Annotated in this window: 54 protein-coding genes, 1 riboswitch and 1 other annotated feature (2 of these 56 only partly in view); of the genes, 32 read left to right on the forward strand and 22 right to left on the reverse strand. The window is 69.5% G+C overall.

Annotated features, from left to right (window positions below):
* The 4 genes from MKK84_RS19870 to MKK84_RS19885 form a co-directional block, all read right to left on the reverse strand.
* A protein-coding gene (locus MKK84_RS19870; RefSeq protein ID WP_243922768.1) for a malate--CoA ligase subunit beta crosses the window boundary here: on the reverse strand, positions 1-774 show its 5' portion. The gene continues 405 nt to the left of window position 1, outside the view; the window shows 774 of its 1,179 coding nt (coding positions 1-774); its start codon is at positions 772-774; its stop codon lies beyond the left edge, outside the window.
* Positions 775-1,277: 503 nt separating this feature from the next.
* On the reverse strand, positions 1,278-1,577 hold the full coding sequence (locus MKK84_RS19875; RefSeq protein ID WP_243922770.1) for a hypothetical protein: 300 nt from the start codon (positions 1,575-1,577) through the stop codon (positions 1,278-1,280).
* Positions 1,578-1,677: 100 nt separating this feature from the next.
* Entirely contained in the window at positions 1,678-1,956 is a 279-nt protein-coding gene (locus MKK84_RS19880) for an MSMEG_0570 family nitrogen starvation response protein (RefSeq protein WP_243922772.1), read from the reverse strand.
* Entirely contained in the window at positions 1,949-3,163 is a 1,215-nt protein-coding gene (locus MKK84_RS19885; RefSeq protein WP_243922774.1) for an MSMEG_0565 family glycosyltransferase, read from the reverse strand. Before MKK84_RS19885 ends, MKK84_RS19880 begins: the two co-directional genes overlap by 8 nt.
* 350 nt (positions 3,164-3,513) lie before the next feature.
* On the opposite strand from MKK84_RS19885, the gene MKK84_RS19890 reads away from it, so the two are divergent.
* The 6 genes from MKK84_RS19890 to MKK84_RS19915 all read left to right on the forward strand — a co-directional run bounded on the left by MKK84_RS19890 (position 3,514) and on the right by MKK84_RS19915 (position 10,860).
* Positions 3,514-4,284, forward strand: coding sequence for an SGNH/GDSL hydrolase family protein (locus MKK84_RS19890; protein WP_243922776.1), 771 nt, complete (start codon positions 3,514-3,516; stop codon positions 4,282-4,284).
* A gap of 165 nt (positions 4,285-4,449) precedes the next feature.
* Entirely contained in the window at positions 4,450-4,980 is a 531-nt protein-coding gene (gene hslV, locus MKK84_RS19895) for an ATP-dependent protease subunit HslV (protein ID WP_243922869.1), read from the forward strand.
* 141 nt (positions 4,981-5,121) lie between these two features.
* Entirely contained in the window at positions 5,122-6,792 is a 1,671-nt protein-coding gene (locus MKK84_RS19900; RefSeq protein ID WP_243922778.1) for a methyl-accepting chemotaxis protein, read from the forward strand.
* A 152-nt stretch (positions 6,793-6,944) separates the two neighbouring features.
* Positions 6,945-7,000, forward strand: a sequence feature (sul1 is cis-regulatory element that is thought to sense ions involved in sulfur or methionine metabolism; They are found in Alphaproteobacteria).
* Positions 7,001-7,060: 60 nt separating this feature from the next.
* Positions 7,061-8,557 carry a SulP family inorganic anion transporter gene (locus tag MKK84_RS19905; RefSeq protein ID WP_243922780.1) on the forward strand — a complete coding sequence of 499 codons (1,497 nt, stop codon included), beginning with the start codon at positions 7,061-7,063 and terminating at the stop codon, positions 8,555-8,557.
* Between the two features lie 102 nt (positions 8,558-8,659).
* Positions 8,660-9,973, forward strand: a complete 1,314-nt coding sequence (gene hslU / locus MKK84_RS19910; protein ID WP_243922782.1) for an ATP-dependent protease ATPase subunit HslU — start codon at positions 8,660-8,662, stop codon at positions 9,971-9,973.
* A 62-nt stretch (positions 9,974-10,035) separates the two neighbouring features.
* Positions 10,036-10,860, forward strand: a complete 825-nt coding sequence (locus MKK84_RS19915) for an EamA family transporter (protein ID WP_243922871.1) — start codon at positions 10,036-10,038, stop codon at positions 10,858-10,860.
* A 4-nt stretch (positions 10,861-10,864) separates the two neighbouring features.
* On the opposite strand, the gene MKK84_RS19920 is transcribed toward MKK84_RS19915, so the two are convergent.
* The 4 genes from MKK84_RS19920 to MKK84_RS19935 all read right to left on the reverse strand — a co-directional run bounded on the left by MKK84_RS19920 (position 10,865) and on the right by MKK84_RS19935 (position 14,415).
* On the reverse strand, positions 10,865-11,266 hold the full coding sequence (locus MKK84_RS19920) for a PTS sugar transporter subunit IIA (protein ID WP_091714599.1): 402 nt from the start codon (positions 11,264-11,266) through the stop codon (positions 10,865-10,867).
* 175 nt (positions 11,267-11,441) lie between these two features.
* Positions 11,442-11,885 (reverse strand): HPr kinase/phosphorylase, encoded by a 444-nt coding sequence (locus MKK84_RS19925; protein ID WP_243922785.1) that lies wholly within the window; start codon positions 11,883-11,885, stop codon positions 11,442-11,444.
* The gene (locus MKK84_RS19930; RefSeq protein WP_276592485.1) at positions 11,882-13,636 is read right to left on the reverse strand and encodes a sensor histidine kinase; all 1,755 of its coding nucleotides are present in this window, start codon (positions 13,634-13,636) and stop codon (positions 11,882-11,884) included. The genes MKK84_RS19925 and MKK84_RS19930 overlap by 4 nt, the downstream gene beginning before the upstream one ends.
* A gap of 68 nt (positions 13,637-13,704) precedes the next feature.
* Positions 13,705-14,415: a response regulator transcription factor gene (locus tag MKK84_RS19935; RefSeq protein ID WP_243922789.1), complete on the reverse strand. Its 711-nt coding sequence runs from the start codon at positions 14,413-14,415 to the stop codon at positions 13,705-13,707.
* Positions 14,416-14,704: 289 nt separating this feature from the next.
* Here MKK84_RS19935 and MKK84_RS19940 point away from each other — a divergent pair, with 289 nt between their 5' ends.
* From MKK84_RS19940 to lepA, 3 genes are all read left to right on the forward strand, one after another.
* Positions 14,705-15,490, forward strand: a complete 786-nt coding sequence (locus tag MKK84_RS19940) for a HugZ family protein (RefSeq protein WP_243922791.1) — start codon at positions 14,705-14,707, stop codon at positions 15,488-15,490.
* Positions 15,491-15,533: 43 nt separating this feature from the next.
* On the forward strand, positions 15,534-15,752 hold the full coding sequence (locus MKK84_RS19945) for a hypothetical protein (RefSeq protein WP_243922793.1): 219 nt from the start codon (positions 15,534-15,536) through the stop codon (positions 15,750-15,752).
* Between the two features lie 218 nt (positions 15,753-15,970).
* On the forward strand, positions 15,971-17,773 hold the full coding sequence (gene lepA / locus MKK84_RS19950) for a translation elongation factor 4 (protein WP_243922795.1): 1,803 nt from the start codon (positions 15,971-15,973) through the stop codon (positions 17,771-17,773).
* 107 nt (positions 17,774-17,880) lie between these two features.
* Here lepA and MKK84_RS19955 read toward each other — a convergent pair whose 3' ends face one another.
* The 3 genes from MKK84_RS19955 to MKK84_RS19965 all read right to left on the reverse strand — a co-directional run bounded on the left by MKK84_RS19955 (position 17,881) and on the right by MKK84_RS19965 (position 21,306).
* Positions 17,881-18,198 (reverse strand): c-type cytochrome, encoded by a 318-nt coding sequence (locus MKK84_RS19955; RefSeq protein WP_243922797.1) that lies wholly within the window; start codon positions 18,196-18,198, stop codon positions 17,881-17,883.
* Positions 18,199-18,421: 223 nt separating this feature from the next.
* Positions 18,422-19,690, reverse strand: coding sequence for a PQQ-dependent sugar dehydrogenase (locus MKK84_RS19960; RefSeq protein WP_243922799.1), 1,269 nt, complete (start codon positions 19,688-19,690; stop codon positions 18,422-18,424).
* Positions 19,691-19,803: 113 nt separating this feature from the next.
* Positions 19,804-21,306: an NAD(P)/FAD-dependent oxidoreductase gene (locus MKK84_RS19965; protein WP_243922801.1), complete on the reverse strand. Its 1,503-nt coding sequence runs from the start codon at positions 21,304-21,306 to the stop codon at positions 19,804-19,806.
* A gap of 269 nt (positions 21,307-21,575) precedes the next feature.
* On the opposite strand from MKK84_RS19965, the gene MKK84_RS19970 reads away from it, so the two are divergent.
* The gene (locus tag MKK84_RS19970) at positions 21,576-23,489 is read left to right on the forward strand and encodes a hypothetical protein (protein WP_243922803.1); all 1,914 of its coding nucleotides are present in this window, start codon (positions 21,576-21,578) and stop codon (positions 23,487-23,489) included.
* On the opposite strand, the gene glp is transcribed toward MKK84_RS19970, so the two are convergent.
* The 7 genes from glp to MKK84_RS20005 form a co-directional block, all read right to left on the reverse strand.
* A complete protein-coding gene (glp, locus tag MKK84_RS19975) occupies positions 23,461-24,690 on the reverse strand; it encodes a gephyrin-like molybdotransferase Glp (protein WP_243922805.1) in 1,230 nt (409 codons plus the stop codon). The two genes, MKK84_RS19970 and glp, sit on opposite strands and share 29 nt — an antisense overlap.
* Positions 24,687-25,178: a cyclic pyranopterin monophosphate synthase MoaC gene (gene moaC, locus MKK84_RS19980; protein WP_243922807.1), complete on the reverse strand. Its 492-nt coding sequence runs from the start codon at positions 25,176-25,178 to the stop codon at positions 24,687-24,689. Before moaC ends, glp begins: the two co-directional genes overlap by 4 nt.
* 3 nt (positions 25,179-25,181) lie before the next feature.
* Positions 25,182-26,087 (reverse strand): indole-3-glycerol phosphate synthase TrpC, encoded by a 906-nt coding sequence (gene trpC / locus MKK84_RS19985; protein ID WP_243922809.1) that lies wholly within the window; start codon positions 26,085-26,087, stop codon positions 25,182-25,184.
* Entirely contained in the window at positions 26,084-27,121 is a 1,038-nt protein-coding gene (gene trpD, locus MKK84_RS19990) for an anthranilate phosphoribosyltransferase (protein WP_243922811.1), read from the reverse strand. Before trpD ends, trpC begins: the two co-directional genes overlap by 4 nt.
* Before the next feature lie 36 nt (positions 27,122-27,157).
* Positions 27,158-27,772, reverse strand: coding sequence for an anthranilate synthase component II (locus MKK84_RS19995; RefSeq protein WP_243922873.1), 615 nt, complete (start codon positions 27,770-27,772; stop codon positions 27,158-27,160).
* Between the two features lie 239 nt (positions 27,773-28,011).
* Positions 28,012-29,529, reverse strand: a complete 1,518-nt coding sequence (gene trpE / locus MKK84_RS20000; RefSeq protein WP_243922812.1) for an anthranilate synthase component I — start codon at positions 29,527-29,529, stop codon at positions 28,012-28,014.
* Between the two features lie 4 nt (positions 29,530-29,533).
* The gene (locus MKK84_RS20005; protein ID WP_243922814.1) at positions 29,534-31,435 is read right to left on the reverse strand and encodes a peptidyl-prolyl cis-trans isomerase; all 1,902 of its coding nucleotides are present in this window, start codon (positions 31,433-31,435) and stop codon (positions 29,534-29,536) included.
* 183 nt (positions 31,436-31,618) lie between these two features.
* Between MKK84_RS20005 and tpiA the strand changes: the two genes are divergently transcribed.
* Complete coding sequence (tpiA, locus tag MKK84_RS20010; RefSeq protein WP_243922816.1) at positions 31,619-32,380, forward strand: triose-phosphate isomerase; 762 nt, start codon at positions 31,619-31,621, stop codon at positions 32,378-32,380.
* Positions 32,381-32,469: 89 nt separating this feature from the next.
* Positions 32,470-33,381: a polyphosphate kinase 2 gene (ppk2, locus tag MKK84_RS20015; RefSeq protein WP_243922818.1), complete on the forward strand. Its 912-nt coding sequence runs from the start codon at positions 32,470-32,472 to the stop codon at positions 33,379-33,381.
* A gap of 130 nt (positions 33,382-33,511) precedes the next feature.
* Here the strand turns inward: ppk2 and MKK84_RS20020 are convergent, their stop codons facing one another.
* On the reverse strand, positions 33,512-33,961 hold the full coding sequence (locus MKK84_RS20020; protein WP_243922820.1) for a nuclear transport factor 2 family protein: 450 nt from the start codon (positions 33,959-33,961) through the stop codon (positions 33,512-33,514).
* Positions 33,962-34,220: 259 nt separating this feature from the next.
* Between MKK84_RS20020 and secG the strand changes: the two genes are divergently transcribed.
* The 4 genes from secG (at position 34,221) to MKK84_RS20040 (ending at position 38,525) form a co-directional block, all read left to right on the forward strand.
* Positions 34,221-34,673 (forward strand): preprotein translocase subunit SecG, encoded by a 453-nt coding sequence (gene secG / locus MKK84_RS20025; protein WP_243922822.1) that lies wholly within the window; start codon positions 34,221-34,223, stop codon positions 34,671-34,673.
* Positions 34,674-34,808: 135 nt separating this feature from the next.
* Positions 34,809-36,437, forward strand: a complete 1,629-nt coding sequence (locus MKK84_RS20030; RefSeq protein ID WP_243922824.1) for a CTP synthase — start codon at positions 34,809-34,811, stop codon at positions 36,435-36,437.
* Between the two features lie 58 nt (positions 36,438-36,495).
* Positions 36,496-36,948: a DNA polymerase III subunit chi gene (locus tag MKK84_RS20035; protein ID WP_243922826.1), complete on the forward strand. Its 453-nt coding sequence runs from the start codon at positions 36,496-36,498 to the stop codon at positions 36,946-36,948.
* Entirely contained in the window at positions 36,867-38,525 is a 1,659-nt protein-coding gene (locus MKK84_RS20040) for a S10 family peptidase (protein ID WP_409566528.1), read from the forward strand. The genes MKK84_RS20035 and MKK84_RS20040 overlap by 82 nt, the downstream gene beginning before the upstream one ends.
* 77 nt (positions 38,526-38,602) lie before the next feature.
* On the opposite strand, the gene MKK84_RS20045 is transcribed toward MKK84_RS20040, so the two are convergent.
* Positions 38,603-39,625 carry a DUF4424 family protein gene (locus MKK84_RS20045; protein ID WP_243922875.1) on the reverse strand — a complete coding sequence of 341 codons (1,023 nt, stop codon included), beginning with the start codon at positions 39,623-39,625 and terminating at the stop codon, positions 38,603-38,605.
* A gap of 148 nt (positions 39,626-39,773) precedes the next feature.
* Positions 39,774-39,968: riboswitch (cobalamin riboswitch) on the forward strand.
* Positions 39,969-40,001: 33 nt separating this feature from the next.
* Between MKK84_RS20045 and MKK84_RS20050 the strand changes: the two genes are divergently transcribed.
* From MKK84_RS20050 to cobJ, 11 genes are all read left to right on the forward strand, one after another.
* On the forward strand, positions 40,002-40,184 hold the full coding sequence (locus MKK84_RS20050; protein WP_243922830.1) for a CbtB domain-containing protein: 183 nt from the start codon (positions 40,002-40,004) through the stop codon (positions 40,182-40,184).
* A gap of 16 nt (positions 40,185-40,200) precedes the next feature.
* The gene (locus tag MKK84_RS20055; RefSeq protein WP_243922832.1) at positions 40,201-40,938 is read left to right on the forward strand and encodes a CbtA family protein; all 738 of its coding nucleotides are present in this window, start codon (positions 40,201-40,203) and stop codon (positions 40,936-40,938) included.
* A complete protein-coding gene (locus MKK84_RS20060; protein ID WP_243922834.1) occupies positions 40,931-41,332 on the forward strand; it encodes a DUF1636 family protein in 402 nt (133 codons plus the stop codon). The genes MKK84_RS20055 and MKK84_RS20060 overlap by 8 nt, the downstream gene beginning before the upstream one ends.
* Positions 41,329-42,363 carry a cobalamin biosynthesis protein CobW gene (gene cobW / locus MKK84_RS20065; protein ID WP_243922835.1) on the forward strand — a complete coding sequence of 345 codons (1,035 nt, stop codon included), beginning with the start codon at positions 41,329-41,331 and terminating at the stop codon, positions 42,361-42,363. The genes MKK84_RS20060 and cobW overlap by 4 nt, the downstream gene beginning before the upstream one ends.
* A gap of 46 nt (positions 42,364-42,409) precedes the next feature.
* Complete coding sequence (cobN, locus tag MKK84_RS20070) at positions 42,410-45,757, forward strand: cobaltochelatase subunit CobN (protein ID WP_243922836.1); 3,348 nt, start codon at positions 42,410-42,412, stop codon at positions 45,755-45,757.
* A 74-nt stretch (positions 45,758-45,831) separates the two neighbouring features.
* The gene (locus MKK84_RS20075; RefSeq protein ID WP_243922837.1) at positions 45,832-47,094 is read left to right on the forward strand and encodes a precorrin-3B synthase; all 1,263 of its coding nucleotides are present in this window, start codon (positions 45,832-45,834) and stop codon (positions 47,092-47,094) included.
* Positions 47,091-47,798 (forward strand): precorrin-8X methylmutase, encoded by a 708-nt coding sequence (locus MKK84_RS20080; RefSeq protein ID WP_267356906.1) that lies wholly within the window; start codon positions 47,091-47,093, stop codon positions 47,796-47,798. The genes MKK84_RS20075 and MKK84_RS20080 overlap by 4 nt, the downstream gene beginning before the upstream one ends.
* On the forward strand, positions 47,798-48,577 hold the full coding sequence (locus tag MKK84_RS20085; protein ID WP_243922838.1) for a precorrin-2 C(20)-methyltransferase: 780 nt from the start codon (positions 47,798-47,800) through the stop codon (positions 48,575-48,577). Before MKK84_RS20080 ends, MKK84_RS20085 begins: the two co-directional genes overlap by 1 nt.
* 64 nt (positions 48,578-48,641) lie before the next feature.
* On the forward strand, positions 48,642-48,917 hold the full coding sequence (locus tag MKK84_RS20090; protein WP_243922839.1) for an AbrB/MazE/SpoVT family DNA-binding domain-containing protein: 276 nt from the start codon (positions 48,642-48,644) through the stop codon (positions 48,915-48,917).
* Positions 48,914-49,330: a type II toxin-antitoxin system VapC family toxin gene (locus MKK84_RS20095; RefSeq protein WP_243922840.1), complete on the forward strand. Its 417-nt coding sequence runs from the start codon at positions 48,914-48,916 to the stop codon at positions 49,328-49,330. The genes MKK84_RS20090 and MKK84_RS20095 overlap by 4 nt, the downstream gene beginning before the upstream one ends.
* A complete protein-coding gene (gene cobJ, locus MKK84_RS20100; protein ID WP_243922841.1) occupies positions 49,327-50,097 on the forward strand; it encodes a precorrin-3B C(17)-methyltransferase in 771 nt (256 codons plus the stop codon). Before MKK84_RS20095 ends, cobJ begins: the two co-directional genes overlap by 4 nt.
* Here the strand turns inward: cobJ and MKK84_RS20105 are convergent.
* A complete protein-coding gene (locus MKK84_RS20105; protein WP_243922842.1) occupies positions 50,067-50,846 on the reverse strand; it encodes a cobalt-precorrin-6A reductase in 780 nt (259 codons plus the stop codon). The two genes, cobJ and MKK84_RS20105, sit on opposite strands and share 31 nt — an antisense overlap.
* Before the next feature lie 13 nt (positions 50,847-50,859).
* Between MKK84_RS20105 and cbiE the strand changes: the two genes are divergently transcribed.
* From cbiE to MKK84_RS20125, 4 genes are read left to right on the forward strand one after another with little or no spacing between them, the layout of a single operon-like run.
* Positions 50,860-52,092 carry a precorrin-6y C5,15-methyltransferase (decarboxylating) subunit CbiE gene (gene cbiE / locus MKK84_RS20110; protein ID WP_243922843.1) on the forward strand — a complete coding sequence of 411 codons (1,233 nt, stop codon included), beginning with the start codon at positions 50,860-50,862 and terminating at the stop codon, positions 52,090-52,092.
* Positions 52,089-52,493, forward strand: coding sequence for a cobalamin biosynthesis protein (locus MKK84_RS20115; RefSeq protein ID WP_243922844.1), 405 nt, complete (start codon positions 52,089-52,091; stop codon positions 52,491-52,493). The genes cbiE and MKK84_RS20115 overlap by 4 nt, the downstream gene beginning before the upstream one ends.
* Positions 52,490-53,266, forward strand: a complete 777-nt coding sequence (cobM, locus tag MKK84_RS20120) for a precorrin-4 C(11)-methyltransferase (protein WP_243922845.1) — start codon at positions 52,490-52,492, stop codon at positions 53,264-53,266. The genes MKK84_RS20115 and cobM overlap by 4 nt, the downstream gene beginning before the upstream one ends.
* A complete protein-coding gene (locus MKK84_RS20125; protein ID WP_243922846.1) occupies positions 53,263-54,582 on the forward strand; it encodes a cobyrinate a,c-diamide synthase in 1,320 nt (439 codons plus the stop codon). The genes cobM and MKK84_RS20125 overlap by 4 nt, the downstream gene beginning before the upstream one ends.
* Positions 54,583-54,621: 39 nt before the next feature.
* On the opposite strand, the gene MKK84_RS20130 is transcribed toward MKK84_RS20125, so the two are convergent.
* Complete coding sequence (locus MKK84_RS20130) at positions 54,622-55,029, reverse strand: helix-turn-helix domain-containing protein (RefSeq protein ID WP_243922879.1); 408 nt, start codon at positions 55,027-55,029, stop codon at positions 54,622-54,624.
* 379 nt (positions 55,030-55,408) lie between these two features.
* Between MKK84_RS20130 and MKK84_RS20135 the strand changes: the two genes are divergently transcribed.
* A protein-coding gene (locus MKK84_RS20135) for an antibiotic biosynthesis monooxygenase family protein (protein ID WP_243922847.1) crosses the window boundary here: on the forward strand, positions 55,409-55,611 show its 5' portion. The gene runs 148 nt beyond the window's last position; the window shows 203 of its 351 coding nt (coding positions 1-203); the start codon lies at positions 55,409-55,411; the stop codon falls past the right edge of the window.

Consider the following 55,611-nt stretch of genomic DNA (forward strand, 5'->3'; position numbering starts at 1 on the left):
CTCGCCGTCGAGGCCGATGTAGCTGAGGTTGTGCTCGGCGGCCTGGGCCTCGCGGGGATCACCCTGCGAGGGGTCGTGCATGTCGGCGATGCCCGGCCGGCGGAACAGGGCGTTGTCGTCGAACGACATCTTGGCGTCGAGCGCCAGCACCCGATCGTCCTTGGTAACGACGAGCGGGTTGATCTCCAGCATGGTGCCGTCACAATCGCGGAACGCCCGATAGGCGTTCATGATCGTCTTCACCGCGGCCGAGACCTGCTTGATGTTGAGCCCGAGCTGAAAGGCGATCTCGCGCGCCTGGAACTGCTGCAGGCCCACCGCCGGCTCGACCACCACCTGGATGAGCGAATCCGGCTCGTTGGCGGCGATCTCCTCGATATCCATGCCGCCGCGCTGGCTGGCGATGACGCGGACGCGCTCAGCCTTCCGGTCCAGCACGTAGCCGAGGTAGAGCTCACGCTCGAACGGGTCGGCGGTCTCGACATAGACCCGCTGGACCGGCTTGCCCTCGGGGCCGGTCTGGTGCGTGACGAGGCGCTTGCCGAGGAGGTCCTTGGCGGCGTCGCGGACCTCGTTGTAGGTCCGGCACAGCTTGATGCCGCCAGCCTTGCCACGGGCACCCGCGTGGATCTGCGCCTTCACGGCCCAGAACGAGCCACCGAGTTCGGTCGCCGCGTAGACGGCCTGATCCGGGCTGAACGCGATGGCGCCTTTGGGAACGGCCACGCCGAAGCTCGCGAGCAGCTCCTTGGCCTGATACTCGTGAACGTCCATTCGGCGCCTCCTCCGCGGTTCGTTGCCGCCGTTGATGCGCTTCACTTTAGTTGAGTCGAAGGAATACGCCCGTCAAATTTTTTGATCTATCGCTTCACGACGCCTTTTTCGCTGGCGCAACATCAATCGTATTTGATGCTGCGCTGCGGCATACAGAACAACAACGAGGCCCAGGCATGATGCACCCGGCCTCGACTGTCGATCCGTGATGCGGGGTTAGAGAGCGGCCGGTTCCATACGGATGTCGAGCGGTCGAGGCCGCCGGCTCACACGCGCCCTCCCCGCCCGCGTTGCGGGATATGGGCTACACAGATCGAAGGCACCGGAGAAATGCCAGGGCGCGAAGTGTCCCCTCACCCGCGCTCGGGCTCGCTTCACTGAACTGGCCGAACCCGACCCACTTCCCTCTAGGCCGTAGCCCGCACGGGAGAGGAAAATCACGCCTCCAGCGGCAACGCTAGCGTCGCTGACGCGTAGCGCGCGGCTCGCCTACGCGGATCTGCTCAAAAATCCGCGCCGGGCCAGTCCCCCGGTCCGGGCTCGTAGCAGGTATAGCCGATCAGGCAGTTCGGGTTATCGCGGGTGGGTCGGAAGGCGCGCTTGGCGATTTCGGTGGGCTCGCAGAACGACCGGTCGCGTACGAACCGGTCGTAGGTCATCCCACCGGTGCCCAGGACGAGAGCACCCCGCCCCTGGATCAGCCGGATCGTCTGCTGACAGGTCATCGCCGTACTGGAGGGCCGCGTCTGCGCTCCGACGGGCGTCGCGGCCAGGATGAGGGCCGCAGCGATCCGGGTCACCATGGCGTTCGTCTGCCTCGATCGTGAGCCATTCGGCTCGGACCTGCCGACAACCCCTGTTCGCGTGCGTTTATCCCGAAGCAAGGCACCGAAGGCGCGGCGATCACTCCTCGAAGGCTTCGACGTATACGGTTCCGGAATCCTGGCGGCGGGCAGCCTCCTCAATCCGGGCGAGTTGCGCCTGGGCCCGCCCGCACGGAAAGCCGTAGCGGGCCTGAACGCGCTCGCTGGCGATGCCGAGCGCGACGCGGCTCAAGCCCACGAACTCATCGACCGGGTAGTCCTGCCCGACCGCGAGGTGGTCCTTGATGACCAGCGAGGGCGAGTAGCAGGCCTCGCGGGATCCGTCCGGCCAGCGGATGTGGAAGCGCATCTCAGGCATCGGTGGGCACCCGCGTGATGTTCCAGGCCGCCGCGCCGGTGGCCGGCGGCACGGCCAATCCCGGTTCCTGCAGGAGCGCCGCATAGGCCGGCAGATGCCGCGCCGCGCAGGCCGCCCAGGTATGGACGCGGGCCGCATCGATGCCGGCATTGCGCAGACGGGCGCGCCGCGCCGGCGTCAGGCTCTCCCGCATCGCCACCGTCAGGGCTTCCACATCCTCGGGATTGACCATCAGGGCCTCACCGGGGGCGAGATACTCGGTGAAGGGTGGGCGCTTGGAGACGATGACCGGGATGCCGCAGGCCATGGCCTCCAGCACGGTCTGGCCGTACCCCTCGGCCAGGGACGGAGAGACCAGCGTCGTGCAAAGCCGGTAAAGCCCAGGCATGTCGGCCTGGGCGACCGGCCCGGTGCGAATCACCGGCTTGCCCGGACCGACCTGCAGGCCGGCGCGTTCCAGCGCGGCACAGCAGAAGGCCTCATAACCCGTCGGTTCAGGTGATGACGCCGCGCCCACCACGACGAGTTGCGCCTTCGGGACGCGTCGGTGAAGCGCCGCAAACGCCTCAATGATTGCGAGGCCGTTCTTGCGTGGATCGAAACCGCCGACGCTCAGGAACACCGGTCCGCGGCCGAGCCCGAGGCGCCGACGCAGGTTCTCGTCGCCGGGCTCCGGATCGGGCCTGAAGACCGTCCCGTCGACGCCGGTGCCGACCACCTCGGCCCGCGCTCCGTACTCGGCCGCAAGCGTCGCGGCCCAGATTTGACTGAGGCAGAACAGCTGCCCGGCATCGACGATCGCGCGATCCTGCCATCGGGCCAGTTGCGGGTCCGAGTACATCTCGGTGCGGTGGACCGTGCGCGCGAAGCCGGCGATGAGGCGCCGCCGGGTCAGCGTCGTCAGCGCGTTGCCGCCGATGCCGCACTGTGCATGGAAGACATCGAAATCGCAGGCCGCGGGCGTCGAGAAATGCGCCAGATAGTCGGCGATCCGGGCCCCGACCAGCGTGGCCCCGGCGCCGCGGATCGGCTTTGCCGCCACCGACACCACCGGACAGCTGGCATCGCGGAAGAAACCGCGGCCGGTCGGATCGGGGGCGTGGACCACGGCTTCGTGGCCTAACGCGCACAACGCTTCGCCGAGTGCCAGGGCGTGAACCCCAGTGCCGCGAGGTTCGGTGGCAGAGGTGAGGATCGCGATGCGCACGCTGTCGACCCTGGGACGGCGCAACGCGATTCGCTGTCGGTCCGGACCTCATGCCCAGCGACCCGAACCCCGGTCTCTGCCGCCCTCTCGGAGACCCGGAGCCCGACACACGCATCGTCCGTGCCGCGGACCGTTCAAGCGGTCGAACCTCAGGCGGATGGCGATCCGCGGGCGTTAATTTTGTGTTACGAATTCACTTCAGTTTAACAACGCTGGCCGAACGGCCCTTTTCAAATCCCCGTGTGAGACTGTAACCATTGCTCGCGAGTGCCGGAGCTGTCGGTCCAGTGTTCAAGTCCGCGAAAAATCAGTCCTCGAACACACAGGTCGCCCCCCGGTCGGCCCGTGGTATGCTGCGCCGGCTCGGCCTGCTCTGCGGCCTGCTGGTGATCCCGACGGCGGTGCTCGCCTACGCGGACCTGTTGCCCGAATCGCTCGACCTCCTGGGTATCGATCTGCGCGAAAGCCCGGATCTTCCGCATGTCGCCCGCCAGATCGCCATCGGTGCACCGTTGAAGATCGTGGCGTTCGGTTCGTCGTCGACCGAGGGCATCGGCGCGTCGAGCCCCGCGAACGCCTATCCGGCCCGGCTGCAGACCGACCTGCGCAAGAAGCTGCACGGCATCGACGTGGCGGTGATCAACCGCGGCATCGGCGGCGAGCACGTGGACGACATGCTGGCGCGCCTGGACCGCGACGTGATCAAGGCGGAGCCACAGCTTGTCATCTGGCAGACGGGCAGCAACGATCCGCTGCGCGGCGTGTCCGTCGCCCATTTTCGCGCCGTCACGGTGGCGGCGATCCGCCGGATCCGCGAGGCCGGCATCGACGTGGTGCTGATGGAACCGCAATGGTGCCCGAAGCTCGAGTCGACGCCGGGTGCCTCGCGCTTCCTCGAGGCCGTGCGCAGCATCGGGGACGAGCTGGACGTGCCAGTCATCCGGCGCGCCGACCTGATGCACGGCTGGGTGCAGGACGGGAAGCTGACCACGAAGCAGCTCTTCGCTTCCGACGGCCTGCACATGGCCGATGGCGGCTACGCCCTCCTGGCCGAGGCCGCGGCGCAGTCGATCCTGTCGGATGCGGGATCGGTGCAGACACCTGAGGCGGTCGCCGAGTAGAGCGAGCCGCAGGTTCCTGGCGAGATCCGGGCAAGATCCCAGGATTGCGGTGACGCTCCGGCTGGACGTGGCCGGCCAATCTCCCCATCTCGACGCGATCGAGATCGGAGCCGACCGTTGAGCCAGGACACCTTCAGGTACGACGACCGGGGCGCGGTGCCCCAGATGCATGCCACCACCATCCTGATGGTCCGAAAGGGCGGCCGCGTGGTGCTGGGCGGCGACGGGCAGGTCAGCCTCGGACAGACCATCGTCAAGGGCAATGCCCGCAAGGTCCGGCGTCTCGCCAAAGGCGCGGTGATCGGCGGCTTCGCGGGCGCCACGGCCGACGCCTTCACCCTGTTCGAGCGGCTGGAAGCCAAGCTCGAACAATATCCGGGACAGCTGACCCGCGCCTGCGTTGAGCTCACGAAGGATTGGCGCACCGACCGCTATCTGCGCCGGCTCGAAGCCATGATGCTGGTTGCCGACCGCGACGTCAGCCTGCTCCTGTCGGGATCGGGCGACGTTTTGGAACCCGAGAGCGGCGTGATGGCCATCGGTTCGGGCGGCAACTACGCGCTGGCGGCAGCGCGGGCCCTGGAGGATGGGGATCTCGACGCGGAGGCGATCGTGCGCCGTGCCATGGCGATCGCTGCCGAGATCTGCGTCTATACCAACGGCAATCTGGTCATGGAGGCGCTCGACGGCGCCTGACTTCTGGCCGACGACGATCCATCGTTGCGGGGGCGCAGCACGGTCGTGCGAATACAGATCCATCCGCCCGCGGTCGGTTAACGGCCTCTTGAGCTATCAACGATATTTTGCATCCAACCGAGCCTCTAGGGTTGGAACACTATGAATATCGGCGGGAAACTTCTGGGCTTCGTCGGCGCCTGCAGCCTGACGACGCTGGTGGTCGCGGGCGTCGGGGTCGTGACGCTGCGAAGCTTCGAGACCTCCCTATCGAACGTCGAGAACGCCTCGGTCCGTGCGCTCAACGCAGCGAACTTCAACCGGCTCGCCGCCGAGGTCACGATGGATTCCCGGGGCGTCTACGCCGCCGCCGACCGGGCAGAGGCGGCGAAATATGCCGCCGGCATCCGGAAGGGCCTGAGCGAGATGGATGCCCTCCGGACCGAATGGGCTCCGCAACTGGCCGAGTCCGAGCGTCCACTGTTCGAAACGATGACCCGCAACTTCGAGGCTTACCGCACGCTGCGGAGCGCCCTTGCGGACGCCGGAGAGACGGCCGGCCCGCGCACCGCCGCCGAGTTGGGCTTCAACGACACCAACCGCGCCAACCGCAAGGCCTTCCAGGCCAGCATCGACACACTGGTCAGCCAGGGACGTGCCGAGATGGCGGCGATCCGGAGCGATACCCAAGCGCTGTTCCAGGCGCGGACGATCCTCCTTCTGGGCCTCGCGCTGCTCGGCACGCTGATCTGCGGCGCCCTGGGTCTGCTCGTCGGACAGCGGCAGATCGCCCGGCCGCTGCGCGCGGTCTCGGACGCGATCGAGCGCCTGTCACGGGGCGATCACGCGCTGCCGGCCGTAACGCTCCGCCGCGACGAGATCGGTGCCATCTGGACAAGCACGCGGGTCCTCAGTGAGATGCTGCTGAAGGCAGAGGCGCAGCGCCAGGATCACCAGCGCCTGGACGCGGATTCGACGACGCGGAAACGCAGCGAGATGGCCGATCTCGCCGATCGGTTCCAGGGCAGCATCGGCGGCCTTGTCGGTCACCTCGCCGGGGCGGCCGCCGGGATGGAGCGGGCCGCCGCCACGATGGCCGGCAATGCCGAGCGGACAGGCAGCCAGTCGCAGGCCGTGACGCGCGCTGCCGAGACCACGTCGCACAACGTCGAGGCGGTAGCAGCCGCGACGGAGGAACTCGCCGCCACGGCGAGCGAGATCGGCGTCCAGGTTTCCCAGACCTCGAGCGCGGCCGAGAGCGCGGTCGAGGCGACCCGGCGCACACGGGCCAGCGTCCAGGCCCTGGCCCGCAGCGCCGATGGGATCGGGCGGGTCGTGTCGCTGATCTCGACAATCGCCGGGCAGACCAATCTGTTGGCTCTGAATGCCACGATCGAAGCTGCGCGCGCCGGAGAGGCCGGGCGGGGCTTCGCGGTGGTAGCGACCGAGGTGAAGGATCTGGCGACGCAGACCGCCAAGGCGACCGAAGAGATTGCCGGCCAGATTGCCGCCATGCGCACCGCGACACACGAGGCGGTGGCGGCGATCGAGGAGATCGGCGGCACGATCGAGCAGGTCCACGGCATCGCCCTCGGTGTGGCCGCCGCGGTCGAGGAGCAGCAGGTCGCCACACAGGAGATCGCCCGCAGCATCGCCGAAGCGGCGAGCGGCACCCGCTCGGTCACCGACACGATGGCCCTGGTGCTCGGCGCGGCGAACGAGACCGGCATCAGCGCGGCACAAGTGCTGGAGGCTGCCGCCGACATCGCCCGGCGTTCGAACGGGCTCGGCGGAGAGGTGGCGGGCTTTGTCACGCAGGTCCGGGCCGCCTAAGCAGGTTTCGCAAAAGCGGCCACCGGTCTTGCGATACAGACCGGCAACCGGCCAAAGACCTCAGCAGCGTTGGCTTGCCTACGCTGCTGAGGGGGGCCTGCACGGGGCGACGTTGCGTTGCAGCGGGAAGCGCCGTAGGGATACGGCATTCGCAAGGACCCGGTGAAAGCCCGGGTGGCTCTTCCGGCCGCCGATCCGCCGGACCACGCATCCGAGTCGCCAGCTTGTCCGCCATCGGTGCGAACGTGCGCCTCGTGCGGATCATCCCATGCAACCCAGCTTGTCCGGACCCGTCGGCCTTCGCGGCCGGTGGTTTTCCAATCTTCGCGGCGACACCCTCTCGGGCATCGTCGTCGCCCTCGCCCTCATCCCGGAAGCGATCGGCTTCTCGGTGATCGCCGGGGTCGATCCCAAGGTCGGCCTCTACGCCTCGGTGGTCATCGCCTGCACCATCGCGTTCGCGGGCGGACGCCCTGCGATGATCTCGGCCGCCACCGCCGCCACCGCTGTCGTGATGGTCGAGCTCGTGCGCGAGCACGGGGTTCAGTACCTCTTCGCCGCGACCATCCTGATGGGTCTCATCCAGATCCTGGCCGGCGTGCTGAAGCTCGGCCGGCTGATGCGGTTCGTCTCGCAATCGGTGATGACCGGGTTCGTCAACGCCCTGGCGATCCTGATCTTCCTGGCCCAGCTCCCCGAACTCACCGGCGTCACCCCGACGACCTACGGGCTGATCGCACTGGGGCTCGCGATCATCTACGGCGTCCCGCGGATAACCCGGGCCATCCCGTCACCCCTGGTGGCGATCGCCGTCCTGACCGTCGTCACGGCCGTGTTCCACCTCGACGTGCGCACGGTCTCGCATCTGGGCGCCCTGCCGTCGTCGCTGCCGAGCTTCGCGCTGCCGGACGTCCCCCTGAACTGGGAGACGCTGCGCATCATCCTGCCCTACGCGGCGACGCTTGCCGCCGTCGGCCTGCTGGAGAGTCTGCTGACCGCGCAGATCGTCGACGACATGACCGACACCGGCAGCGACAAGAATCGCGAATGCATGGGTCAGGGCGTCGCCAACATGGCGTCGGCCGTGTTCGGCGGCATGGGCGGCTGCGCGATGATCGGACAGTCGGTGATCAACGTCTCCTCGGGGGCGCGGGGCCGGCTCTCGACCCTGGTGGCCGGAGCCTTCCTGCTCCTGCTGTTGGTGGCGCTTCAGGATCTGCTCGCCGTCGTGCCGGTGGCGGCGCTGACCGCCGTGATGATCATGGTCTCGCTCAACACATTCTCGTGGCGGTCCCTGGCGCAGCTCCGCACCAACCCCCTGCCCTCGTCGGCGGTGATGCTGGCGACGGTCCTCGTCGTGGTTGCCACCAAGGATCTCGCCATCGGCGTACTGGTCGGTGTGCTCCTGTCGGGGGTGTTCTTCGCCGGGAAGGTTTCGCGCCTGAGCCAGGTCACGTCCGCGCTGTCGCTCGACCGGAAAACCCGAATCTACCGGGTCACCGGGCAGGTGTTCTTCGCCTCCGCCGGCACCTTCTCGGAGGCGATCGACGTGCTCGAACCGGTCGAGCGCCTCGTCATCGACGTCACGGGCGCGCATTTCTGGGACATCTCGGCCGTCGCGGCCCTCGACCGTGTGGTGCTCAAGGCCCGGGCGCGGGGGCGCGTGGTCGAGGTCGTGGGGCTGAACGCAGCCAGCGCGACGCTGGTCGAGCGGTTCGGAACGCACGACAAGGCCGATGCGGCGCCCTCGCTCGCGACGCACTGAGGCGGCACTTCGCCCCCGCGCAGCCCCTTGCGCGGGGGCGCGCGGGACCCCATTCCCGACCGTGGGCCGCGGGATGCGGCCGGCAACAGGGATGGCACAGCGGTGACGACGTTCTCTCCGCGCGAGATCGTGTCCGAACTCGATCGCTTCATCGTCGGGCAGCATGACGCCAAACGCGCCGTGGCGATTGCGCTGCGCAACCGCTGGCGCCGCCAGCAGCTCACCGGGCCGCTCCGCGAGGAGGTCGCACCCAAAAACATCCTGATGATTGGCCCAACCGGCTGCGGCAAGACCGAGATCGCCCGGCGCCTCGCCCGCCTTGCCAACGCGCCCTTCCTGAAGATCGAGGCCACGAAGTTCACCGAGGTCGGCTATGTCGGCCGCGACGTCGAACAGATCGTGCGTGACCTCGTGGAGGTGGCGATCGGCCTGACCCGGCAGACCAAGCGCGACAGCGTGCGGGCCAAGGCCGAGGCAGCCGCCGAGAACCGGATCCTCGACGCCCTGGTCGGCCCCACGGCCAGTGCGGCGACCCGCGACAGCTTCCGCCGCAAGCTGCGCGACAGTGAGCTCGACGACAAGGAAGTGGAGCTGGAACTGGCCTCGGGCCCGCCTGCGGGTATGCCGATGTTCGAGATTCCCGGCATGCCTGGCGCGTCCATGGGGGCGATCAACATCGGTGACATGCTCGGAAAGGCGCTCGGCGGCCAGCGCGGCAAGCCGCGGCGGATCCTCGTGCGCGACGCCTTCGCGCCGCTGATGGCCGAGGAATCCGACAAGCTGGTCGATGACGAAGCGCTGGTCCGCGAAGCGATCCGCGAGGTGGAGGACAACGGCATCGTCTTCCTGGACGAGATCGACAAGATTTGCGCCCGCGAAGGCCGCTCCTCCGGCGACGTCTCCCGCGAGGGGGTGCAGCGCGACCTGCTGCCGCTGATCGAGGGCACCACGGTGGCGACCAAGCATGGGCCGGTGAAGACCGACCACATCCTGTTCATCGCCTCGGGCGCCTTCCACGTGTCGAAGCCGGCCGATCTCCTGCCGGAACTGCAGGGCCGTCTCCCGATCCGGGTCGAGCTGCAACCGCTGACGGTGGACGACTTCCGCCAGATCCTGACCTCCACGGAGGCGAGCCTGCTCAAGCAGACTGTCGCGCTGATGGAGACCGAGGGCGTGACCCTCAGCTTCACGGACGACGCGGTGGATGCTCTGGCGAAGGTCGCCGTCGAGGTGAATTCCTCGGTGGAGAATATCGGCGCCCGGCGGCTCCAGACGGTGCTGGAACGGGTGATCGACGAGATCTCCTTCACGGCTACTGACCGGTCGGGCGAGACCGTGCCGATCGACGCCGCCTATGTACGGTCCCGCGTTGCGGATCTGGCAGCCAATGCGGATCTGAGCCGGTTCATCTTGTGAGCGTGGCCGGACGGGCGCGCCCGTCCCCCGTCATCCTCTCGGTCGCCGCCCTCGTGACCGGTATGGTCTCGCTCCAATGCGGCGCCACCTTCGCCAAGAGCCTGTTTCCGGTGCTCGGCGCGGCCGGCACGTCGTCCCTGCGGGTCGGCTTCTCGGCGCTGATTCTCGTCGTGGTCTGGCGCCCGTGGCGTCGGAGCCTGCCGCTGCGCGAGGCCGGATGGATCGCCCTGTACGGCGCGGCACTGGGGGCGATGAACCTGCTGTTCTACCTCGCGCTGGCCCGTCTTCCGCTCGGACCGGCGGTGGCAATCGAGTTCGCCGGGCCGCTCTCGGTGGCGCTGATCGCGTCGCGCCGCAGGTCGGATTTCCTGTGGATCGGCCTCGCCGTCCTCGGGCTGATGCTGCTTCTGCCGATCGCCACGACGGACGGACTCGACCCAGTGGGCGTCGTCCTCGATCTCGGCGCCGCCGCGGCCTGGGCGCTCTACATCCTGTTCGGGCAGCGCGCGGGCCGAAGCGATGGCGGTCAGGCGGTCTCGCTGGGCATGCTGACGGCCGCCCTCGTGGTCGCGCCCTTCGGCGTGGCCGAGGCCGGTTCGGCGCTGCTGGCGCCGGGCGTGCTGCTCGCCGGGCTCGTCTTGGCGCTGATGTCGAGCGCCTTGCCCTATTCCCTCGAGATGGTCGCTTTGCGCCGCCTCGACCGGAAAAGTTTTGGCGTTCTGATGAGCCTGGAGCCGGCGGTCGCGGCCTGCGCCGGGCTGATGCTGCTGGGCGAGCGAATCACGCTCGTGCAGTGGCTCGCGATCGGCCTCGTGATTGCCGCTTCGATCGGAATCACCGCGGGATCGCGGCGGCCGATGCGCGCAGTGGCGATTCTGGAAGCCTGAGGGCCTATTTCCCGGCGAGCACGCGGGAGGCGACGTTGATGTATTTACGCCCGGCCTCCTGGGCGTGGAGCACGGCGTCGCCGAGATTCTCCTCGTCGCGGACGCTGGCGAGCTTGATCAGCATCGGCAGATTGATGCCCGCCACCACCTCCACCGACCCGCCATTCATGCAGGAGAGCGCAAGGTTGGAGGGCGTCCCGCCGAACATGTCGGTGAGCACCACAACCCCCTCGCCGGTATTCACGCGGCAGACCGCGGACATGATGTCCCGCCGCCGCAATTCCATATCGTCCTCCGGCCCGATCGTGATCGTTTCGATCTGATCCTGGGGGCCGACCACGTGCTCCAAAGCGGCCTTGAATTCGGTCGCCAGTAGCCCGTGAGTGACGAGCACCATGCCAATCATCGACACGTGTTCCAACGTCCTGTGTGTGCCGCCATGTTGTGCATCGCACATCCCCCCACAAGGCGAACGCGACTTTTTTGCCCGGACAACCCTGCGATCATGGCACGGCTGCTGCGCGTGCGCCATGGGGCAGCACCACCGCTGCGCGACTCGGGCGACGTGTGCGGCTGCGAAGTCACGGGCACCGCTTTCGCAGCGCCGCACGAATGAGGAGCGGCGCCAGGCCGGCGGCGCGGACACCGCGATCGAGGACGAGGCGGGGAAGCGGAACGCCCAGAAGGTCCTCCGAACCGGCCGGCTCCGGCAGGCGCGGCGCAGCGGCGACCAGATCGACGATGAGAGCGAGGATTGTTTCGGGACTGGCCGAGACGCCGAGGTCGGCTACCGAAAGGATCCCCTGTCCCCGCACTTCGACGCGACCTGAGAGCATCGGATGCGGGCGGGCGATGATACGGCCGCCGACGACGACGCAGACGACCCGATCATCGGCCACGAACGCACCGTCTTCGGCGGCTGCGAGCAGCAGGGCCAGACTCGATTTTCCCGCGCCGGCCTCGCCCCGAATCAGAAGGCCGGCGCCGCCGAGCGCGCAGCAGGCGCCGTGGAGCGTCGTCGTCACGTGTTGAGCTGGCGAGGCGCGGCCGGCAGCCGGACGATGAAGCGCGCGCCGCGCACGGTGGGCTCGCCGTCCTCGTCGGGCGCGCCGGGGCGGTTCTCGGCGCGGATCGTGCCGCGATGGGCCTGCACGATCTGGCGCGAGATCGACAGGCCGAGCCCGGAATTCTGGCCGAAACCCTGCTCGGGGCGGTCGGTGTAGAAGCGCTCGAAGATGCGCTCCAGGGCATGCTCGGGGATGCCCGGCCCCTCATCCTCGCAGACCAGCTCGATCTCACTCCGAACCCGGCGCAACACGACGCGGACCTTCGCGTCGCTGGGCGAGAACGAGCGCGCATTGTCGAGCAGGTTGTTGACGACCTGTCCGAGCCGGCTGTCGTGGCCGATGATCGTGAAGGGCGCCTCGTTGTCGAATGCGGTCGCCTCCACGTCGAGCTGGATCAGGCAATCCTTCGGCCTCCGCCGCTCGTTGGCCACTGACACGACGGTGCTGAGCAGGCGCCGGAGATCCACGCGCCGGGCCTCCGCCCGGGCGAGTTCGGCATCAAGACGCGAAGCGTCGGCGATGTCGCTGATCAGGCGATCGAGGCGCTTCACGTCGTGCTGGATGATCGCCATAAGGCGCCCACGAGAATCGTCGTTCCGGGCGAGCGGCAGGGTCTCGACCGCGCTGCGCAGCGAGGTCAGCGGGTTCTTCAACTCGTGGCTGACATCCGCGGCAAAACTCTCGATGGCGTCGATCCGGCGGTAGAGGGCCTGGGTCATGTCCCGGAGCGCCCCGGACAGATGGCCGATCTCGTCGGTTCGCTGGGTGAAGTCGGGGATCTCCTCGCGGGTTTTGATGCCCATCCGCACCTTCTCGGCCGCCTCGGCGAGACGGCGCACCGGGCCCGCGATGGCCCCGGCCAAAAGGAACGACAGCACCACCATCACCGCCGACGCGACGAGGAACACCTGCAGCAGGCCGAAGCGCTCCGAGGCGATCACTCGGTCGATGGCATCGCCCTGCGTCGAGATCAGCAGCGCCCCACGGACCGATCCAGCCCGGTGGATCGGTACGGCCACCGACACGGTGGTCTCACCCTCCTTGTTGCGACGCACGAGGCTGCCGCGATTGCCGCCCAATGCCGCCTGGACCTCCCGGAGCGAGTGCCCGTTCTGCGGGCCCGTCTCCTCCGTCGGCTCGGCCCGGCTGCGGAATAGGCCGCTCAACTTGGACTGAACCGTCTGGAAAGCTGATTCGAGCATTCCGGGCTTGTGCAGCCGGGGCTCGAACAAGTCCGTTCGGCCGGCATCGCCCCGCTTGAACAGGGTCCGGGTGTCGAACAGCAGGCCGCCTTCCTGATCGTAGACCCGCGCCCGATTGCCGGTCGGCGTGACGAGGCGAGAGAGAAGCGGCGCGACCTTCTCGGGGTTCAGCGAGAAGGCCAGCGGCTGCGACTCCTCCTCGGCGGCCTCGCCGGCCTGCTGCTGAAGCAGCTTGTCGGGGTCGATTCGGATCGTGTCGGTATCCACGGACGCGGAAGCCGCGATGGCACCCGCGATGATCTCGCCCTGGATGGCGAGGCTCTGGATCCGCGCCTGGATCAGGCCCTGGCGGAACTGGTTGAGGTACAGGAACCCGACCAGCAGCGCGATCAGCCCGACGAGGTTGAGCACGACGATGCGGCGCGTCAGGCTCGACGAGGCGCGCTGGCCGATCGCGTCCCAGAGGGCACGGGGCCAGGTCAGTGGGCGGGAGAGGGCTTTTGCCAGGGAGGTGCGGGGCTCGCCCTCCTCGGTCTCGGTTTGTGTACGAGCCGACACGCGACGGATCCTGAAGATCACGCCTCCTTGAACCGGTAGCCGACGCCGTAGAGCGTCTCGATCATATCGAAGCTCTGATCGGTCACCTTGAACTTCTTGCGCAGGCGCTTGATGTGGCTGTCGATGGTCCGGTCATCGACATAGACCTGATCGTCGTAAGCCGCGTCCATGAGGGCGTTGCGGCTCTTCACGACGCCGGGGCGCTGCGCGAGGGCCTGGAGAATCAGGAACTCCGTGACCGTCAGGGTCACCGCCTCGCCCTTCCACGTGCAGGTGTGGCGCTCGGGATCCATCATCAGCAGGCCGCGCTCGAGCGAGCGGGCCGCGATCTCCTCGGCCCCGCGCGGCGTTGCGCCGGGGGCCTCCTTGGCGAAGCGGCGGAGCACCGCCTTAACGCGCTCCACCAGCAAGCGCTGCGAGAACGGCTTATGGATGAAGTCGTCGGCGCCCATCTTGAGGCCGAACAGCTCGTCGATCTCCTCGTCCTTCGACGTCAGGAAGATCACGGGAAGGTCTGATTTCTGCCGCAGGCGTCGGAGAAGCTCCATCCCGTCCATGCGCGGCATCTTGATGTCGAAGATCGCCAGATCCGGCGGGGAATGGCGCAGGCCGTCGAGCGCGGAGGCACCGTCCGTGTAGGTCTGGATGCGGTAGCCTTCGGTCTCAAGCGCGATCGAGACCGAGGTGAGAATGTTCCGGTCGTCGTCGACGAGGGCGATGGTCGGCATGCGCGATCCCTGACTGAACGGGTTTGGGCGCGGTCCTGGCTTTACGCGCAGGCCGCGCCGTGTCCCGGCCCCCGAGGGGCAGACAAGAGCGCGAACCGGGCGATTTCAGCGGAGCCCGGCGCACGCGAAGGGACAGGTGCTTTAGTACGCCCGATCGGAAAAAGCGAGCGGCGGTCATAGCTTGGCCGTAACGGCCGATCTGACGCGGGCCGAATACCTCGCGCGTCGGCCCCGGCCCCGCTAACGTGTCGGGCGTGTGCGGCGGCAATTCGCGTGGGGGAGGAACGGCATGGGCGAGACCGGTGGAAATGCACCCGGACCGCGTGGACCGGCCCGGCCACTGCCGGCCGACGAGGCACCCTTCGACGCGATCGGGCTCGCCCGGAGCCTCCTGCGCGGCATCCGCTCCGGTGCTCTGGCGACCCTGGATCCGGACGGCGCGCCCTTCGCCTCCCTGGTGACCATCGCCACCGATGTCGACGGCACGCCGCTGATGCTGCTCTCGCGGCTTTCGGCCCATACCCGCAACCTGCTCGCGAACCCGCGCTGCTCGCTGCTGTTTGCGCAGACCGGCAAAGGCGATCCCCTCGCGCATCCCCGGCTCACCGTGGTCGGGCGCGCCCAGCAGACCGGCGAGATGCGGGCGCGGGAGCGGTTCCTTGCCCGCCACCCCAAGGCGAAGCTCTACGCCGACTTTCCCGATTTCGGCTTCTTCGCCCTCGATCCGGAGGCCGGCCACCTCAACGGCGGCTTCGCCAAGGCCGCGACGCTGACCCGCGACCAGCTGCTCCTCGACCTCTCCGGGGCCGAGGCCGTGGTGGCAGGCGAGCGCGGAGCGGTCGAGCACATGAACGCCGACCATGCGGACGCGCTCGCCCTCTACGCCGCCGGCAGCGGCGCCGAAGAAGGGCTGCCCTGGCGGCTGACCGGCCTCGATCCCGAGGGAATGGACCTGATGGCGGGCGACCGTACCGCCCGGGCGGTCTATCCTGAACGCATCGACGACATGGGCGCGCTGCGCAAGAGCCTCGTCGCCATGGCCGCGCGGGCGCGCACGACCGTTCCGGAGGCCTGACGCCGCAAGGACTTCACGCCAGGGCATGGCGAAACGTCGCTGAATGCCCCATATCGAGGCCATGAGCGAGACCCAGACAGATACCTACCCCTTCAGCCTCGACGTGGAACCTGTCGGCGACAGCGGCTCCATGTACCAGTGGAGCATCCGCAAGCACGGCAAGCTGCATCAGCGCTCGGACCGGAAGCACCCGACCGAGGCCAAGGCGCGCACCCACGGCGAGGCCGAGATCGAACGCCTGATCCGCGACCGCGGACGCTAAGACGTTCGCCGCGGCGCAGGTAACTCTTCGACAGCTCGGGCGGGGGCCGGATTGAGCCGGCCCCCGCCCTTCTGCTTGTCCGGCGACAGGATGGCGCGCCGGCCGCGGCTGCGCTTGGCGCCTTCCCGTAGCACTGCTATCTCGCGCGGGAGCCGCTCTTTCCGAACACGCCCCGACATCAGACGGTGCGCGTCTTCGCGCGCCCGAACGGAATGCCGATGACAGCCCCGATCGAATTCATCCGCAACTTCTCGATCGTCGCTCATATCGATCACGGCAAATCGACCCTGGCGGACCGGCTGATCCAGGCCACCGGCACCGTCGCGCTGCGCGACATGAGCGAGCAGATGCTCGACTCGATGGATATCGAGAAGGAGCGCGGTATCACCATCAAGGCGCAGACGGTGCGCCTGGAATACAAGGCGCAGGACGGCCAGAACTACGTCCTGAACCTCATGGACACGCCCGGCCACGTCGACTTCGCCTACGAGGTGTCCCGCTCGCTCGCCGCCTGCGAGGGCTCGTTGCTGGTGGTGGATGCGTCCCAGGGCGTCGAGGCGCAGACGCTGGCCAACGTCTATCAGGCGCTCGACGCCAATCACGAAATTGTGCCCGTCCTCAACAAGGTCGATCTGCCGGCCGCCGAGCCTGAGCGGGTCAAGGAGCAGATCGAGGAGGTGATCGGCCTCGACGCCTCGAACGCCGTGCCGATCTCGGCCAAGACCGGCCTCAACATCGAGGCGGTGCTGGAAGCGATCGTCACCCGCCTGCCGGCACCGAAGGGCAACCGGGACGCGCCGCTCAAGGCTCTGCTCGTGGACAGCTGGTACGACGCCTATCTCGGCGTCGTCGTGCTGGTGCGGATCATCGACGGCAACCTGAAGAAGGGCATGACCATCCGCATGATGGGCGCCGACGCCGTCTACGGCGTCGACCGGATCGGCGTGTTCCGGCCCAAGATGGCGGATATCGACGCGCTGGGCCCGGGCGAGGTCGGCTTCTTCACCGGCTCGATCAAGGAGGTGGCCGACACCCGCGTCGGCGACACCATCACCGAGGACAAGCGCCAGACCACAGAGATGCTGGCGGGCTTCAAGGAAGTCCAGGCGGTGGTGTTCTGCGGCCTGTTCCCAGTGGATGCGGCCGAGTTCGAGAACCTGCGCTCGGCCATGGGCCGGCTCCGGCTCAACGACGCCTCGTTCTCGTACGAGATGGAGAGCTCGGCCGCCCTCGGCTTCGGCTTCCGCTGCGGCTTCCTGGGGCTTCTGCATCTGGAGATCATCCAGGAGCGGCTGGAGCGCGAGTTCAACCTCGACCTGATCTCCACGGCGCCCTCGGTGGTCTATCGCCTGAAGATGCGCGACGGCGAGACCAAGGAATTGCACAACCCGGCCGACATGCCGGACATCATGAAGATCGAGATGATCGAGGAGCCGTGGATCCGCGCCACGATCCTGACGCCGGACGAATATCTCGGCGGCGTGCTCAAGCTCTGCCAGGACCGCCGCGGCGTCCAGATCGACCTCAACTACGTCGGCAAGCGCGCCATGGTGGTCTACGACCTGCCGCTGAACGAGGTGGTGTTCGACTTCTACGACCGGCTGAAATCGATCTCGAAGGGCTACGCGTCGTTCGACTATCACGTCTCGGATTACCGCGAGGGCGACCTCGTGAAAATGTCGATCCTGGTCAACGCCGAGCCGGTGGACGCCCTCTCGATGCTGGTCCACCGCACCCGCGCGGAGTCGCGGGGCCGGGCCATGTGCGAGAAGCTGAAGGACCTGATCCCCCGCCACCTGTTCCAGATCCCGGTCCAGGCGGCGATCGGCGGCAAGATCATCGCCCGCGAGACGATCAAGGCCCTGTCCAAGGATGTCACCGCCAAGTGCTACGGCGGCGACATCTCGCGCAAGCGCAAGCTGTTGGACAAGCAGAAGGAAGGCAAGAAGAAGATGCGCCAGTTCGGGCGGGTGGAGATCCCGCAGGAGGCGTTCATCGCGGCGCTGAAGATGGACGATTGATCAACATCGTCGCTGCGAGCGGCGTGAAGCAATCCAACTTCGCGACGCTTGTCGACGGCCCGCTGCCCCGGGTTGCTTCGCTGCGCTCGCAATGACGGCGATGGCGCTTATCCCGGCGGCAGCACGTCGATCTGGATACCCGAGTAATACGCCGCCAGATTGGCGATATCGGCGTCCGACAGTTCCTTCGCGACCACGTTCATGATCTCGTTCTGCCGCTTGCCGTCGCGGTACTCGGTGAGCGCCTTCACCAGATAGGGCTCGACCTGCCCGGCGAGGTTCGGCGCCTCCGGTAGCTTCGAGAGACCGTCCATCCCATGGCAGGTCTGGCAGGCGGTCGCGTGCTTCTTGCCGAGCGCCGCATCGCCGGCTTGGGCCGTGAGTGGGACGAGGGTAGCGGCGAGGACAAGCAGCGGACGGATCATCGGGCGAACTCGAACTTTTGAAGCGGCCAATACAAGCCCAATCGCCTCCGGGTGAAGCGCGGGTCCCCTCTCCCTTGCGGGAGAGGGACAGGGTGAGGGTCGAGAACTTTGTGGAGAGCTCGCATCCCTCACCCCAACCCTCTCCCGAACGGGAGAGGGAGCGCGTCGCGCTTGCTCGCAACGGCAGCGCCTCCCTTGCAGGGAGGCGCCAAGTCGCAAAAAACTACTTCTCGTACGAGATCCGGTAGATCGCCCCGGCGGAATCGTCCGAGACCAGCAGCGAGCCGTCGAGCATCACCGCCACGTCCACCGGACGGCCGAGATACTCGCCGTCGCCGGTGAGCCAGCCCTCCGCGAAGGGCTTGACCGACTCGACCTTGCCGTCGGCCCCGAGCTTGGCGAACATCACCCGGGCGCCCACTGGCTCGGTGCGGTTCCACGAGCCGTGCTCGGCGATGAAGATCCCGCCCTTGTAGGCCGCCGGGAACTGCTTGCCGTTGTAGAAGGTCAGGCCGAGATCCGCCGCGTGCGGCGGCAACTCGGCCATCGGGGCGACCGCGTCGGCCGGCGGAGTTTGGTCCTTGTACTCGACCGTGCGCACCGCGCCGCCGCCGAACCACGGGAAGCCGAACGTCTCGCCCGCCTTGGTGGCGTGGTTCAATTCGCCCGGCGGCTTGTCGTCGCCCATGCCATCGACCTGGTTGTCGGTGAACCAGAGCGACTTGTCGGCGGCGAAATCGATCCCGACCGAATTGCGGATCCCGGTGGCGTAGACCTCGCGGTTCTTGCCATCGGCATCCATGCGGATGATGCCGCCGATCCCCACTTTCCGGTACAGGTCCAGCTTCTCGGCCGGGGGCACGTTGTAGGGCTGTCCGAGCGCGATGTAGGTCTTGCCGTCGGCGCCGACCCGGCAGACGCGGGCGGTGTGGTTGAAGCTTTCTTCCGAGGTCGGGATCAACTCGCCCTGCTTCACGAGCACGCCGGCCGCCACGTCGGGATTTTCATAGAAAAACTCGGCGGCCGGGAAGGCCAGGACGCGGTTCTGCTCCACCACGGTGAGTACGCCGTCCTTCGAGAAGCAGACGCCGTTCGGGATCTTGAAGTCGATGCCCGGCGCAAAGGCGCGGACCTCGTCGGCGACCCGGTCCTTGTCGCGGTCGGTGACGGTGTAGACCTTGTTCTTGCGCGTGCCGACGAACAGCACGCCGGCATTGGGGCCGACCGCGATCGAGCGCGCATCCGGCACCACCGCGTAGAGGTCGATCTTGAAGCCCTCGGGCAGCTTGACCTTCGCGAGGTTCTTGCGGATCGCGTCGGCGCGCCGGCCGGTCTGCGGAATCTCGGGGGCGGGCTGCGTGTCCGTGCTGTGGAAGCCTTCGAGCTTCTGCAGGTCGTCGGTCTTGGCCTTCGTCTCGGCGGGCGCGGCGCCCTGCCCGAGGGCCGGCGCGGCGACACCGGCCAGCAGCGCGGCGATGATCAATGATCGCATCGTGACGTATCCTCCCGGCCGCCCTGGTGTCGGGCATGTCCGGGTGGCAACGATAGAGCCGCGACTTCGAGGGACAAGCCGCGCCGGTGACGCGGCCCGAACCCTGTCGCCGATCAGGCGACCTTGCGCGGCACCAGCCGCTCGCTGCCCAGAGCCGCCTCGGCCCCTGACAGGCCGGCCTCCGTGTACTCGGCATCCTCGTTGACCCGCCAGACATCGTGTCGGCGCTGACCGCAGAGGATGTTCTCCACGGTGAGCATCGCGGTCATCATCGCGTGGTCCTGGTTGTTGTACTTGTGCATGCCGTTGCGGCCGACGAGGTGCAGGGTCGGGAAATCCCGCTCCAGCTCGCGGCGTACCGTGGCGACGTGGCCGGCATACTCCTCATCGTAGACGGGATAGGCCTTGGCCTGCCGGACCACGCAGGCATCCACGACCTCGGCGGGGTCGATCAGACCGATCTGCCCGATCTCGCGCTTGGCGAGCGCGACGAGTTCATCGTCCGAGGCGCTCCACAGCCCGTCGCCCTCGAAGCAGAAATATTCGAGGCCGAGGCAGGTATGGTCCGCGTCCGGCACCATCTCGGGGGACCACGAGCGGAAGTTCTGCACTCGCCCGACCTGCACCGATGGATCATGAATGTAGATCCAGTTGTCGGGGAAATTCTTCTGCGACTTCGCGATGAGAGCGACGGTGAGGAAGTCGCGATACTGCAGCGACCGGGCATTGAAGGTGCTCAGCGGGCGCGGCCGGATCGAATCCACCAGCTCGCGGACTGGAGCCGAGGAGACCACGTTGCGAGCCGTGAAAGTCTCGCGGCTGCCATCGGCGCGACGGGCCGCCACGGTCCAGATGCCGGTTCCGGCGTCGAAGCTGAGGGAATCGACGCCGCGGTCGAGCAGCACCTTCCCGCCCTGCCCCCGGATCTTGGCGGCGGCCGCCTCCCACATCATGCCGGGGCCGCGCCGCGGGTAGCGGAACGATTCGATCAGCGTCTTGATCACCGGGGCGCCCGCACGAGCCCGTTTGCGCAGGCCGAGCGAGCGCTTGATCCCGTCGCGGATTGCCGAGCCGAGGTCGAGCCCCTTGATGCGCTGCGCCGCCCAATCAGCCGAGATTGCATCGCACGACATGCCCCACACCTTCTCGGTGTAGGTCTTGAAGAAGATCGAGAACAGCCGCTCGCCGAACTGATTGCGGACCCAGGCGTGGAACGTCTTCGGCTCCCGCACCGGCCGCAGGCGGGCGTAGAAGTACGACGCCATGCAGGCCGCGCTGGTGAGCAGACCGAGATTCCGCAGCGCCTCGAAGGCCTTGAGCGGATACGCGTAGTAGCGGCCGCGGTAATAGATCCGCGACAGGCGCGGGCGCTCGATGAAGTCGTTCGGCAGGATCTCATCCCAGAGATCGACCACCGCCTGGGATTTCGAGAAGAACCGGTGCCCGCCGATATCGAACAGGTAACCGTTGTGGGAGACCGTGCGCGAGATCCCGCCGACCTGGGCCGGATCGCGCTCCAGAACCGTGACGGACCGGCCCTGCTTCGACAGCAGGTAGGCGGCGGTGAGGCCCGCGGGCCCCGCGCCGATCACCAGCGTCTCGGTGTGGTGGCTCATCCCGTGCTCCGGCGATTCTTGGGTCGCACGACGCGCGCAGCGCCGACCTGCCGCGAGGATGCGGAGCCATGGTTAAGGAATCGCTGGCGGTCCAGGCGTGACGTGCCGGCGAATGCCAGTCTCCGGCGCGAAAAGTGCTCGTCACCGGACAATCCCAGGCGTCTCGAAGGCGTTGAAGGCAGCGGAAATAACCGGTCTTGACCGATCGTTAAGCCTGTCGGCGCAACCTCGCTGCCGAGGGCCTCGGCTGCCCGTCTCAGTGACAGACCATGCCTGCTCCGGCGCTGCCGACTGCCCGACCGCACGTCCGGGTCGCGCCCCGTAGCGTCCTGTGGATGCTGGCTGGACTGTGCCTCGCCACATTGGTGCCGCCCGCCGACCTGTGGGCCACGATCCATCACCTGCGCGTGCCGGATACCGACGACGCCATGCGCCTTGTAGAGGTGCGTGACCTCCTCGCCGGCCAGGGCTGGTACGATAATCTTCAGTACCGCTTCCTCGCCCCCGCGGGCGTTCCGAGCCACTGGTCGCGGCTGGTGGATGCGCCGATCGCGGGGTTGATCCTGATCCTGACGCCCGTGGCCGGCCGGGGCCTCGCAGAGGGTCTGGCCGCCGTCCTGTGGCCGCTGCTGCTGTTCGGGCTGTATTGCGGGGTTCTGTATCGCGGTGCGCGGGCGAATTTCGGCCGGCACGCGGCGATCCTCGCGCTCATCGCGGCGACGCAGACCCTCGGCGTGACCCTCCAGTTCGCGGTGGGGCGGGTCGACCACCACAACGTCCAGATCATCGCGATCGTCGGCCTCGCCCTGTGCATGATCCGGGGCGGCTTGCGGAGCGGCCTGATCGGCGGCGCGTTGGCGGCGCTGTCGCTGGCGGTCGGGCTGGAGGGGCTGCCGTCCATCGCCGTGGCGGCCCTGTTCCTCGTTGGGGATTGGTGCCTGCGCGGTCGCCCTGCGCGCCCGCTCCTGGCCGGCTTCGGCCTCGGGCTCGGCGTCGCCGCGCCGGCGCTGTTCGCCGCGCAGACGGCGCCCGGGCTTTGGACCGCCACACGCTGCGACGCGCTCTCGCCACCCTGGCTGTGGCTCACCCTCGGTGGCCTGCTCCTGGCCCTCTGCGCCACTGCAGCTGGTGATCGGCTCGCGTCGATCCGGGCACGCAGCGCCGTCGCCGGCCTCTGCGGCGCGATCCTGCTCGCCGGCTTCGCCCTCGCCTTCCCGATCTGCCTGGGCGGACCGTTCCCCGACATGCCACCCCTCGTGCGGGATCACTGGCTGCTCACGGTGAACGAGATGGCCTCGCTGCCGAAATTCATCGCCCGGGGGCAGTGGGAAGCCCTAATGTTCTATCCGGTGGTGGTACTCGCCACAGCCGCCGCGACCTGGATGGCCTGGCGCGGACCGCAGCGGCGGGCCTGGGCGGTCATGGCTCTGTTCCTGTGGCCCGGCCTGATCCTCGGCTTATTCCAGTTCCGTGGCCTCTACATCGTCTCCGGCTTCGTGCCGCTGGTGGCGGGGGCCATTCTGACTCGAGCGCTTTCCGCCGGAGTGGACGTCGATTCGGGGGGGAGCGCACCACGAAAAAGGTCCGGAGCCGTCCTCGATGGCAACGGGCACGGCTCGAGCGCGCTCCGGGATGCTATTGGCCCCCGAAACAGCCTGCCCCGATGGGGCATGGCGATCTTAGGCGGCGGCCTCATCAGCACGGTCTGGATGGCGCCCGCCGTTCTCGCCGAGGCGCTGGTCCCCGCTGCGCGGACGGCGCCGGATCCCGCCGGCGCGGGTGCCTGCCGCAGCGAGGAGGCGGTGGCGCCTCTCAAAACCTTGCCGCCCGGCACCGTCCTGGCTCCGATCCTCCTCGGGCCCGCGATCCTGCTGCACACGCCGCACCGGATCGTGGCGGCGCCGTATCACCGGGCCATTCCGGGTCTCGCCGCGGCCATCGAGGGGCTCGGGGGCACAGAGGCGGATCTGGATCGGGTGCTGACGGATTTCAGGGTCGACTACCTCGTCGCCTGCCCGGCCCGACCGGCCGAGGATCTTCAGGCCGAGACGGCCGTCGCCACACGGCTTACCCAGGGCACGGCGCATTCCGATAGGCTGGTGCCGCTCAGCCTGCCCGGCCCCCTTAAGGTGTGGCGGGTGACGCCTGCCCCCCTCAGAGCAGGCGGCGGTCCAGCCGGATGATCCGGCCGGGATCACCGGCCCGGGCGGCGGGCTCATGCGGCGCGCGGATTAGCAACGCCTCGGCTTGGCCCAGGACCGCCAGCATCGAGGAATCCTGGCGCTGCTCGGGTGTTGCTACAGGCAGCTGACCCGGCTCGATGGCGAGGCGCGCGCGCATGTAGTCGGCCCGTCCATCGTTGGCCGCGAGGTCGCGACCGAGCAAAGCCGGCTCGCTGCGATCCGCACCGGCCTGAGGATCACCCTGGAGCGCGCGGATCGCCGGCACCACGAACAGCAGCCCGCAGACGATGGACGAAACCGGGTTTCCCGGCAGCCCGATTACCAGCATGTCGCCGAGGCGGCCGTGCATCAGCGGCTTGCCGGGCCGGAGCGCCACCCGCCAGAAGCCGAGTTCCAGGCCCTCCCGAGCCAGCGCGGCCTGGACGAGATCGTGGTCGCCGACCGATGCGCCGCCGAGCGTCACCAGCAGATCGGCCCGGGCCTCGCGGGCACGCCGGAAGGCGTCCGCCAGGGCCGCGTGATCGTCCGCAGCGATACCGAGATCGATGATCTCCGCCCCCGCCTCGGCGGCCAGCGCCCCGAGGGCGAGACTGTTCGACGCGACGATCTGATCCCAGGCCGGAATCGCGCCGGGCTCGACCAGTTCGTCCCCTGTGGCCAGGATCGCCACCCGGGGGCGGCGCCGGACCGGCAGTTCCGGATGGCCGGCCGCCGCCGCCAAGGCGAGGCGTCGCGCATCCAGGGTCAGGCCGGCCGTCAGCAGCGTGTCTCCGGCCGTGAAATCGAGCCCGGCGCGGCGAATGAACCGCCTAGGCTCCACCGGCTCGACCACCCGCACGGTCGCGCCGTTGGCCTGCGCATCCTCCTGGATCAGAATCGCGTCCGCGCCGTCCGGCACCGGTGCCCCGGTGAAGATCCGCACCGCCTCGCCGGGACCGATGCCGCCCGAGAATCCGTGGCCGGCCGCGCTGGTCCCGATCAGGCGCAGGGTCGCCCCCGCGACGTCGGCGTCGGCGCTCCGGACCGCGTAGCCGTCCATGGCGGAGGCCGGAAACGGCGGCTGCGTGCGGGTGGCGGCGATGTCGGCGGCCAGCGTCCGCCCGGCAGCCTGAGCCAGCGGCACGGTCTCGGCCTCGACCGACCCCGTGACGCTCGCCAGAACCCGCGCCAGCGCTTCGGCGACCGGTATCAGGCCGCTCATGAAGCGGGCGCCCGGTAGGCGCCGGAGCGGCCGCCATCCTTCGCGGTCAGCCGGATGCCCTCGATCCGCATGCCGCGATCGACCGCCTTCACCATGTCGTAGACCGTCAGGCACGCCACCGACACCGCAGTCAGCGCCTCCATCTCGACACCGGTCGGTCCCTGCACCCGCACCTCGGCGGCGATACGCAGACCCGGCAACGCGTCGTCGGGCTCGATCTCGACCCGAACCTTGGACAGGAGCAGCGGGTGGCATAGGGGGATCAGCTCGTGGGTGCGCTTGGCCGCCATGATGCCGGCGAGCCGCGCGGTGCCGATCACATCGCCCTTCTTGGCATCCCCCTCGCGGATCAGCGCCAGGGTCTTGGGCTCCATCACGATGGTGCCCTCCGCCCGGGCAGTGCGATCGGTGGCGGGCTTGTCGGTGACGTCGACCATATTGGCCGCGCCGCTGGTATCGAGATGGGTGAGCGTCGTGCCGGGCTCCATGGTTCAGCCCTTCTTCCGCTTCTTGGCGTCCTTGCCGTTCCCCTTGTCGTCCCCGTTGCCGTCCCCGAACAGCAGCGTGCGGGTCGCGGCCGTCACGTCGGCCTGCCGCATCAGGCTCTCGCCGACCAGCACGACGCCGAGACCGTGCTTCCCGAGGCGGGCCACGTCGGCGTGATCGCCGATGCCGCTCTCGGCCACGGCGATCCGGTCGGCGGGGATGCCGGCCCCGAGGCGGATCGCCGTCTCGAACGAGACCTCGAAGGTCTTGAGATTGCGGTTGTTCACCCCGATCATCGCCGTGCCCAGGGGGATTGCCCGGGCCAGCTCGGCCTCGTCGTGGATCTCGACCAGAACGTCCATCTCGAGGAGATGCGCGGTCTCGACCAACGCGACGGCCTCGTCGTCATCGAGGCAGGCCATGATGACGAGGATGCAGTCCGCCCCCCAGGCCCGGGCCTCGTAGACCTGATAGGGTTCGAACATGAAATCCTTGCGCAGGGCCGGCAGCCCGCAGGCCGCGCGCGCCGCGGTCAGATAGTCCGGCCGCCCCTGGAACGAGGGTTCGTCGGTCAGCACGGACAGGCAGGTCGCGCCGCCGGCCGCATAGGCGGCCGCCAGGGTGGCGGGGTCGAAATCGGCCCGGATCAGACCCTTCGAGGGCGAGGCCTTCTTCACCTCGGCGATGAGGGCCGGCCGATTCTCCGCCAGGTGCGCACGGATCGCCGCCGCGAAGCCGCGGACCGGGTCGGCCTGTGCGACCTTGCGCTCGAGCTTGGCCAGGGGCACGCGCAACTTCGCCTCCGCGATCTCCCGGCGCTTGTAGGCCTCGATCTTGGCGAGCACGTTGGGCCGCTCGGTCGGCGCCTCGGCGCCCGTCTCGTGGGTCGGCTCTTGCGTAAGCGAGCTCATCGGCCCTCCTGTCCATGGGAGCGGTCGTTCGAGGCACGGACGAGCCGGGCGAGCGTCTCCCGGGCCGCCCCGGACTCGACGGCATCCTGCGCCCGCGCGAGCCCGTCCGCCAGGGTCGGTGCGGCGCCCGCGACCACGAGTGCAGCGCCCGCATTGAGCGCCGCGATGTCCCGGTAGGCGTTGCGCGCACCGGCGAGCACCGCTTCGAGCGCGCGGGCGTTGTCTTCGGGATCACCGCCGCGCAATTCCTCGGGCGCGCGAAGCGTCAGGCCGAGCTCTCGCGGATCGATGGTGAAGCGGGAGATCCGGCCCTCGTCCAGGGCGACCACCCGGGTCGGACCAGTGACGGTGATCTCATCGAGTCCGTCCGAGCCGTGAACGGTCCAGACCCGGCGGCTGCCGAGTTCCGCGAGCACCCGGGTCAGCGGCTCGGCCAAAGCCTCCTGGGCCACGCCGAACAGCTGGTAGGCGACCCCGGCCGGATTGCTCAACGGACCCAGCAGGTTGAAGATTGTCCGGACCGGCAGTTCCGAGCGCACCGGCGCGACGTGCCGCATCGCCGGGTGGTGGGTCTGCGCGAACAGGAAGCAGAGGCCGGCCTCGTCCAGGCAGCGGGCCTGGCCCTCGGCATCGAGCCCGAGCTTCACGCCCAGCGCAGCCAGCACGTCGGCGGCGCCGGAGCGGGAGGTCGCGGCACGGTTGCCGTGCTTGGCGACCGGCACACCGCAGGCGGCCACCAGGATGGCGGCGAGCGTCGAGACGTTCACGCTGCCGGAATGGTCGCCGCCGGTGCCCACAACGTCGATGGCGCCCTCAGGCGCCGCGACGCGGGTCATGCGCGCCCGCATCGCTTCTGCGGCGCCGACGATCTCCGCGATGGTCTCGCCGCGGACCTTGAGGGCGGTCAGGAAGGCGCCGGCCTGGACCGGCGTCACCTCGCCCGACAGCAGGTCGTCGAAGGCTGCCCGCGCCTCGGCGCGGTCGAGGGCGAGGCCCCCGGCGACCTTCGCGAGATGGGGTCTGAAACTGTCCATGCGCTCTGTCGGAGGGCCGCCCCGGCCTCCCGCGGGTCAATGCACGTCGGAGCGGGTCCTGTCACGCGCCGCGTTCCAGGCGGCGGCGAGATCCAGAAAATTCTTCACGATCTCGGTGCCGTGCTGCGAGCGGATACTTTCCGGATGGAACTGCACGCCGTGGAGCGGGCGCTCGGCATGCTCCAGCCCCATGATCAGACCGTCCGCCTCGGCAGTCACCTTCAGCGCCGCCGGGCAGCTGGCGCGGTCGACAACCAGGGAGTGGTAGCGCGTCGCCTCGAAACTGTCGTTGAGGCCGCGGAACAGGCCGCTGGCCCCATGCCGGATGGTCGAGACCTTGCCGTGCAGCGGCAGCGGCGCCCGGACTACGTCCCCGCCGAAGGCCTGGCCGATCGCCTGGAGGCCGAGGCAGACGCCGAAGATCGGGATTTCGTCCGACAGGTCCCGCACCACATCGAGGCACACCCCCGCCTCGTTGGGCGTGCAGGGGCCGGGCGAGAGCACGATGGCGTCCGGGGCCTTGGCGCGGATATCGGCGACGGTCAGCGCATCGTTGCGCACCACGTCGATCGCGCCGCAAAGCGGGCCGATCAGGTGCACGAGATTCCACGTAAAGGAATCGTAGTTGTCGATAACGAGGACGTTGGGCATCGCGGCGGCACGCTCGGGCATGGAGGCGATGTGACCGCTCGGGGCGAGGCGGTCAACTGGGCGTGATGCTCAGCTCGCCCTCCCCATCCAGAGACCTCATCCTGAGGTGCCCGCGTCAGCGGGCCTCGAAGGAGGGCTCCAAGAATCGCGATGCGGACTGGAGGTCTCCTTCGAGGCCTCCGCTGCGCTTCGGCACCTCAGGATGAGGTTCTGTCCTGGAGAGTCCGAAGCGCCACCCTTTATTGCCCGCGCTTCGCCTGAGCGGCGAACCGCACCGCCTCCTCGGCGGCCCGGAACAAAGCTTTGGCCTTGTTGACGCATTCCTGCTGCTCGGAGGCAGGATCGGAATCGTACACGATCCCGGCGCCGGCCTGGACGTGCATCCGCCCGTCCTTCACCACCGCCGTGCGGAGCACGATGCAGGTATCCATCTCGCCCCGCGCACCGAAATAGCCGATGCAGCCGGCATAGGGCCCGCGCTTCTCGTGCTCCAGCTCGTCGATGATCTCCATGGCCCGCACCTTCGGGGCACCCGAGACCGTGCCGGCCGGGAAACCCGCCGCCAGGGCGTCGAGCGGGTCGTGGCGCGGGTCGAGGTCGCCCTCCACGTTCGACACGATGTGCATCACTTGGCTGTAGCGCTCGATGAAGAACGAATCCGTCACCCGGACGCTGCCGATCCGCGAGACCCGGCCGGCATCGTTGCGGCCGAGGTCGAGCAGCATCAGATGCTCGGCCCGCTCCTTGGGATCGGCGAGCAGCTCCTCGGCCAAGGCCGCATCCTCGGCCGGCGTCGCGCCGCGGCGGCGGGTTCCGGCGATCGGGCGCACCGTGACGGTGCCCTCGCGCACCCGCACCAGGATTTCCGGCGAGGAACAGACGATCTGGAAGGTCTCGAAATCGAGATAGCAGAGGAACGGCGCCGGGTTGGTGCGCCGGAGCGAGCGGTACAGGCTGAAGGCCGGCAGGGTGAACGGCGCCGAGAAGCGCTGCGACAGCACCACCTGAAACACGTCGCCCGCGACGATGTATTCCTTGGCCCGCGCCACCCGGGCGGAGAAGTCGTCCGGCGTCGTGTTCGAGACCGGCTCGGGATGGGCGACCGCGGACAGGTCCACCCGGGCCTCGATCGGCAGCGGTCCTTCGAGGGCTTCCGCAACCCGGTCGAGGCGCTGGAGCGTATCCTCGTAGGCCGATCGCGCGGCGATACCGGCGGCGGGCCGCACCGGCGAGACCACGGTGATGATGTCCCGGATTGAGTCGAACACCACCATCACCCGCGGCCGGACCAGGATCGCGTCGGGCACGCCCAGCGGATCGGGGTTCGGCTCCGGCAGCCGCTCCATGGCGCGGACCATGTCGTAGCCGAGATAGCCGAACAGGCCCGCCGCCATGGGCGGCAGATCCTGGCCTTCGTCGCCGATAGCGCTCTCGGCGATCAGGGCGCGCAGGCTCGCGAGCGGCGCCCGGTCGTCGGGTTCAAAATGGGTGAGGTCGGCCCCGCGGGCGATCGCGGGCACGCCATCCCGGCAGCGCCAGACAAGATCCGGATCGAGGCCGATCATCGAGTAGCGCCCACGCACGGCGCCGCCCTCGACCGATTCCAGCAGGAAGGCCGGACCCGCATGCCGCGCGCGCAGCTTGAGGAAGGCCGCCACCGGCGTTTCCAGATCGGCCACGAGGCTCAGCGCGACGAAGCTCGGCTGGCCGGCCTCGTAGCGCTCCGCGAAGGCCGCGTAGTCAGACGCTTCGGCCATCGCCTCAATACTCGCCGCCGATGGCCCGGCGCAGGGCCGTCGCGTCGACCTTCACGCCGGCGTTCTTCTGGACCTCGGTGATGTACTCGGACAGTACGTCGTCGGCGAGCGCGGACTGGAAGTTCTGCGCGATCGTCCTGTCGCTTGGGCTTTCGGCCACGAAGGCCGGCACGGTCGCGGACGTCACCTTGAACACCGCGCGTGAGTCGTTCGCCGCCGCAGTCCCGGCCTTGCCCACCGGCGTCGCGAAGACGAGGTTGACGTCGTCGGCCGTCAGCATGTCCTTGGCTTGGTTGCGCGACAGGTCCTGCGCTTCCTGCAGGTTGATGCCGACGTCCTTGGCGACATCCTCCATGGACTCGCCCTTGTTGATCTTCTCCACAAGCTCGCGCCCCTTGGTCTGGAGGCGCTTGGCGATCTCGGTGGCGGTCCAGCCGGCCTTCACGCCGTCCTTCACCTGATCGAGCGGCTTGTCGTGCGCGGGGTCGATGTTGGTCACGTCGTACCAGACGTAGCCGCCGGCCTTGGTCCGCAGGGGCTCGTTGTCGCCGCCGATCTCGGCGCGGAACAGGGCCGGCAGCGTGGTGTCGGCATCCGGGATGTCGGCGACCTTCTTCCCCTCGGGGTCCTTGCCGTTGGGATCCACGGCCTTCACGGCGATCAGCTTGAGGCCGCGCTCCGCCGCGATGTCGGTGAGCGGCTTGGCACCGGCGCGCTGATCCTCGATCGCGTCGCGGGTCGTCTCCATGGCGTCGCGGGCGCGGGCGAGCGCAAGGCCCTTGCGGATCTCGCCTTCCACCGCCTCGAACGGCTTCACGGTCCCGGGCTCGATCTTGGTCACGCGCAGGAGCACGGTGCCGAAGCGACCCTGGACCGGCTGGCTGACGCCGCCCTCCGGCAGCGCAAAGGCGGCATCGGCCACCACGGTGTCGAACAGCTCGGCTTTGCTGAGCGTCCCGAGGGCGAGGTCCTTGTCATCGGTGCCGCGCTCCGTGGCGACGGCCTCAAAGGTCTTGGAGCCGTCCTCGATCGCCTTGCGGGCGGCCTCGGCGGCGATCCTGTCGGGGAAGACGATCTGCTGGATCGTGCGCTTCTCAGGGCTGCCGAAACGATCCTTGTTCAGGGCGTAGGCGGCGCGGGCATCGGCCTCGCTGATCGCATCGGGTTTGGCCATCGCGTCCGGATCGACCACCAGAAGGTTGGCGGTGCGGAATTCCGGCGCGCGGAAGCCCGACTTGTTGGCCTCGTACCAGCTCTTCAGCTCCTCGTCGGTCGGATCCGGGATCTGACCGGCGGTCGAGGGCGTCAGCATCAGGTACGACGCGGCGCGGCGCTCGGTCGCGTAGCGGTGGACGGCCTCGCGCAACGCCACCGGCACGTGCAGGTCGGCCGAGACGGCTTCGGCGAGCTGCAGGCGCGCGATCACCGAGCGCTGCTCGCGCACGAACATCCCCTCGTTCAACCCGGCCCGCTGTAGGGTCTGGTAGAACAGCTGCGGCTCGAACTGCCCTTGCGCGTTCTGGAAGCTTTTCTCGTCGTGGATCGCCCGGATCACCGCGGAATCCGGCACCGCGAGGCCGAGATCATGCGTCTTCTGATCGAGGGCGGCCTCGGTGATCAGCTGCGCCATGACCTGCCGGTCGAGGCCGAGCATTCGCGCCTGATCGGGGGTGAGCGCGCGCTTCAGCTGCACCTGGTAGCGCTGCATCTGGTTCTGATAGGCTTGGCGCACCTGCTCGGCGGTGATCGGCGTGCTGCCGACCGTGGCCACGTTGCTGTTGGCGCCGCCGCGGAAGAACTCCTCGACGCCGAAGATGCCCACGCCCGCGATCAGCAGGGTGAAGATGACCGTCAAGACGATCTTGCCGAGCCAATGCTGGCTGGCGTTGCGGATGCCCTGAAGCATGATTGCGATCGGATACCTTCGGCGGCCGCCCCGTCGCCGGGACGGCACGTGTCCTGAAAGCCGACCGCGATAGACCATTCGCGTCCACAGGCAAAGGCTCGGCTATCCGCATCGGTTTGCGCGCTCAAGCTCGCTCTGGTAGGCCGCGACAACTTGCAAACGGCATAGCGAGGCGGGACAGGAATGACGCAGTCGGGGCGCAGACCGCTGGTCGCCGGCAACTGGAAGATGAACGGCACGCGGGCGTCGATCCAGGTGGTCGAAGCGATCCGCGGCGGTCTCTCCCCGGAGCTGGCCGGCCGCATCGACGTGCTGATCTGCCCGCCCGCGACGCTGATCAGTGCCTGCGTCGCGGCGGCAGCCGGCTCGCCCATCGCAATCGGCGGCCAAAATCTGCACGCGCGTCCGAGCGGCGCCTTCACGGGCTCGATCTCGGCCGAGATGCTGGCCGATCTCGGCGCCCGCTACGTGATCGTCGGCCATTCCGAGCGGCGCGCCTATCACCACGAGACCGATGACGGCGTCCACGCCAAGGCGCTCGGCGCCCGGCGGGCGGGCCTGTGCGGAATCATCTGCGTGGGTGAGACCATCGAGGAGCGCGAGCAGGGCCGTGCCCTCGACATCGTCCGCGCCCAGCTCGCCATCGGCTTGCCGAAGGGCGCCACGGCGGCCGACACGGTGATCGCCTACGAGCCGGTCTGGGCGATCGGCTCCGGCCGGACCCCGACCCCGCGGGACATCGCGGAGGTCCACGCCTCTCTGCGCGAGATGCTCGACAAACTGGTCGGCGACGAGGCGCAGAAGATCCGCATCCTTTACGGCGGCTCCGTGAAGCCCGGCAACGCCCGCGAACTGCTGTCGGTGGACAATGTCGATGGCGCGCTGGTCGGCGGCGCCAGCCTTGTCGCCGAGGATTTCCTGGGGATCTGCGCTGCCTACGCGTGAGCCCGCGGACGCGCACCGTCAGAACGTTCTCGGGGCTGTCATACGATCCTGCTTAGGAAACGCGGTCTTCCACCACCGCGATTCGAACCATGACGGACGATCAGAGCCTCACCGACGCCTCCTTGATGGAGGCGATCCGCCGGGAGATCCTCGACAGTTACGACGAGGAGATCGAACTCGGCTTCGAGGAGGATCGTCTCGACAGTCTCGAGGGTGGGACCGGATCCGGCCTGGACCGTCGATTCTATTTCCGGGAACTCCTGCGCCTCCAGCACGAGCTGGTCCGGCTTCAGGACTGGGTGCAGCACAACAAGCTGCGCGTGGTCGTGCTGTTCGAGGGGCGCGATTCGGCCGGCAAGGGCGGCGTGATCAAGCGGATCACCCAGCGCCTGAACCCGCGCGTCTGCCGGGTCGCCGCGCTGCCGGCGCCGAGCGAGCGCGAGCGCACGCAGTGGTATTTCCAACGCTACATCGCCCACCTGCCCGCCGGCGGCGAGATCGTGCTGTTCGACCGCTCCTGGTACAACCGGGCCGGCGTGGAACGGGTGATGGGCTTCTGCACCGAAGCGGATGTCGAGGAGTTTTTCCGCTCGGTGCCCGAGTTCGAGCGGATGCTCGTGCGCTCCGGGATCGTGCTGCTGAAATACTGGTTCTCGATCACCGACGAGGAGCAGGCCGTGCGCTTCAACATGCGCATCGCCGACCCGCTGAAGCAGTGGAAGCTCTCCCCGATGGACGTCGAATCCCGCCGCCGGTGGGAGGACTACACCCACGCCAAGGAGGAAATGCTGACGCGCACGCACATCCCCGAGGCGCCCTGGTGGGTCGTGGAGGCGGTGGACAAGAAGCGCGCGCGGCTGAACTGCATCCACCACCTGCTGGAGCAGATCCCCTACGGCACGGTGGAACATCCGGCGGTGGAGCTGCCGGCACGGGTCCGGCACGCCGACTATATCCGCGCGCCGATCCCGGCCGAGATGCACGTCCCGTCGAAGTACTGAAGCGCTCTCCGCCGAAGGGGACACCGGTTCGGCGCAAGAGAGCGCGTCACAACAAAGGATTTGAGCCGTGCTCGATTGCAACGCGATCGGGCACGGCTCTTGGCGATCGCCCTGCTGTGGGCCGCGCCCGTCAGATCTTGAAGGCCTGACGGGCGAGCAGGCGCCAGCGGCCGGCATCGCGGTGCCAGACCTGCAGCACGCCGATATGGACCGGGGAGGTCTTGCCGTCCGATACCGATTCCCCGGTGAAGACATGTCGGGCGATCGCATCGTCGCCCACCACCGATACCGAGCGGTCCGACAGGGTGATGCTCGGGAAGGAGGCGCGCTTGCTGGCGAGCGGCGCGATGAAGGCCGCCTTGTCCTGCACGACGCCGCTCGAATGACCGTAGCTGAGCCCGTCATGGGTCAGCGCGTCGAGGGCAGCGCCGTCGCCGGCGAGGAGGGCCTTCGTGAGCGCATCCACTTGCGTCTCGACCACGGCCTTCTGGTCTTGGGGCTGCTCGGCAGCGGATACCGGCTCCATCAGCGCGGACGTGGCGAGGACAGCGGCGAGCGCTGCGCGGCGTGACATCGGCATGGCGTTCTTCCCGGCGTGGGACGGGGATTGGGTGATCCGTCCTTACCCGCTGGATCAGAGCACAGCCGAGACGTTGGTGCGAGGGAAACGCGCGATCCGCACGCGATCAACGAGTTGGCGCCGGGTCCCGATTGGTGTATGCGCCGAGCGAGATATGCGGCTGTTGTCCTGAGCAGCGGCCGCCTGCGCGCGCCCTGCGGTCCCCGCGACCGGCCCTCAGCGACCGCCGCGCGGACCAGACCACGCCTCCGGAACACCGATGCAGACCGTCCTGATCGTCGTCCACCTCATCATCGTGCTCGCGCTGATCGGCGTCGTGCTGCTGCAGCGCTCCGAGGGCGGCCTCGGGCTGGGCGGCGGGGGCGGCGGCGGTGTCGCGGGCTTCATGACCGGCCGCGGCCAAGCCAACGCCCTGACGCGTGCCACCGCGATCCTGGCGGCGCTGTTCTTCGCGACCAGCCTGCTGCTAGCCGTGATGTCGCACCGCGCGCAGGCGCCGAAATCGATCCTCGACACCGGCGCACCGCAGGCGGGTCAGCCCGCCAAGCAGCCGACCGGCGCCGACAACCTGCTCGACACGCTGCGCCAGCAGCAGGACCGTGCCCCCGCCACCGCGCCGGCCCAGCCCTCCCAGCCTGCTCCTGCCCAGCCCGCTCCTACCCAACCCGCTCCTGCCCAGCCGGGAGTCCCGGACGCGCCGCAGTCGCGCTGACCCGGAGCCAACCCGAATCATGACGGTCCGGCCTGTGCCGGGCCGTCAAATGCGCCCAGCGATCCCCAGCTCCCACACGGGCCGGGGCATTCGGCGTTTGGCAAACGCCGGCCTCTTCTTTATGGACCGAAGCCCATGACGCGGTACGTTTTCATCACCGGCGGCGTGGTTTCCTCTCTGGGCAAGGGGCTGGCCTCGGCGGCCCTGGCGGCGGTGCTTCAGGCCCGCGGCTACCGGGTTCGGATGCGCAAGCTCGACCCCTATCTCAACGTCGATCCGGGCACGATGAGCCCGACCCAGCACGGCGAGGTCTTCGTCACCGACGACGGCGCCGAGACGGACCTCGACCTCGGCCATTACGAGCGCTTCACCGGCGTGCCGGCGAGCCGGGCCGACAACATCACCACCGGCCGGATCTACCAGGACATCATCGCCAAGGAGCGCCGGGGCGACTACCTCGGCGCGACCATTCAGGTGATCCCGCACGTCACCAACGCGATCAAGGACTTCGTCCTCGAAGGCAACGACGCGTTCGACTTCGTGCTGGTCGAGATCGGCGGCACGGTGGGCGATATCGAGGGGCTGCCGTTCTTCGAGGCGATCCGCCAGCTCGGTCAGCAACTCCCCCGGGGCAACTGCTGCTACGTCCACCTGACGCTGCTGCCCTACATCCCGTCCGCGGGCGAGTTGAAGACCAAGCCGACGCAGCATTCCGTGAAGGAGCTGCGCTCGATCGGCATCCAGCCCGATATCCTGCTCTGCCGCTGCGACCGCGACATCCCCGTCGACGAGCGGCGCAAGCTCGCCCTGTTCTGCAATGTTCGCGAGACCGCGGTGATCGAGGCCCGGGACGTCGCGTCGATCTACGAGGTGCCGCTCTCCTACCGGCAGGCCGGTCTCGACCGCGAGGTGCTCGGCCATTTCGGCCTGGAGCACGGCGAGGAGCCGGATCTCGGCCGCTGGAAGACCATCGCCGAGCGGGTGCGCAACCCGGAGGGCGAGGTCTCCATCGCCATCGTGGGCAAGTACACGGGGCTCAAGGACGCCTACAAGTCGCTGACCGAGGCGCTGACCCATGGCGGCATCAGCCACCGGGTGAAGGTCAACCTCGAATGGATCGAGGCCGAGGTGTTCGAGCGCGAGGATCCCGCGCCCTTCCTCGAAGGCCTCAACGGTATCCTGGTCCCGGGCGGGTTCGGACAGCGGGGTGCCGAGGGCAAGATCCGCGCAGCCCGCTTCGCCCGGGAGAAGCGCATCCCCTATCTCGGCATCTGCTTCGGCATGCAGATGGCGGTGATCGAGGCGGCGCGCGCCCTCGCCGGCCTACCGGAGGCGAACTCGACCGAGTTCGGCGAAACCGCCGAGCCGGTGGTCGGCCTGCTGACCGAGTGGCTGCGCGGCAACGAGCTGGAGCGGCGCGCGGCCGCCGGCGATCTCGGCGGCACGATGCGGCTCGGCGCCTACGACGCGAAGCTCGATCCCGAATCGAAGATCGCCCAGATCTACGGCACCACGGACATCTCCGAGCGCCACCGCCACCGCTACGAGGTCAACATGGCCTATCGCGAGCGGCTGGAGGCCCAGGGCCTGCGCTTCTCGGGCGTCTCGCCGGATGGGCTTCTGCCCGAGACGGTGGAGCATATTGGGCACCCGTTCTTCATCGGCGTGCAGTTTCACCCGGAGCTGAAGTCGCGACCCTTCGAGCCGCACCCGCTGTTCAAGGGCTTCGTCGGCGCGGCGATCGAGCAGAGCCGCCTGGTCTGAAGGCGCGGCGGCGCGCCGCTGCTCGCATCGGACTGCGGGACCCTATATCTCGGCAGCCGTGACAGAGATCCTGTTCTACCACATGCAGCGCCAGCCGCTGGAGAAGGTGCTGCCGAACCTGGTCGAGCGATCCCTCGACCGGGGCTGGCAGGCTGCGATCCAGGCGGCCACCGAGGAGCGCCTTCAGGCGCTCGACGATCATCTCTGGACCTATTCGGACGAGAGCTTCCTGCCGCACGGCACCGACCGCGAGCCCGATGCCGGGAGCCAGCCGGTGATCCTGACCCTGCGGGACGTGAACCCCAACACGGCCTCGATCCGCTTCCTCGTGGAAGGCGCCGACCTGCCGCCGGATGCGGATTCCTACGAACGGATCTGCATCCTGTTCGACGGGACCGATCAGGACGCCCTGTTGCGTGCCCGTGAGCAATGGAAGCAGGCCAAGGAGGCCGGCCACACGGTCGCCTATTGGCAGCAGGACGATTCGGGTCGCTGGAACAAGAAGGCCTGACCGTGATCCGCAACAAAGGTTTCGCCTGCGCCGCGCTCGGCCTCGCCCTGGCGTTCAGCGCGTCCCTGCCGCTCGGCGCCCAGGAGGCGCCGCATGGCCATCCCCAGCCGGAGGCCCGGCAGGCGCCCCGCGGTCCCGAGGGACGCCGCCTGCCGCCCGATTCGACGACGCAGCACAGCCTGGTGCTGCCCGATGGCCGGACGCTCGCCTTCACCGCCACCGCCGGAAGCCTGCCGCTGGTCGATGAATCGGGGAAGCTTCAGGCCGAGATCGCCTACGTGGCCTACACGATGGCGCCCGAGGCCGGGCGCCCGCGCCCGGTCACCTTCGCGGTGAATGGCGGCCCCGGTGCGGCCTCGGCCTATCTGAACATCGGGGCGATCGGCCCCTGGCGACTGCCGACCGGCGGCGACCGCATCAGCCCGTCGCAGCCGGTGGCGCTCACCCCGAATGACGGCACGTGGCTCGACTTCACCGACCTCGTCTTCATCGATCCGGTCGGAACCGGCTACAGCCGCGCGGCGGACGGCAACGGCAAGGCCTACTGGTCGGTCGATTCGGACGCCGCGACCCTGTCGGCCGTCATCGCCCGCTATCTGCGCGTCAACGACCGCATGGCGAGCCCGAAATTCTACGTGGGTGAGAGCTACGGCGGCTTCCGGGGTCCGCTGATCGCCGAAAAGCTTCAGGAGGATATCGGCGTCGGCCTGTCCGGAATGGTGCTGCTCTCGCCGGTGCTCGATTTCGCGTGGCTGGAGGCGCCCCGGGCCAATCCCTGGGGCTACGTGCTCAAGCTGCCGTCCCTCGCGGCCGGTGCGCTGGAGCGGAAGGGCACCGTGCCGACGCCGGCGCTGCTCGGGGAGGCCGAGGCCTACGCCTCCGGCCCATATCTGTCGGATCTGCTCAAAGGTCCGTCCGATGCAGGCGCGGTCGCCCGGATGACCGAGACGGTCGCGCGCCTGGTCGGGCTCGACGCCGCGCTCGTGCGTTCTCAGGCGGCGCGGCTGTCCACCCGGAGCGTCCAGCGCGAGATCGACCGGGCCGGGGGTCGCGTCGCCAGCGCCTACGACACCGGGATCACCGGATGGGACCCGAATCCGGACGCAACGCAGTCGAACTTCGACGATCCGCAGCTCACTGCGATTCAGGCACCGCTGACCAGCGCGATGCTCGACCTCTACGCCCGCACGCTCAAGTGGCCCGTGCCGAACATGCGCTACGAGCTCCTGAACAACGCCGTGAATCACGGCTGGAGCTGGGGCTCGGGACGGCAGGCGCCGGAGGTGTTCTCTAATCTCAAGGGCGCCCTGGCGCTCGACGGGCAGCTCCGGGTCCTGGTGGCGCACGGCTTCACGGACCTCGTGACCCCCTACTTCGCCTCGAAGCTCCTGCTCGCCCAGGCCCCCGCCTACGCGGCCGGGCGCCTGGACCTCGCGGTCTATCCCGGGGGGCACATGTTCTACACGCGAGCCGATTCGCGGGCGGCGTTCCACCGGGATGTGGCGCGGCTCTACGCGGATGCCCTCAAGGCCCGCGACGGAGATGCGAGACCGGGGCAGACGAAGGACGCGCCCTAGCGGTCAGCGGCCTCGCAACGGGCCGTTTCAGCAGCCGGACGATCCGGAGCCGGGCCGAACGCGGAGCCGGAACATTCTTATAGAGGGGGCAAAGCCGATACGCGCGGAGCGCTCTTCAGGAAGAGCACATCGATATCGCGGCGCGGCACAAAGTCCTTCACGACCATCTCGACGGTCGTCGGACCCGTCTTTTTGAGATCGCTGCCGCAGAACGCGACCATCGTGGACGGATCACCTTTGTCCACGATCAGCTTGAACGTGCCGATCGTTCCGGTCCCGGCAGGGAAGAGATAGGTGAGATAGCGTTCGTACGCCTGGAAGGACCGGCTGCCGTCGGCGCTCGCCCGCCGATACAGGGCCTGGGCCGAGCGCGCGAAGGCGGGATCCGTGCAGAACCGGTCGGCGTAACGCGCCATCTGGGACGAACCCAGATCCGGCGAACCGAACGAAAGGCTGGACTGCCCGCTGAGGCTCGGCGTGAAGCTCTGCCGAACGGCGACATCGCGCCCTGCCGGAAAGATCTGCCGGCGCCAGTACCGCGATTTCAGCGTCCAGAGCGGGACGTCCGAGATCGTCCCGTCCTTGTGGACCTGCCGATCGAGAAAGCCGGCTTCGATCAGGGCGTGTCGCCGCGGCTCCGACAGCCGGCGCAGCGGGACCTTTGTCGCCGCAACGGTCGGTACGGGCGGGAGGCCCAGGTGGTGAAGCTCGGTGGTGATCTCGACCGACTGGCCGTTGCGCATCAGGAAGGCCTGCTGGTCGAGCTGCCACGGAACGGCCTGGCCATCGACCGTGGCGTTGAAGGCGAGGACGTTGGCCTGGGCCGGATCGGGGATGGCAACTGCCATCACGGGCGCGCCGACGAGGTCGGGCATCGGGAACGCCACGATGGCCGCGATGTCGGTTCCGGTCGGGTTGCGGAACCGGTAATCGGCCCTGACTTCCTGCTCCGAGAGATACAGGTCTTCCGCCACAAGCGTGATCGCGCTGCCCTGCTCCAGGACGAGGTTCCCCGCCTTGAGCGCGGCATCCGTGTCATCGGCCCGGGCCGGCAGGGATGACGCCGCGAGAAGGGCAAGGACCAGCCACAGGACTCTCATCACGATCACGCATCTCGGTTGTGGCTATGGACGGCCAGCCCGGCCGCCGCGACCGTGGGGATCCCCGGCCCGCTGACCAGTCCCCACCGTTCGCGAGGCGGCGGAAATGATTCCGCCGCGCCTCCGTTGTGCGAGAGCTGTCATGCGTCTACAACGACCGCGTGACGGTGCCCCGGCGACGGGGTGAAAAGGGAATGCGGTGAGGGGTGCGAACCCCGATTCCGCGGCTGCCCCCGCAACTGTGAGCGGCGAGCGCCTGCCGAGGGCCACCGGAGCGATCCGGGAAGGCGGCAGGGGCGTCGAGCTGCGAGCCAGGAGACCTGCCGTCACGACAGGATCCCGCGTTGCCGCCGGTGGGGCGGCTGGAGACAGACCCATGACGACCTCGACCCTCGCCCCCGTCACCGTCGGTGCCCGCGCGTCCGAGCGCCCCGTGGCGGTCGCGCTCGCGGCTTTCCTCGGCCTCGGCCTGCTGTTCATGGTCGGCTTTTCGCCGGCGATCGCGTTCCACAACGCGGCTCACGACTTCCGGCATACCCAGAACTTCCCCTGTCACTGACGCCATCGTCGCAGGGATGATCATCCGGCTTCTGTCGGCGGCGTTGGCCGCCGGCTTCTTCGCGGCCGTCGTCGTGACGGGCCTCGAACTCACGCTGACCTCGCCGCTGATCGTGGCGGCCGAGCGCTACGAGCAGGCCGAGCCCAGTCATCAGGCCGCCCGCACACTGCCGATCGTTCTCGCTCATGCCGGCCACGATCATGCCGCGCCGGACATGGCGCCGGAATGGCAACCGGGCGCGGGTCTGCCGCGCATGGCCTTCACCGGACTCGCGACCCTGGTGGGCGCCGTCGGCTACGCGCTCCTGCTCGGTGCCGTGATGCTCGCCTGCGGGCGGGAGCCGACGCCGCCGGTCGCACTGGCCTTCGCGGTGGCGGGTTTCGCCAGCGTCGCCCTGGCACCCGGCCTCGGCCTGCCGCCGGAGTTGCCGGGCAGTGAGGCAGCACCGCTGGCCGTCCGGCAGGCGTGGTGGGTCATGACCGCCGCGTCCACCGCCATGGGCCTCTACCTGATCGCCGTGCGCCGATCGCTGATCGCCATCCTGGGTGGGGTCGTCCTGATCATCGCGCCGCACGCGGTCGGCGCGCCGCAGGCGCCGGAAGGGGCGTCAGCGCTGCCGGCGGCACTGGCCGCGCAGTTCGCCGCGCGCTCGCTGGCGATCAGCTTCGTGTTCTGGATGCTGCTGGGCCTCGGGTTCAGTCGGGCCTGGCTGGTGTTCGGCCGCGGGACCGCGCGGGGCACGGCCCATGGCTGAGACCGTCCTCTACGTCTGCACGACGTGCCGCCGCGACGGTGACGACCCCGAGGGCCCCAGGGCCGGCGCCCGCCTCCTCGACGCCCTGCGCGTTCGGGCCGAGGGTGCCGTCGATCTGCGCGTCGAGCCGGTGGAGTGCCTGTCGGTCTGCAAGCGCCCCTGCACGGTGGCGGTCGCCGCGGCGGACCGCTGGACCTACGTGTACGGCGACATGGACCCGGCCGCCTCCGCCGAGATCATTCTCGCCGGGCTCGCCGCCTACGCCGCGACGCCCGACGGCATCGTGCCGTGGCGCGAGCGACCGACCGAATTCAAGAAGGGCGTGATCGCCCGGATCCCCCCCTTCCCTGCACCGCGCCCGATTCCGGCCGGCACCCTGGAGGCCGCCGAATGACGATTGTCGCCAAGATCCCCTGCACCATCGTCACGGGCTTCCTCGGCGCCGGCAAGACGACGCTGGTCCGCCACGTGATCGAGAACGCGAAGGGCCGGCGCCTCGCGATCCTGGTCAACGAGTTCGGTGATGTCGGCTTCGACAAGTCGTTCCTGGCCGCCTGCGGCGTCGAGGGTTGCACCGAAGACTCCATCGTCGAGCTGCCGAACGGCTGCATCTGCTGCACGGTGGCGGACGATTTCGTGCCGGCCCTCGAGACGCTGCTCGCCCGTGCCGAGCCGCCGGAGCACATCCTGATCGAGACCTCGGGCCTCGCCCTGCCGAAGCCTCTGGTCCAGGCCTTCCAATGGCCGGCGATCCGCTCGCGGGTCACGGTGGACGGCGTGGTGGCGGTGGTGGACGGGCCGGCGGTCGCCGCGGGTATGTTCGCGGAGGATCCCGCGGCGCTGGCCGCCCAGCGGGCCGCCGACCAATCGGTCGATCACGACAATCCGCTGGAGGAGGTGTTCGAGGACCAGCTCCTCTGCGCCGACCTCGTGGTGCTCAACAAGGTCGATCTGATCGACGCCGACACCCGCGCCCGGGTCCGGGCCGAGGTCGAGGAGCATCTGCCGCGCGCCGTGAAGGTGGTGGAGACCGAGAAGGGCGTCATCGATCCGCGGGTTCTGCTGGGCCTCGGCGCGGCGGCCGAAGAGGATCTGGATGCCCGCCCGTCCCACCACGGCGAGGGTGAGGACCATGATCACGACGACTTCGAGACCGTAGCGCTGCCGATCCGCCCGGCGGTGACGGCGGCCGATCTCGCGACCCGCGTCGAGAAGGCGGCTGAGACTGCTGGCGTGCTGCGGATCAAGGGGTTCGCCGAGGTCGAGGGCAAGGCGATGCGCCTCGTGGTGCAGGGTGTCGGCCGGCGCGTTGCCCACCATTTCGATCGGCCCTGGCGGTCGGGCGAGGCGCGCGATGGAGCGCTCGTGGTGATCGGCCTGAAGGGCTTCGATCGGGACGCCGTCGCGACGGCGCTCGCGGGATGAGACCCGTCACGCGCGTCCGTCCGGTCAACACCTAGGGACGCGGGCGATGCATCTCGTGCGCATCGATGCCGTCTCCCTCGACGAGGGCGAGGCGGCGTTGGATCTCGGGCAGGAGCCCGGCGATCTCGTCGTGCTGTCCTTCACCGACAGCGACCTCGCCGGGATCGCGCGGGCGTATGCCGTGGAGCCGGGCCTCCCGAGCCTGCGCCTCGCCAAGATGGCCAAGCTGCGGCACCCGCTCTCGGTCGATTTCTACGTGGAGCGCATCGTGGCGCGCGCCAAGATCGTGGTGATCCGCTGCCTCGGGGGGCTCGATTACTGGCGCTACGGGGTCGAGCGCTGCGCCGAGGCGGCGCGGGCGCATGGGGTGGTGCTGGCGGTGCTGCCGGGCGACGACCGGCCCGACCCCCGGCTTGCCGCCTCCTCGACCGATCCTGCGCTGGCGGACCGGCTTGACGCCTATTTCCGCGCTGGCGGCCCCGAGAACCTGCGCCAGATGTTGCGGCTCCTCGCGAGCCGGATCGGCGCGGACCTTCCGGTCGAGCCGCCCCAACCATTGCCCCGGGGCTTCGCGTGGTGCCCGGGCTGTACGACGCCGCCCCTCGCTCAGGCCGTGGCGGCGGCGGAAACCGCGATCCCGCTCGCGGACGCACGGGCAGAACCCCTCGCCCTGCTCCTCGTCTACCGCTCAGCCGTCCTCGGCGGTGACACCGCGCCGTTCGTCACGCTGATTGCGGCCCTGCGCGCCCGCGGGATCGGCGTGCTGCCGATGGCCGTGTCGAGCCTGAAGGAACCCGTGGCCGCAACCGCAGTCGCGGCGGCCGTGCGGGCGCGCCGGCCCGATCTCGTCATTGCGGCAACCGCCTTCTCGGCGCGCGAGGACGGGACCGACTTCGTCCTCGACGGCGCCGATTGTCCGGTGCTGCAGGCCTTCACGGTCGGGTCGCCGCAGGCGGCCTGGGAGGCCTCGGCCCGGGGGCTCGGTGCGGCTGATCTCGCCATGCAGGTGGCGCTTCCGGAATTCGACGGCCGGCTCTCGGGCTTCCCGATCTCGTTCAAGGAAGAAGCGGCCGAGATCGAAGGCTTCGCCGAGCGCCGGGCCGTGCCCTACGCACCCGGAATCGCGGCGCTCGCCGACCGGGCCGCCGGCTGGCTGCGGCTCGCCGCCCGGCCTCGGGACGCGCGGCGCATCGCGATGGTCCTGTCCGATTATCCGGCGCGGGGCGGCCGGGCCGGTTTCGCGGTCGGCCTGGATACGCCGGAGAGCGCCCGGGCCATCGCCACGGACCTCGCCGCCTCCGGCTATGCCGGGTGTACCTTGCCCGAAGCCGGCGCGCTGATGACGACGCTGACCGAGGGGCCGGCGGACTTCTGTGTGCCGCTGATCGCCTACCGGGCGTGGCTCGACGGCCTGCCCGCCGCGACCCGCGGCACGATCACCCAGGCCTGGGGCGAGCCCGAGACCGATGCCGCCTGCACGGAGGGCGCGTTCCGGTTCCGGATGGCGGATGCCCGCCGAGCCGCGGATCCGCAGAGCGGCGGCCTCACAGTGTTTCTGCAGCCGGATCGCGGGCGCGATCCCGATCGCAAGGCCGGCTACCACGATCCCGAGCGTGTCCCGACTCACGCCTACCTCGCCTTCCACCTCGGCCTGCGGCAGCGCTTCGACGTGCTGGTCCAGCTCGGCACCCACGGCACGACCGAATGGCTGCCCGGCAAGGCCGTGGCCTTGTCTCCGGAATGCTTCCCGGCGCTCTGTGTCGGTGCCCTGCCGGTGATCTACCCGTTCATCGTGGACGATCCCGGTGAGGCCGCTCCGCTCAAGCGCCGGCTCGGCGGCGTCGCACTCGGTCATCTGACACCCGAAGTCGCCAGCCACGACCTTTCTCCCGAGGCGGCCCGGCTGCGTGAGCTCGTCGAAGAATACAGCGCCGCCAGCGTCCTCGATCCCCGCCGGGCGACCCTGATCGCCAGCGCCATCCTGGAGGAGGCCGGGGGCGCCGGGCTGCTCGACGGCGCCGGGATCGGCCCCGACACGCCGATGGACGAGGCGCTGACGCGGCTCGACGCCCATCTGTGCGATCTCGGCGAGACGAGCTTCCGCGATGGGCTGCACGTCTTCGGCCGCGCCCCTGACGACGCCCTCGCCCCGGTCGTGACGAGCGCGGCAGCCGAACGGGCGGGACTCCTCGCCGCCCTGGACGGCCGGTTCGTCCAGCCGGGCCCGTCCGGCTCCCCGTCCCGCGGGCGCGCGGACGTGCTCCCCACCGGGCGAAACCTCGCCACGCTGGATCCGCGCGCGATTCCGAGCCGCGCCGCCGCGCTCCTGGGGGCGAAGGGCGCCGAGGCGGTGGTGACGCGCTACCTTCAGGACGAAGGGGCCTATCCGGCCCGGATCGTGATGGATCTCTGGGCCTCGCCGACCCTGCGCACCGGCGGCGAGGATGTGGCGCACGCGCTCGCCCTGATGGGTGTCCGGCCCGTCTGGGACCATGCCAGCACCCGCGTCACAGGCTTCGAGGTGCTGCCGTTGGCCATGCTCGACCGGCCGCGCATCGACGTGACGGTGCGGATCTCCGGGGCGTTCCGCGACACGTTCCCGGACACGCTGGCGTTGATCGACCGCGCCGCCCGGTCGGTGGCCGACCGGGACGAGGCCGATGACGAGAATCCTCTGGCAGCAGCCCGCAGACGCGGCGAGACGGCCGCCCGGGTCTACGGCGCGGCGCCCGGCCGCTACGGAGCCGGCACGGCCGCCACCGCCCTCGACGGCTCCTGGGACACTCGCGCCGATCTCGGCCGCGCCTATCTGGCGGCCAGCTCCCATGCCTACGGCGACCGCGAGGGGCCGGACGCGGATTTCACCGCGCGGGTCGCAGCGGCCGACGCCTACCTGCACGCCTTCGACGCGGCCGAGCGCGACCTGTTCGACGGCGATGCGGCGGTCGACGCCATGGGCGGCTTCGCGGCCGCGGCGGCGCTGCAGGATGCACGCCCGGCGCTGTACAGTCTCGACGTGTCGGTGCCGGAGCGCCCGAAGGCCCGCACCGCTCGGGAGGATGCCGCGCGCCTGATCGGCGGTCGCCTCGCCGATCCCCGCTGGATCGCGGCGCAGCTGCGCCACGGCTACAGGGGGGCGCAGGAACTGGCGCAAGGGCTCGACGCGGTGTTCGTGCTCGCCGCTTCGAGCGACGCCGTCAGCGATGCCGGGTTCGACCGGTTGTACGCCGCCTGGATCGCAAACGCGGAGGTGTTCGAGCAGCTGCGCGACGCCAACCCGGCGGCGACCCGGGCGATCCTGGAGCGCTTCGACGAGGCCCGTGACCGCGGCCTCTGGCACAGCCGGCGCAACGCCCTGCCGGCCGACGCGCTGCTGTGCGAGGCCGCGGAGTGAACGCGCCCGCGCATCGCCGCGCTCTTCCCGAGGCACCGGGCCGCAGGGGCTGGTGCCCCGGACTCGCCCGCCCGATGCCCACGGGTGACGGGCTGCTGGCGCGGGTCCACCCGCCGCTGGGGATGCTCTCGCTGGACCAAGCCCGCGCGGTGGCGCAGGGCGCACGGCTTTTCGGCAATGGCCATCTCGACATCACCGCCCGGGCCAACCTTCAGATCCGCGGCGTCACCGAAACGACGCGCGCGCCGCTCGCCCGGCTGCTCACCGAAGCCGGCCTCGGCGACCGGCGCGCCGATGGCGGCCCGCAGCGCCTGACGCTTTCCCAGCCCCTCGCTGGATACGATCTTGCGGAGCTGATCGACGTGCCGGCGCTCGCCCGGGCGATCGAGGCGGCTGCGCTCAACATTCCCGAGCTGCCGGCCAAGACGCTGGTCGTGGTCGAGGGGCGCCCGGATGCGACCCTGCCGGACGCCGATTGTATCGTCGTCGCCCGCGATAGGGCGCGGGTCGAGATCGCGATCGCTGCCGCCGCGGATTGGCAGACCGTTCTCACCTGCGTGCTCGAAAATGCACCCGCGATCCTGACCGCGCTGCTCAATGCCTTCGCGCGCACCGGCCGGCGTCGGATGCGCGATCTTTCGGATGACGAACGTGCAAGGCTCGCCACGACCCTTCGCGCGTCCGGGTTGGCAGGGTCGCCCTGTCCTTCACGAGGACGGGGCGTCGTGCCCTTCGCGCCCGCCGCCGGTCTCCGAACCCGACCCGATCTTCAGATCCTCGCTCTGGATGCGCCCTTTGGCCGCTGCACGGCGGATTCTCTCGATCGTGTCGTGAGCGCCGCGCAAACCATCGGCGCGGACGCGATCCGTCTCTCGCCAGCGCGCGGCTTCGTCCTGCTCGCTCCAGCCAACGCACCGGCGGCCGCAATCATGGCGGAGCTCGCCTCCGAGTTCATCGTCGCACCCGACGATCCCCGGCGCAGTGTCGATGCCTGTACGGGCGCCCCGGGTTGCGCCTCCGGCTCGACGCCGACGCTGGCCGATGCGGCGTGCGTCGCCGAGATGTTCCGCCCACTCGCGCAACAGGGATGGACCGCGCACGTCTCCGGCTGCGCCAAGGGCTGCGCGCGGCCGGGCCCTGCCGACCTGACCCTGGTGGGCACACAGGGTCGCTATGGCATCGTCATCGGCGGCGCACCCGGCGATGAGCCGACTCTACACCTCCCTATCGAGGCCGTACTGGACCGGTTAGGAAGGGCCAAGACTGTCGGCCTTGCCGCGGCGTTCGCGCCCAATATGGCTCGGCCGAACACTGGGAGGGATGGAAGACCGGCATGAGCGCGAGCCAGAATGCCCTGCGCCAGGCGGGGTCGGAACCGGTGGCCCAGGAGCCTGCCTCCCGCCAAGAGCCCGCCTCCCGCTACGACTATATCCGCGACGGCAGCGCCATCTACGCGCGCTCCTTCGCGATGATCCGCGCCGAGGCCGATCTCGCCCGCTGGACCGGGGCCGCCGAGCGCGTCGTGGTGCGCATGATCCACGCCTGCGGCATGACCGACCTCCCGGCCGATGTGGAGATGTCGGACGATTTCGCCGAGGCCGGTGTCGCAGCGCTGCAAGCCGGGGCACCGATCCTGTGCGACGTTCGCATGGTCGCCGACGGCGTCACCCGGGCGCGCCTGCCGGCCGGCAACCCGGTGATCTGCACGCTCGGCGATCCCCGCGTGCTGGATCTCGCGCGGGACCTCGGCACCACCCGCTCGGCCGCCGCCATGGAGTTGTGGCGCGAGCACCTTCCGGGCAGCGTGGTGGCGGTGGGGAACGCGCCGACCGCCCTGTTCCGCCTGCTGGAACTGCTCGACGCGGGTGTGGCGCCGCCGGCCGCGGTGATCGGCATCCCGGTGGGTTTCGTCGGCGCCGCGGAATCGAAGGACGCTCTGGCCCGGGACGGCCGGGTGCCGTTCGTGGTCGTCCACGGTCGGCGCGGCGGCAGCGCCATGACGGCCGCCGCCGTGAACGCGCTCGCCAGCGAGGCCGAGTGATGGACGGGTTCGAACGGCTCGACGAGCCCGCGGAGGCGCTGCCGGCTGCCGCGGTGACCGGCACGCTCTACGGGGTCGGGATGGGTCCGGGCGATCCCGACCTGCTGACCGTCAAGGCGCAGCGCATCCTGATGCGGGCGCCGGTGCTCGTCCACTTCTGCAAGCGGGGCAAGCGCGGCAACGCCCGCACGATTGCGGATGCGATCCTGCGCGATCCGGACCGCGAACTGGCGCTCGCCTATCCCTACACCACCGAGATCCATCCCGAGCACCCGGACTACGTGGCGGCGCTCGCCGGCTTCTACGACGACGCAGCGGGACGGCTCGCCGATCATCTCGGCGCCGGGCGCGACGTGGCGATCCTCTCGGAGGGCGATCCGTTCTTCTACGGCTCGTTCATGCACCTGTGGCGCCGCCTGAAGGACCGCTTCCCCGTCGAGGTGATTCCGGGCGTCACCGGCATGTCGGGCTGCTGGACCCGGGCCGGGACGCCGATCACCTGGGGCGACGACGTCCTGACCGTTTTGCCCGCGACCCTGTCGCTCGATATCCTCACGGAGCGGCTGCGCGGCACCGACGCCGCCGTGGTGATGAAGCTCGGCCGCCACCTGCCCAAGGTGCGTGCGGCTTTGGCCGAAGCCGGGCTCCTTGCGCGTGCAGTTTATGTCGAGCGCGGCACGATGGCGGGCGAGCGCGTCGTCATGCTGGCCGACAAGGCTGACGATGCTGCCCCGTACTTCTCGATGGTGCTGCTCCCCGGCGAGGGGCGTCGGCCGTGACCGATGCGCCGGATGCTTGTTGGTCACGCTCCGCCCCATTACGTTGGGCTGACGGGGACGGCTCATGACGACGTTGACGGCGACGGCCCGGGGCCGTGTGACGCTCCAAGAAGATATCCTCAAGCATCTCGGTATTCAGCCGGGCGGCAGGATCAGGCTCGAACTCCTGCCCGACGGTCGGGCGGAACTGATGGCCGACCAGCCTGAGCACTCCTGGCGTCAGGTGTACGGAATACTTTCAGGCGAAGGTAATGGTGCCCGTTGCTCGATCGATGAGATTGGCGACGCTATAGCGGAAGCAGGAGCAGAAGCCGGAACTTCCGGACTCGTCAGGTCGTGAGGGTCACGCCCGACACCAATGTCTTGGTGCGACTGATCGTCAATGACGACCCTGTCCAGGGGCTGGCGGCCTTTCAAGCACTGGAATGTGCCGCCCCGGTCGCGATCAGTGTTAAAGCCCTTTGCGAATTGGTTTGGGTGCTCCGGAGCCGATACGGCATGCCCCGCGGGGAGATCACCGCGGCGATCCGAAACTTGATCGCGACCCGCACCGTCGTGGCCGACCGGCCAGCCATCGAAGCCGGCTTGACGATGTTGGAAGCAGGCGGTGATTTCGCGGACGGTGTCATCGCGTTCGAAGGGCGTCGCCTCGGCGGCGAGACCTTCGTGTCATTCGACAGGGCGGCCATTAAACGGCTGGGTGTGCAGGGATTTTCTGCACGATTGCTGACCTCAGAGGCGGACGCGCGTTGAATCCGGGTGCAGGCGGAACACTGACGGTCATCGGTCTCGGCCCGGGCGACGAGAGCCTGCTGACCGAATCCGCCCGCCGGGCGCTGGACGCGGCCGAAGACCTTATCGGCTACTACCCGTACGTTGCCCGCATCCCCGAGCGGCCGGGCCTGACGCGGCATGCCAGCGACAACCGTGTCGAGGTCGACCGGGCGCGCCACGCGCTGGAGCTCGCGGCCGCCGGACGGCGGGTCGCGGTCGTCTCCGGTGGCGATCCCGGCGTCTTCGCCATGGCGGCGGCGGTGTTCGAGGCGGTGGAGCACGGCGAGCCCGGATGGCGCGACTTGGCCATCACGGTCGAGCCCGGGATCACCGCGATGCTGGCAGCCGCGGCCCGGCTCGGCGCGCCACTCGGCGGCGATTTCTGCGCCCTGTCGCTTTCGGATAACTTGAAGCCCTGGCCGGTGGTGACGGCGCGGCTGGACGCGGTGCTGCGTGCCGATCTGGTCGTGGCCCTCTACAACCCGATCTCGACCGCCCGGCCCTGGCAGCTCGGCGCCGCCCTGGAGATCGCCGCCGGTATCCGCGCGCCCGGGACGCCCGTAATGTTCGCCCGCGCGATCAGCCGGCCCGACGAGGCGATCCGGGTGACGACGCTGGCCGACGCGCCGGAGGCACCGGCCGACATGGCGACGATGGTGATCCTCGGCGCCTCGACCACGCGGCTGATCCCGCGGACCGGCCGTCCGCCCTTCGTCTACACCTCGCGCAAGGTCGAGGCGGCGTGAGCGTCGATGCCCAGCCAGCGGAGCGCTCCGGCGACGTCTGCCACGCTCGTGACATCGGGCTTGTCCGGCCTGCGGACCATGACCACGGGGATCGCAAGGGCGCGCGCCGCTGCGATCTTGCCGTAGGTCGCCCCCCCACCGGAATTCTTGCTGACCAGGATCTCGATGCCGGCCGCCCGCATCAGCGCGGCCTCCGAATCCGGGTCGAAGGGGCCGCGGGCCTCGATCGCCGTGAGACGGGGCACCGGCAGCGCGTCGCCGAGGGGCTCGACCGTGCGCACCCAGTAGGCGTGCTGCGGGGTCGCCGCAAAGGCGCCGGCCTCCTGTCGGCCGACCGTCAGGAATACGCGCCGGGGCTCGACGCCAAGCGCCGCAGCGGCGGCCGGCACATTCTCGACCTCAATCCAGCGATCGCCGGGTGCCAACTTCCAGGCCGGACGGCGGATCGCCAGCAACGGGACGCCCGCCAGGGCAGCCGCGCGGGCGGCGTTGGCCGAGATCCGGGCGGCGAAGGGGTGTGTCGCATCGATCAGGCGGTCGATTCTTTCCGACCGCAGGTAGCGCGCGAGGCCCTCGGCGCCCCCGAACCCGCCGCTCCGCGTCGGGACGGGCTCTGGCTTCGGAGCGGCGGTCCGGCCGGCCAGCGAGAGCACCACGGACAGGTCGTCCCGCCCGGCCAGCGCGCGCACCAGGCCGCTCGCCTCCCCGGTCCCGCCGAGGATCAGGATCCGCATCACACCCTCCGTCATGGGCGCCTTGTCCATGAGCGGTGAAGCCCTGTCGAGCCGGTCCGCGGCCGGTTGCTGGCTGTCGATCGTCGGTATCGGCGAGGACGGGCGGTCCGGCCTCGCGCCCGCAGCGGCGGCTGCGCTCGATGCCGCTCGCGTTGTCTACGGCGGCCGCCGCCATTTTGCGCTGGCCGGCCCCCTGGCGGCCGAGACGCGTCCCTGGCCGAGCCCGATCCACGAAGCCTATCCGGACATCCTCGCCCGACGGGGCGAGCCCACCTGCATCCTCGCGACCGGCGATCCCTTCCATTACGGCATCGGCGCCGAGATCGCCCGGCTGATCCCACCAGCCGAGATCCGCACCTTCCCGCAACCCTCGGCGTTCAGCCTTGCCTGCGCGCGCCTCGGCTGGCCGCTGGCCGAATGCGGCCTCGTCACCCTCCACGGTCGCGCGCTGGCCCGGATCGTGCCGCATCTCCAGCCGGGGGCCCGGCTGCTTGTCCTGTCGTGGGACGGCTCGACACCGGCGGCTCTGGCGGTTTTGCTGACCGAGCGCGGTTTCGGCGCGTCCACCCTGACGGTGCTGGAGGCGATGGGCGGCCCGCGCGAGCGGATCCAAGCGGCGCGCGCCGAGGGCTTCGATATCGGCGCCATCGATCCGCTCAACACCGTCGCGATCACCGTGGCGGGTGACGGCCGCGCGCTGCCCCTCGCGCCCGGCCTCGACGACACGCTGTTCGAGAATGATGGGCAACTCACCAAGGCCGAGGTCCGGGCGCTGACGCTCGCGGCTCTGCGGCCCCATCCGGGACTGCACCTATGGGATATCGGGGCTGGCGCCGGCTCGATCGCGATCGAATGGATGCTGCGCCATCCGAGCCTGCACGCCACCGCCATTGAGGCCCAGCCGGATCGGGCCGCGCGGATCCGGCGGAATTCCGAGACCCTTGGCACGCCGGACCTCACCGTGGTTACCGGTGCCGCGCCGGATGCGCTGGTCGGGCTACCCGAGCCGGATGCGATCTTCATCGGCGGCGGCGTGTCGGAGCCCGGCGTCCTGCCGGCGGCCCTGGCGGCCCTCAGGCCGGGCGGACGCTGCGTCGCCAACGCGGTGACGCTGGAAGGCGAAGCGGCCTTGCTCGCGGCCTTCGCGGCCCAGGGCGGCAGCCTGCGGCGCTTCTCCGTCGACCGGGCCAGTCCCGTGGGTGGAATGCACGGCTGGCGGCCGGCCATGCCGGTGACCCAATGGGCCTGGACCAAGCCATGACCGAACGCCTCGTTGCCGGGATCGGCTTTCGGCGCGGCACAGGAGCCGACGAGATCGCGGCGCTGATCACCCAGGCGCTCGGCCAGATCGGCGTCGGACGGGGCGACCTGACGGCCATCGCGACCGTGGCCGACCGGGCGGTCGAGCCGGCGATTGCCGGCGCGGCGGCGCAGTTCGGCCTGTCGCCGCGCCCGGTCGCCGCGGACGCGCTGGCGGCCCGCGACGCCGAACTCGTCACCCGCTCGGCGCGGATCGAGCGCCTGCGCGGCGTCGGTTCCGTCGCCGAGGCCGCCGCCCTCGCGGTGGCCGGACCGGGCAGCCGCCTCGCCCTTCCCCGGATCGCAAGCGGCGGCGCCACCTGCGCGCTCGCCGTCGGCCAGACCACGATGCCCACAGCATGACCGTCCACTTCATCGGCGCCGGCCCAGGCGCGGCCGACCTCATCACGGTCCGGGGTCGCGACCGCGTCGCGTCCTGCCCGGTCTGCCTCTACGCAGGCTCCCTGGTGGCGCCCGAGATCCTCGGATGGTGCCCGGCTGGCGCCCGGATCGTCGACACCGCGCCCCTCGACCTCGACGCCATCATGGCGGAGATCGCCGCGGCCCATGCAGACGGCCACGACGTGGCGCGACTGCATTCGGGCGACCTGTCGATCTGGAGTGCGCTGGCCGAGCAGATGCGCCGGCTCGACGGGCTCAGCATCCCCTACACGGTGACGCCCGGCGTCCCGGCCTTCGCGGCGGCGGCGGCCGTGCTGCGGCGGGAGCTGACCGTGCCCGGGCTGGCGCAATCAGTGGTCCTGACCCGCACGTCCGGCCGGGCGAGCGCCATGCCCGAGCGCGAGACCCTGGCGGCCTTCGCGGCGACCGGGGCCACATTGGCGATCCACCTCTCGATCCACGTGGTCGAGCGGGTGGCGTCCGAGTTGATCCCGTTCTACGGGCCGTCCTGCCCGGCCGCGGCGGTGTTTCGCGCCTCCTGGCCGGACGAGCGGGTGTTGACGGCCGATCTCGCCACCCTGCCGGCCCTGGTGGCGCAAGCCGGCCTCGAACGCACGGCGCTGATCCTCGTCGGGCCGGCGCTCGCCGCCGAGCATTTCCGCGAGAGCGCGCTCTACGCCACCGATTACGACCGGCGCTACCGGCCCGGCGGCACGGTCGGAGGGCGGACATGAGCGCCCGCGGCCTCCTCATCGCGGCGCCACGATCGAGTTCCGGCAAGACGACCGTGACCCTCGCGCTGATGCGGGCCCTGTCCCAGCGGGGCTTGCGGGTGCGCGCCGCCAAATGCGGCCCTGACTACATCGATCCGGCCTTCCATCAGGCGGCCACGGGGCGACCGAGCTTCAATCTCGACAGCTTCGCCATGGCGCCGCCCCTGCTCGACGCCCTGGCCCGCGACACGGTCACGGATGCCGACATCGTAATCGCCGAAGGATCCATGGGCCTGTTCGACGGGGTCCGTGCGGCTGAAAACCGGACCGGCGCCAATGCCGATATCGCCGCCCGCTACGGCTGGCCCGTGGTGTTGGTGGTGGATGTCTCCGGGGCGGCCCAATCGGCCGCCGCGGTCGCCCTGGGCTGCCGGCTCTACGACCCGCGGGTCACGATCGCCGGGGTGATCCTGAACAAGGTCGCGAGTGCCCGCCATCGCCGGCTCGTCGAGGCCGGCATGGAACGCGCCGGACTCCCGGTGCTCGGCGCACTCATGCGCGACGCGCAACTCGTCCTGCCCGAGCGGCATCTCGGCCTCGTTCAGGCCGGCGAGACCGCCGATCTCCAGGCGCGCCTCGACCGGCTCGCCGAACTCGCGGTGGCGGGCATCGACCTCGACGCCATCGTCGCGGCGGCCGGCGGCGATGTACCGGAAACCGGGGGCGCCCTGCCCCCGCCGCCGGGCCAGCGGATCGCGGTGGCCCGGGATGCGGCGTTCAGCTTCCTCTACCCGCATCTTGAAGCCGGTTGGCGCATGGCGGGGGCGGAACTGGTCCCGTTCTCGCCGCTCGCGGACGAGCCACCGCCGGACGCATGTGACGTCTGCTGGCTACCGGGCGGCTACCCTGAGTTGCATGCCGGCCGACTCGCGAGCGCCAGCCGGTTCCTGGATGGACTGCGCGCCTTCGCGCTCAGCCGCCCGGTCCATGGCGAGTGCGGCGGCTACATGGTCCTCGGACGTACCCTCGAGGATGCCGAAGGCGTCACGCACACCATGGCCGGCCTCCTGCCGGTGGACACCTCGTACCGGCGCCGCAAGCTGCATCTCGGCTACCGGGTGGCGCATCTGTGCGGGGATAGCCTGCTCGGCCAGCGCGGCGCACGCCTGATCGGCCATGAATTCCACTATGCCAGCGAGCTCTCGCCGGCCGCTGCGGAACCGGACGCCCTGGCCCGTGTCACCGACGCAGAGGGATCCGATCTCGGATTCGCGGGGCATCGGATCGGCCCCGTGAGCGGGAGCTTCTTCCACTTCGTCGCCGGAGATTCGGAGTGAGTCTTCCTCGCCGCCGAAGATCGTAGTCCAGTCAGCCGTTTAGGCTGGATCACGCGGCGGTGCGGTCTCGCGAACCTGCGCGAGTCGCGCAGCGCTGCGAACCAGCGCCAGGACATCGCGGCGCATCTGCTCGTCGTCGATCTGCGCATAGGCCCGCAGCAATTCGATGGCGCCCTGACCACTCAGAAAACCGAACACGTCTTCCTGCGCGTTGGCGCGCGGCTCGCTCTCCTCGAAGAAGGCCGAGACCGGGACGTCGAGCAGGCGTGCGATCTCGCGGAGCCGCCCGGCACCGACCCGGTTCTGCCCCTTCTCGTATTTCTGCACTTGCTGGAAGGTCACGCCCACTGCGTTGCCCAGGGCGGTCTGGCTCATGCCCCGCGCTTTCCGCAGAGCCGTTATCCGGACACCGACCAGACGATCGACATCCGTGGTCTGCTTCGGCATCGGCGGACTGGCCGTTTCCTTCTCGCCGGAGGCGTCTGCGTCCTGCTCCGGATGCGCTGTGTTCGCCTCGCCGTCGCGCCGCTTCACCGTCCGACCCACCTTCCAAGACCGTAGAATTCGTTCGTACGGCGTGAACTGCGCAGAGCGCGAACAGCCGTTCTGCGGCACTTACCAGCCGCGCCGCAGTAAGACACCAAGTTATCAGGCTTCGCAAGTCTTAGTTTACATCTTCTAGTTTAAGTACACACAACTTTGCAACATTGTTGCTCAAATGCCCGCGGTTATCTCTGGAGCGTTTCTCGGGTGCGCCCTGTAGCCGCGCCGGGGCTCGCTAAAGCCGCCGAAACCCTAGTAGACTCTGCAGGCAGAGGAGAATGACATGTTCATCGCGATGAACCGCTTCAAGGTCGTCAAGGACGCGACTGCGGATTTCGAGGCCGTCTGGCTTGGACGCGACAGCCATCTCGGTGAGATGGCCGGCTTCGTCGAATTTCATCTCCTGCGTGGGCCGGAGCATGAGGACCACGTCCTCTACGCATCGCACACGATCTGGCGATCGCGGGACGATTTCGAGGCCTGGAC

The organism is Methylobacterium sp. E-065 (assembly GCF_022829605.1).
Classification (GTDB): domain Bacteria; phylum Pseudomonadota; class Alphaproteobacteria; order Rhizobiales; family Beijerinckiaceae; genus Methylobacterium.

Bases quoted from the DNA above. Each gene is read 5' to 3' on its own strand.
- MKK84_RS20040 (WP_409566528.1), top strand. From the start codon at position 36,867: ATGGAAGCAGGCCAAGGAGGCCGGCCACACGGTCGCCTATTGGCAGCA.
- MKK84_RS19920 (WP_091714599.1), bottom strand. From the start codon at position 11,266: ATGATTGGCATGGTGCTCGTCACTCACGGGCTACTGGCGACCGAATTC.
- MKK84_RS20045 (WP_243922875.1), bottom strand. From the start codon at position 39,625: ATGAGAGTCCTGTGGCTGGTCCTTGCCCTTCTCGCGGCGTCATCCCTG.
- trpC (WP_243922809.1), bottom strand. From the start codon at position 26,087: ATGAGCTCGCTTACGCAAGAGCCGACCCACGAGACGGGCGCCGAGGCG.
- MKK84_RS20080 (WP_267356906.1), top strand. From the start codon at position 47,091: ATGAGCGCGAGCCAGAATGCCCTGCGCCAGGCGGGGTCGGAACCGGTG.
- MKK84_RS20075 (WP_243922837.1), top strand. From the start codon at position 45,832: ATGCCCACGGGTGACGGGCTGCTGGCGCGGGTCCACCCGCCGCTGGGG.
- MKK84_RS20090 (WP_243922839.1), top strand. From the start codon at position 48,642: ATGACGACGTTGACGGCGACGGCCCGGGGCCGTGTGACGCTCCAAGAA.
- lepA (WP_243922795.1), top strand. From the start codon at position 15,971: ATGACAGCCCCGATCGAATTCATCCGCAACTTCTCGATCGTCGCTCAT.
- MKK84_RS19940 (WP_243922791.1), top strand. From the start codon at position 14,705: ATGGGCGAGACCGGTGGAAATGCACCCGGACCGCGTGGACCGGCCCGG.
- cobM (WP_243922845.1), top strand. From the start codon at position 52,490: ATGACCGTCCACTTCATCGGCGCCGGCCCAGGCGCGGCCGACCTCATC.
- MKK84_RS19945 (WP_243922793.1), top strand. From the start codon at position 15,534: ATGCCCCATATCGAGGCCATGAGCGAGACCCAGACAGATACCTACCCC.
- MKK84_RS19995 (WP_243922873.1), bottom strand. From the start codon at position 27,772: ATGCCCAACGTCCTCGTTATCGACAACTACGATTCCTTTACGTGGAAT.
- moaC (WP_243922807.1), bottom strand. From the start codon at position 25,178: ATGGAGCCCGGCACGACGCTCACCCATCTCGATACCAGCGGCGCGGCC.
- trpE (WP_243922812.1), bottom strand. From the start codon at position 29,529: ATGGCCGAAGCGTCTGACTACGCGGCCTTCGCGGAGCGCTACGAGGCC.
- MKK84_RS19935 (WP_243922789.1), bottom strand. From the start codon at position 14,415: ATGCCGACCATCGCCCTCGTCGACGACGACCGGAACATTCTCACCTCG.
- tpiA (WP_243922816.1), top strand. From the start codon at position 31,619: ATGACGCAGTCGGGGCGCAGACCGCTGGTCGCCGGCAACTGGAAGATG.
- MKK84_RS19890 (WP_243922776.1), top strand. From the start codon at position 3,514: ATGCTGCGCCGGCTCGGCCTGCTCTGCGGCCTGCTGGTGATCCCGACG.
- MKK84_RS19905 (WP_243922780.1), top strand. From the start codon at position 7,061: ATGCAACCCAGCTTGTCCGGACCCGTCGGCCTTCGCGGCCGGTGGTTT.
- MKK84_RS20030 (WP_243922824.1), top strand. From the start codon at position 34,809: ATGACGCGGTACGTTTTCATCACCGGCGGCGTGGTTTCCTCTCTGGGC.
- MKK84_RS19960 (WP_243922799.1), bottom strand. From the start codon at position 19,690: ATGCGATCATTGATCATCGCCGCGCTGCTGGCCGGTGTCGCCGCGCCG.
- MKK84_RS20050 (WP_243922830.1), top strand. From the start codon at position 40,002: ATGACGACCTCGACCCTCGCCCCCGTCACCGTCGGTGCCCGCGCGTCC.
- MKK84_RS20130 (WP_243922879.1), bottom strand. From the start codon at position 55,029: ATGCCGAAGCAGACCACGGATGTCGATCGTCTGGTCGGTGTCCGGATA.
- MKK84_RS20055 (WP_243922832.1), top strand. From the start codon at position 40,201: ATGATCATCCGGCTTCTGTCGGCGGCGTTGGCCGCCGGCTTCTTCGCG.
- MKK84_RS20020 (WP_243922820.1), bottom strand. From the start codon at position 33,961: ATGCCGATGTCACGCCGCGCAGCGCTCGCCGCTGTCCTCGCCACGTCC.
- hslV (WP_243922869.1), top strand. From the start codon at position 4,450: ATGCATGCCACCACCATCCTGATGGTCCGAAAGGGCGGCCGCGTGGTG.
- MKK84_RS19880 (WP_243922772.1), bottom strand. From the start codon at position 1,956: ATGCCTGAGATGCGCTTCCACATCCGCTGGCCGGACGGATCCCGCGAG.
- MKK84_RS20005 (WP_243922814.1), bottom strand. From the start codon at position 31,435: ATGCTTCAGGGCATCCGCAACGCCAGCCAGCATTGGCTCGGCAAGATC.
- ppk2 (WP_243922818.1), top strand. From the start codon at position 32,470: ATGACGGACGATCAGAGCCTCACCGACGCCTCCTTGATGGAGGCGATC.
- cobN (WP_243922836.1), top strand. From the start codon at position 42,410: ATGCATCTCGTGCGCATCGATGCCGTCTCCCTCGACGAGGGCGAGGCG.
- cbiE (WP_243922843.1), top strand. From the start codon at position 50,860: ATGAGCGGTGAAGCCCTGTCGAGCCGGTCCGCGGCCGGTTGCTGGCTG.
- MKK84_RS19900 (WP_243922778.1), top strand. From the start codon at position 5,122: ATGAATATCGGCGGGAAACTTCTGGGCTTCGTCGGCGCCTGCAGCCTG.
- trpD (WP_243922811.1), bottom strand. From the start codon at position 27,121: ATGGACAGTTTCAGACCCCATCTCGCGAAGGTCGCCGGGGGCCTCGCC.
- secG (WP_243922822.1), top strand. From the start codon at position 34,221: ATGCAGACCGTCCTGATCGTCGTCCACCTCATCATCGTGCTCGCGCTG.
- MKK84_RS19915 (WP_243922871.1), top strand. From the start codon at position 10,036: ATGGTCTCGCTCCAATGCGGCGCCACCTTCGCCAAGAGCCTGTTTCCG.
- MKK84_RS20085 (WP_243922838.1), top strand. From the start codon at position 47,798: ATGGACGGGTTCGAACGGCTCGACGAGCCCGCGGAGGCGCTGCCGGCT.
- glp (WP_243922805.1), bottom strand. From the start codon at position 24,690: ATGAGCGGCCTGATACCGGTCGCCGAAGCGCTGGCGCGGGTTCTGGCG.
- MKK84_RS20115 (WP_243922844.1), top strand. From the start codon at position 52,089: ATGACCGAACGCCTCGTTGCCGGGATCGGCTTTCGGCGCGGCACAGGA.
- MKK84_RS20060 (WP_243922834.1), top strand. From the start codon at position 40,931: ATGGCTGAGACCGTCCTCTACGTCTGCACGACGTGCCGCCGCGACGGT.
- MKK84_RS19955 (WP_243922797.1), bottom strand. From the start codon at position 18,198: ATGATCCGTCCGCTGCTTGTCCTCGCCGCTACCCTCGTCCCACTCACG.
- MKK84_RS19965 (WP_243922801.1), bottom strand. From the start codon at position 21,306: ATGAGCCACCACACCGAGACGCTGGTGATCGGCGCGGGGCCCGCGGGC.
- MKK84_RS20105 (WP_243922842.1), bottom strand. From the start codon at position 50,846: ATGACGGAGGGTGTGATGCGGATCCTGATCCTCGGCGGGACCGGGGAG.
- MKK84_RS19875 (WP_243922770.1), bottom strand. From the start codon at position 1,577: ATGGTGACCCGGATCGCTGCGGCCCTCATCCTGGCCGCGACGCCCGTC.
- MKK84_RS20125 (WP_243922846.1), top strand. From the start codon at position 53,263: ATGAGCGCCCGCGGCCTCCTCATCGCGGCGCCACGATCGAGTTCCGGC.
- cobW (WP_243922835.1), top strand. From the start codon at position 41,329: ATGACGATTGTCGCCAAGATCCCCTGCACCATCGTCACGGGCTTCCTC.
- MKK84_RS19970 (WP_243922803.1), top strand. From the start codon at position 21,576: ATGCCTGCTCCGGCGCTGCCGACTGCCCGACCGCACGTCCGGGTCGCG.